Annotated in this window: 78 protein-coding genes and 1 tRNA gene (1 of these 79 running past the window's edge); 57 read left to right on the top strand and 22 right to left on the bottom strand. The window is 65.0% G+C overall.

Annotated features, from left to right (window positions below):
* Positions 1 to 224 precede the first annotated feature (224 nt).
* The 13 genes from WP12_RS16770 to WP12_RS25350 are packed head-to-tail and all read right to left on the bottom strand — an operon-like array spanning position 225 to position 6,392.
* On the bottom strand, positions 225 to 935 hold the full coding sequence (locus tag WP12_RS16770) for a hypothetical protein (RefSeq protein ID WP_052730450.1): 711 nt from the start codon (positions 933 to 935) through the stop codon (positions 225 to 227).
* Complete coding sequence (locus tag WP12_RS16775) at positions 932 to 1,327, bottom strand: DUF4326 domain-containing protein (RefSeq protein ID WP_046194822.1); 396 nt, start codon at positions 1,325 to 1,327, stop codon at positions 932 to 934. Before WP12_RS16775 ends, WP12_RS16770 begins: the two co-directional genes overlap by 4 nt.
* A complete protein-coding gene (locus tag WP12_RS16780; RefSeq protein WP_046194823.1) occupies positions 1,320 to 1,679 on the bottom strand; it encodes an ASCH domain-containing protein in 360 nt (119 codons plus the stop codon). Before WP12_RS16780 ends, WP12_RS16775 begins: the two co-directional genes overlap by 8 nt.
* The gene (locus WP12_RS16785; RefSeq protein WP_046194824.1) at positions 1,676 to 2,767 is read right to left on the bottom strand and encodes a phage Gp37/Gp68 family protein; all 1,092 of its coding nucleotides are present in this window, start codon (positions 2,765 to 2,767) and stop codon (positions 1,676 to 1,678) included. Before WP12_RS16785 ends, WP12_RS16780 begins: the two co-directional genes overlap by 4 nt.
* Positions 2,760 to 2,951, bottom strand: coding sequence for a hypothetical protein (locus tag WP12_RS16790; RefSeq protein WP_046194825.1), 192 nt, complete (start codon positions 2,949 to 2,951; stop codon positions 2,760 to 2,762). Before WP12_RS16790 ends, WP12_RS16785 begins: the two co-directional genes overlap by 8 nt.
* On the bottom strand, positions 2,948 to 3,187 hold the full coding sequence (locus WP12_RS16795) for a hypothetical protein (protein WP_152664041.1): 240 nt from the start codon (positions 3,185 to 3,187) through the stop codon (positions 2,948 to 2,950). Before WP12_RS16795 ends, WP12_RS16790 begins: the two co-directional genes overlap by 4 nt.
* An 8-nt stretch (positions 3,188 to 3,195) precedes the next feature.
* A complete protein-coding gene (locus tag WP12_RS16800; protein WP_052730451.1) occupies positions 3,196 to 3,756 on the bottom strand; it encodes a hypothetical protein in 561 nt (186 codons plus the stop codon).
* Complete coding sequence (locus tag WP12_RS16805) at positions 3,753 to 4,094, bottom strand: hypothetical protein (protein ID WP_046194828.1); 342 nt, start codon at positions 4,092 to 4,094, stop codon at positions 3,753 to 3,755. Before WP12_RS16805 ends, WP12_RS16800 begins: the two co-directional genes overlap by 4 nt.
* Entirely contained in the window at positions 4,091 to 4,717 is a 627-nt protein-coding gene (locus WP12_RS16810; protein ID WP_152664042.1) for a hypothetical protein, read from the bottom strand. Before WP12_RS16810 ends, WP12_RS16805 begins: the two co-directional genes overlap by 4 nt.
* On the bottom strand, positions 4,717 to 5,322 hold the full coding sequence (locus WP12_RS16815) for a hypothetical protein (RefSeq protein ID WP_046194830.1): 606 nt from the start codon (positions 5,320 to 5,322) through the stop codon (positions 4,717 to 4,719). Before WP12_RS16815 ends, WP12_RS16810 begins: the two co-directional genes overlap by 1 nt.
* Before the next feature lie 2 nt (positions 5,323 to 5,324).
* Positions 5,325 to 5,819 (bottom strand): hypothetical protein, encoded by a 495-nt coding sequence (locus WP12_RS16820; RefSeq protein ID WP_152664043.1) that lies wholly within the window; start codon positions 5,817 to 5,819, stop codon positions 5,325 to 5,327.
* The gene (locus tag WP12_RS16825; RefSeq protein ID WP_046194832.1) at positions 5,812 to 6,120 is read right to left on the bottom strand and encodes a hypothetical protein; all 309 of its coding nucleotides are present in this window, start codon (positions 6,118 to 6,120) and stop codon (positions 5,812 to 5,814) included. Before WP12_RS16825 ends, WP12_RS16820 begins: the two co-directional genes overlap by 8 nt.
* Positions 6,117 to 6,392, bottom strand: coding sequence for a hypothetical protein (locus WP12_RS25350; RefSeq protein ID WP_046194833.1), 276 nt, complete (start codon positions 6,390 to 6,392; stop codon positions 6,117 to 6,119). Before WP12_RS25350 ends, WP12_RS16825 begins: the two co-directional genes overlap by 4 nt.
* A 72-nt stretch (positions 6,393 to 6,464) precedes the next feature.
* Between WP12_RS25350 and WP12_RS16835 the strand changes: the two genes are divergently transcribed.
* Entirely contained in the window at positions 6,465 to 7,073 is a 609-nt protein-coding gene (locus WP12_RS16835; protein WP_046194834.1) for a LexA family protein, read from the top strand.
* A gap of 7 nt (positions 7,074 to 7,080) precedes the next feature.
* On the opposite strand, the gene WP12_RS16840 is transcribed toward WP12_RS16835, so the two are convergent.
* Positions 7,081 to 7,275, bottom strand: a complete 195-nt coding sequence (locus WP12_RS16840; protein ID WP_046194835.1) for a hypothetical protein — start codon at positions 7,273 to 7,275, stop codon at positions 7,081 to 7,083.
* Between the two features lie 153 nt (positions 7,276 to 7,428).
* Here WP12_RS16840 and WP12_RS16845 point away from each other — a divergent pair, with 153 nt between their 5' ends.
* The 10 genes from WP12_RS16845 (at position 7,429) to WP12_RS16885 (ending at position 11,177) form a co-directional block, all read left to right on the top strand.
* Entirely contained in the window at positions 7,429 to 7,737 is a 309-nt protein-coding gene (locus tag WP12_RS16845; RefSeq protein ID WP_152664044.1) for a hypothetical protein, read from the top strand.
* Positions 7,734 to 8,006, top strand: a complete 273-nt coding sequence (locus WP12_RS16850) for a hypothetical protein (RefSeq protein ID WP_046194837.1) — start codon at positions 7,734 to 7,736, stop codon at positions 8,004 to 8,006. Before WP12_RS16845 ends, WP12_RS16850 begins: the two co-directional genes overlap by 4 nt.
* Positions 8,006 to 8,338, top strand: a complete 333-nt coding sequence (locus WP12_RS16855; protein WP_046194838.1) for a hypothetical protein — start codon at positions 8,006 to 8,008, stop codon at positions 8,336 to 8,338. Before WP12_RS16850 ends, WP12_RS16855 begins: the two co-directional genes overlap by 1 nt.
* Positions 8,339 to 8,534: 196 nt before the next feature.
* Entirely contained in the window at positions 8,535 to 9,005 is a 471-nt protein-coding gene (locus tag WP12_RS16860) for a hypothetical protein (protein ID WP_046194839.1), read from the top strand.
* The gene (locus WP12_RS24965) at positions 9,002 to 9,193 is read left to right on the top strand and encodes a hypothetical protein (protein ID WP_152664045.1); all 192 of its coding nucleotides are present in this window, start codon (positions 9,002 to 9,004) and stop codon (positions 9,191 to 9,193) included. Before WP12_RS16860 ends, WP12_RS24965 begins: the two co-directional genes overlap by 4 nt.
* A gap of 157 nt (positions 9,194 to 9,350) precedes the next feature.
* Positions 9,351 to 9,563, top strand: coding sequence for a hypothetical protein (locus WP12_RS16865; RefSeq protein ID WP_152664046.1), 213 nt, complete (start codon positions 9,351 to 9,353; stop codon positions 9,561 to 9,563).
* Positions 9,560 to 9,772, top strand: coding sequence for a hypothetical protein (locus WP12_RS16870; RefSeq protein WP_046194841.1), 213 nt, complete (start codon positions 9,560 to 9,562; stop codon positions 9,770 to 9,772). The genes WP12_RS16865 and WP12_RS16870 overlap by 4 nt, the downstream gene beginning before the upstream one ends.
* A complete protein-coding gene (locus tag WP12_RS16875) occupies positions 9,769 to 9,960 on the top strand; it encodes a hypothetical protein (protein WP_046194842.1) in 192 nt (63 codons plus the stop codon). The genes WP12_RS16870 and WP12_RS16875 overlap by 4 nt, the downstream gene beginning before the upstream one ends.
* Positions 9,957 to 11,054 (top strand): tyrosine-type recombinase/integrase, encoded by a 1,098-nt coding sequence (locus WP12_RS16880; RefSeq protein ID WP_046194843.1) that lies wholly within the window; start codon positions 9,957 to 9,959, stop codon positions 11,052 to 11,054. Before WP12_RS16875 ends, WP12_RS16880 begins: the two co-directional genes overlap by 4 nt.
* A gap of 49 nt (positions 11,055 to 11,103) precedes the next feature.
* Positions 11,104 to 11,177 (top strand) — tRNA-Gly (locus WP12_RS16885).
* Here WP12_RS16885 and WP12_RS24275 read toward each other — a convergent pair.
* The 7 genes from WP12_RS24275 to WP12_RS16930 all read right to left on the bottom strand — a co-directional run bounded on the left by WP12_RS24275 (position 11,146) and on the right by WP12_RS16930 (position 16,225).
* A complete protein-coding gene (locus WP12_RS24275; protein WP_235399180.1) occupies positions 11,146 to 12,759 on the bottom strand; it encodes a recombinase family protein in 1,614 nt (537 codons plus the stop codon). The genes WP12_RS16885 and WP12_RS24275 overlap by 32 nt on opposite strands.
* A gap of 99 nt (positions 12,760 to 12,858) precedes the next feature.
* Complete coding sequence (locus WP12_RS16905; RefSeq protein ID WP_052730452.1) at positions 12,859 to 13,080, bottom strand: hypothetical protein; 222 nt, start codon at positions 13,078 to 13,080, stop codon at positions 12,859 to 12,861.
* Between the two features lie 156 nt (positions 13,081 to 13,236).
* Positions 13,237 to 13,614: a hypothetical protein gene (locus WP12_RS16910; RefSeq protein WP_046194847.1), complete on the bottom strand. Its 378-nt coding sequence runs from the start codon at positions 13,612 to 13,614 to the stop codon at positions 13,237 to 13,239.
* Complete coding sequence (locus WP12_RS23540; protein WP_052730453.1) at positions 13,611 to 14,048, bottom strand: hypothetical protein; 438 nt, start codon at positions 14,046 to 14,048, stop codon at positions 13,611 to 13,613. The genes WP12_RS16910 and WP12_RS23540 overlap by 4 nt, the downstream gene beginning before the upstream one ends.
* 115 nt (positions 14,049 to 14,163) lie before the next feature.
* Positions 14,164 to 14,520: a hypothetical protein gene (locus WP12_RS16920; RefSeq protein ID WP_046194848.1), complete on the bottom strand. Its 357-nt coding sequence runs from the start codon at positions 14,518 to 14,520 to the stop codon at positions 14,164 to 14,166.
* A gap of 71 nt (positions 14,521 to 14,591) precedes the next feature.
* Positions 14,592 to 15,002, bottom strand: a complete 411-nt coding sequence (locus WP12_RS26495) for an HIRAN domain-containing protein (protein ID WP_046194849.1) — start codon at positions 15,000 to 15,002, stop codon at positions 14,592 to 14,594.
* 539 nt (positions 15,003 to 15,541) lie between these two features.
* Positions 15,542 to 16,225 carry a S24 family peptidase gene (locus tag WP12_RS16930; RefSeq protein ID WP_052730454.1) on the bottom strand — a complete coding sequence of 228 codons (684 nt, stop codon included), beginning with the start codon at positions 16,223 to 16,225 and terminating at the stop codon, positions 15,542 to 15,544.
* An 85-nt stretch (positions 16,226 to 16,310) separates the two neighbouring features.
* Here WP12_RS16930 and WP12_RS16940 point away from each other — a divergent pair, with 85 nt between their 5' ends.
* The 5 genes from WP12_RS16940 to WP12_RS16960 all read left to right on the top strand — a co-directional run bounded on the left by WP12_RS16940 (position 16,311) and on the right by WP12_RS16960 (position 18,470).
* Entirely contained in the window at positions 16,311 to 16,565 is a 255-nt protein-coding gene (locus WP12_RS16940) for a transcriptional regulator (RefSeq protein ID WP_046194850.1), read from the top strand.
* 174 nt (positions 16,566 to 16,739) lie between these two features.
* Positions 16,740 to 17,243, top strand: coding sequence for a hypothetical protein (locus WP12_RS16945; protein ID WP_046194851.1), 504 nt, complete (start codon positions 16,740 to 16,742; stop codon positions 17,241 to 17,243).
* Between the two features lie 2 nt (positions 17,244 to 17,245).
* A complete protein-coding gene (locus tag WP12_RS16950) occupies positions 17,246 to 17,608 on the top strand; it encodes a hypothetical protein (protein WP_046194852.1) in 363 nt (120 codons plus the stop codon).
* Entirely contained in the window at positions 17,605 to 18,222 is a 618-nt protein-coding gene (locus tag WP12_RS16955; RefSeq protein WP_046194853.1) for a hypothetical protein, read from the top strand. Before WP12_RS16950 ends, WP12_RS16955 begins: the two co-directional genes overlap by 4 nt.
* Complete coding sequence (locus tag WP12_RS16960; protein ID WP_046194854.1) at positions 18,219 to 18,470, top strand: hypothetical protein; 252 nt, start codon at positions 18,219 to 18,221, stop codon at positions 18,468 to 18,470. Before WP12_RS16955 ends, WP12_RS16960 begins: the two co-directional genes overlap by 4 nt.
* A 2-nt stretch (positions 18,471 to 18,472) precedes the next feature.
* Here the strand turns inward: WP12_RS16960 and WP12_RS16965 are convergent, their stop codons facing one another.
* A complete protein-coding gene (locus WP12_RS16965; protein WP_046194855.1) occupies positions 18,473 to 18,679 on the bottom strand; it encodes a hypothetical protein in 207 nt (68 codons plus the stop codon).
* A gap of 20 nt (positions 18,680 to 18,699) precedes the next feature.
* Here WP12_RS16965 and WP12_RS16970 point away from each other — a divergent pair, with 20 nt between their 5' ends.
* From WP12_RS16970 to WP12_RS17155, 41 genes are all read left to right on the top strand, one after another.
* Positions 18,700 to 19,056: a hypothetical protein gene (locus tag WP12_RS16970; protein WP_152664047.1), complete on the top strand. Its 357-nt coding sequence runs from the start codon at positions 18,700 to 18,702 to the stop codon at positions 19,054 to 19,056.
* Entirely contained in the window at positions 19,053 to 20,171 is a 1,119-nt protein-coding gene (gene dnaN / locus WP12_RS16975; protein WP_046194857.1) for a DNA polymerase III subunit beta, read from the top strand. The genes WP12_RS16970 and dnaN overlap by 4 nt, the downstream gene beginning before the upstream one ends.
* 2 nt (positions 20,172 to 20,173) lie before the next feature.
* Positions 20,174 to 21,265 (top strand): DUF5131 family protein, encoded by a 1,092-nt coding sequence (locus tag WP12_RS16980; RefSeq protein WP_046194858.1) that lies wholly within the window; start codon positions 20,174 to 20,176, stop codon positions 21,263 to 21,265.
* Positions 21,262 to 21,984 (top strand): hypothetical protein, encoded by a 723-nt coding sequence (locus WP12_RS23545; RefSeq protein WP_052730455.1) that lies wholly within the window; start codon positions 21,262 to 21,264, stop codon positions 21,982 to 21,984. The genes WP12_RS16980 and WP12_RS23545 overlap by 4 nt, the downstream gene beginning before the upstream one ends.
* Complete coding sequence (locus WP12_RS16990; RefSeq protein ID WP_046194859.1) at positions 21,981 to 22,571, top strand: MT-A70 family methyltransferase; 591 nt, start codon at positions 21,981 to 21,983, stop codon at positions 22,569 to 22,571. The genes WP12_RS23545 and WP12_RS16990 overlap by 4 nt, the downstream gene beginning before the upstream one ends.
* Positions 22,568 to 23,434 carry a DNA adenine methylase gene (locus WP12_RS16995; protein ID WP_046194860.1) on the top strand — a complete coding sequence of 289 codons (867 nt, stop codon included), beginning with the start codon at positions 22,568 to 22,570 and terminating at the stop codon, positions 23,432 to 23,434. Before WP12_RS16990 ends, WP12_RS16995 begins: the two co-directional genes overlap by 4 nt.
* Complete coding sequence (locus tag WP12_RS17000; protein ID WP_046194861.1) at positions 23,431 to 23,853, top strand: hypothetical protein; 423 nt, start codon at positions 23,431 to 23,433, stop codon at positions 23,851 to 23,853. The genes WP12_RS16995 and WP12_RS17000 overlap by 4 nt, the downstream gene beginning before the upstream one ends.
* Positions 23,850 to 24,044, top strand: a complete 195-nt coding sequence (locus WP12_RS24970) for a hypothetical protein (RefSeq protein ID WP_152664048.1) — start codon at positions 23,850 to 23,852, stop codon at positions 24,042 to 24,044. Before WP12_RS17000 ends, WP12_RS24970 begins: the two co-directional genes overlap by 4 nt.
* A complete protein-coding gene (locus WP12_RS17005) occupies positions 24,041 to 24,511 on the top strand; it encodes a single-stranded DNA-binding protein (protein ID WP_046194862.1) in 471 nt (156 codons plus the stop codon). Before WP12_RS24970 ends, WP12_RS17005 begins: the two co-directional genes overlap by 4 nt.
* A 43-nt stretch (positions 24,512 to 24,554) precedes the next feature.
* Positions 24,555 to 25,781, top strand: a complete 1,227-nt coding sequence (locus WP12_RS17010; RefSeq protein WP_046194863.1) for a CHC2 zinc finger domain-containing protein — start codon at positions 24,555 to 24,557, stop codon at positions 25,779 to 25,781.
* 142 nt (positions 25,782 to 25,923) lie between these two features.
* On the top strand, positions 25,924 to 26,199 hold the full coding sequence (locus WP12_RS17015; protein ID WP_152664049.1) for a hypothetical protein: 276 nt from the start codon (positions 25,924 to 25,926) through the stop codon (positions 26,197 to 26,199).
* Positions 26,196 to 26,318, top strand: coding sequence for a hypothetical protein (locus tag WP12_RS26245; RefSeq protein WP_268794738.1), 123 nt, complete (start codon positions 26,196 to 26,198; stop codon positions 26,316 to 26,318). The genes WP12_RS17015 and WP12_RS26245 overlap by 4 nt, the downstream gene beginning before the upstream one ends.
* Positions 26,311 to 26,718 carry a GapR family DNA-binding domain-containing protein gene (locus WP12_RS17020; RefSeq protein ID WP_046194865.1) on the top strand — a complete coding sequence of 136 codons (408 nt, stop codon included), beginning with the start codon at positions 26,311 to 26,313 and terminating at the stop codon, positions 26,716 to 26,718. Before WP12_RS26245 ends, WP12_RS17020 begins: the two co-directional genes overlap by 8 nt.
* A 34-nt stretch (positions 26,719 to 26,752) precedes the next feature.
* Positions 26,753 to 28,378, top strand: a complete 1,626-nt coding sequence (locus WP12_RS17025; RefSeq protein ID WP_052730456.1) for a DNA primase family protein — start codon at positions 26,753 to 26,755, stop codon at positions 28,376 to 28,378.
* A 314-nt stretch (positions 28,379 to 28,692) separates the two neighbouring features.
* Complete coding sequence (locus WP12_RS17030; RefSeq protein ID WP_152664050.1) at positions 28,693 to 29,157, top strand: hypothetical protein; 465 nt, start codon at positions 28,693 to 28,695, stop codon at positions 29,155 to 29,157.
* 213 nt (positions 29,158 to 29,370) lie between these two features.
* A complete protein-coding gene (locus WP12_RS17035; protein ID WP_235399181.1) occupies positions 29,371 to 29,697 on the top strand; it encodes an HNH endonuclease in 327 nt (108 codons plus the stop codon).
* A gap of 9 nt (positions 29,698 to 29,706) precedes the next feature.
* Positions 29,707 to 30,294 (top strand): hypothetical protein, encoded by a 588-nt coding sequence (locus tag WP12_RS17040; protein ID WP_152664052.1) that lies wholly within the window; start codon positions 29,707 to 29,709, stop codon positions 30,292 to 30,294.
* On the top strand, positions 30,294 to 32,054 hold the full coding sequence (locus WP12_RS17045) for a terminase large subunit (protein WP_046194866.1): 1,761 nt from the start codon (positions 30,294 to 30,296) through the stop codon (positions 32,052 to 32,054). The genes WP12_RS17040 and WP12_RS17045 overlap by 1 nt, the downstream gene beginning before the upstream one ends.
* Positions 32,055 to 32,141: 87 nt before the next feature.
* The gene (locus WP12_RS17050; RefSeq protein WP_084691207.1) at positions 32,142 to 33,368 is read left to right on the top strand and encodes a phage portal protein; all 1,227 of its coding nucleotides are present in this window, start codon (positions 32,142 to 32,144) and stop codon (positions 33,366 to 33,368) included.
* Positions 33,349 to 34,233, top strand: coding sequence for a head maturation protease, ClpP-related (locus WP12_RS17055; protein WP_052730459.1), 885 nt, complete (start codon positions 33,349 to 33,351; stop codon positions 34,231 to 34,233). The genes WP12_RS17050 and WP12_RS17055 overlap by 20 nt, the downstream gene beginning before the upstream one ends.
* Before the next feature lie 12 nt (positions 34,234 to 34,245).
* Complete coding sequence (locus WP12_RS17060; protein ID WP_046194868.1) at positions 34,246 to 35,520, top strand: phage major capsid protein; 1,275 nt, start codon at positions 34,246 to 34,248, stop codon at positions 35,518 to 35,520.
* 103 nt (positions 35,521 to 35,623) lie between these two features.
* The gene (locus tag WP12_RS17065) at positions 35,624 to 36,034 is read left to right on the top strand and encodes a hypothetical protein (protein ID WP_046194869.1); all 411 of its coding nucleotides are present in this window, start codon (positions 35,624 to 35,626) and stop codon (positions 36,032 to 36,034) included.
* Between the two features lie 46 nt (positions 36,035 to 36,080).
* On the top strand, positions 36,081 to 36,629 hold the full coding sequence (locus tag WP12_RS17070) for a head-tail connector protein (RefSeq protein WP_152664053.1): 549 nt from the start codon (positions 36,081 to 36,083) through the stop codon (positions 36,627 to 36,629).
* Positions 36,629 to 36,949, top strand: a complete 321-nt coding sequence (locus tag WP12_RS17075) for a head-tail adaptor protein (protein WP_046194871.1) — start codon at positions 36,629 to 36,631, stop codon at positions 36,947 to 36,949. Before WP12_RS17070 ends, WP12_RS17075 begins: the two co-directional genes overlap by 1 nt.
* Positions 36,946 to 37,425 (top strand): hypothetical protein, encoded by a 480-nt coding sequence (locus WP12_RS25355; protein WP_046194872.1) that lies wholly within the window; start codon positions 36,946 to 36,948, stop codon positions 37,423 to 37,425. The genes WP12_RS17075 and WP12_RS25355 overlap by 4 nt, the downstream gene beginning before the upstream one ends.
* Positions 37,418 to 37,831: a DUF3168 domain-containing protein gene (locus WP12_RS17085; RefSeq protein WP_046194873.1), complete on the top strand. Its 414-nt coding sequence runs from the start codon at positions 37,418 to 37,420 to the stop codon at positions 37,829 to 37,831. The genes WP12_RS25355 and WP12_RS17085 overlap by 8 nt, the downstream gene beginning before the upstream one ends.
* 58 nt (positions 37,832 to 37,889) lie before the next feature.
* Complete coding sequence (locus WP12_RS17090) at positions 37,890 to 38,321, top strand: hypothetical protein (RefSeq protein WP_152664055.1); 432 nt, start codon at positions 37,890 to 37,892, stop codon at positions 38,319 to 38,321.
* Positions 38,321 to 38,746: a GTA-gp10 family protein gene (locus WP12_RS17095; protein ID WP_052730460.1), complete on the top strand. Its 426-nt coding sequence runs from the start codon at positions 38,321 to 38,323 to the stop codon at positions 38,744 to 38,746. The genes WP12_RS17090 and WP12_RS17095 overlap by 1 nt, the downstream gene beginning before the upstream one ends.
* The gene (locus WP12_RS24280; protein ID WP_084691205.1) at positions 38,746 to 38,871 is read left to right on the top strand and encodes a phage tail assembly chaperone; all 126 of its coding nucleotides are present in this window, start codon (positions 38,746 to 38,748) and stop codon (positions 38,869 to 38,871) included. Before WP12_RS17095 ends, WP12_RS24280 begins: the two co-directional genes overlap by 1 nt.
* A complete protein-coding gene (locus WP12_RS17100) occupies positions 38,871 to 40,574 on the top strand; it encodes a phage tail tape measure C-terminal domain-containing protein (RefSeq protein WP_046194876.1) in 1,704 nt (567 codons plus the stop codon). Before WP12_RS24280 ends, WP12_RS17100 begins: the two co-directional genes overlap by 1 nt.
* Positions 40,571 to 41,167, top strand: a complete 597-nt coding sequence (locus WP12_RS17105) for a hypothetical protein (protein WP_046194877.1) — start codon at positions 40,571 to 40,573, stop codon at positions 41,165 to 41,167. Before WP12_RS17100 ends, WP12_RS17105 begins: the two co-directional genes overlap by 4 nt.
* The gene (locus tag WP12_RS17110; protein WP_046194878.1) at positions 41,164 to 41,823 is read left to right on the top strand and encodes a hypothetical protein; all 660 of its coding nucleotides are present in this window, start codon (positions 41,164 to 41,166) and stop codon (positions 41,821 to 41,823) included. The genes WP12_RS17105 and WP12_RS17110 overlap by 4 nt, the downstream gene beginning before the upstream one ends.
* On the top strand, positions 41,820 to 42,242 hold the full coding sequence (locus WP12_RS17115; protein ID WP_046194879.1) for a DUF6950 family protein: 423 nt from the start codon (positions 41,820 to 41,822) through the stop codon (positions 42,240 to 42,242). Before WP12_RS17110 ends, WP12_RS17115 begins: the two co-directional genes overlap by 4 nt.
* Positions 42,242 to 44,725: a phage tail protein gene (locus WP12_RS17120; protein ID WP_152664056.1), complete on the top strand. Its 2,484-nt coding sequence runs from the start codon at positions 42,242 to 42,244 to the stop codon at positions 44,723 to 44,725. The genes WP12_RS17115 and WP12_RS17120 overlap by 1 nt, the downstream gene beginning before the upstream one ends.
* Positions 44,725 to 45,243, top strand: coding sequence for a hypothetical protein (locus tag WP12_RS17125; protein WP_046194881.1), 519 nt, complete (start codon positions 44,725 to 44,727; stop codon positions 45,241 to 45,243). The genes WP12_RS17120 and WP12_RS17125 overlap by 1 nt, the downstream gene beginning before the upstream one ends.
* Positions 45,244 to 45,263: 20 nt before the next feature.
* Positions 45,264 to 46,001 carry a hypothetical protein gene (locus WP12_RS17130; RefSeq protein WP_046194882.1) on the top strand — a complete coding sequence of 246 codons (738 nt, stop codon included), beginning with the start codon at positions 45,264 to 45,266 and terminating at the stop codon, positions 45,999 to 46,001.
* A gap of 16 nt (positions 46,002 to 46,017) precedes the next feature.
* A complete protein-coding gene (locus tag WP12_RS17135; protein ID WP_046194883.1) occupies positions 46,018 to 49,020 on the top strand; it encodes a beta strand repeat-containing protein in 3,003 nt (1,000 codons plus the stop codon).
* An 11-nt stretch (positions 49,021 to 49,031) separates the two neighbouring features.
* On the top strand, positions 49,032 to 49,379 hold the full coding sequence (locus WP12_RS17140; protein WP_046194884.1) for a DUF7936 family protein: 348 nt from the start codon (positions 49,032 to 49,034) through the stop codon (positions 49,377 to 49,379).
* A 61-nt stretch (positions 49,380 to 49,440) separates the two neighbouring features.
* Positions 49,441 to 49,788, top strand: coding sequence for a hypothetical protein (locus tag WP12_RS17145; RefSeq protein WP_046194885.1), 348 nt, complete (start codon positions 49,441 to 49,443; stop codon positions 49,786 to 49,788).
* The gene (locus tag WP12_RS17150; RefSeq protein WP_046194886.1) at positions 49,788 to 49,994 is read left to right on the top strand and encodes a hypothetical protein; all 207 of its coding nucleotides are present in this window, start codon (positions 49,788 to 49,790) and stop codon (positions 49,992 to 49,994) included. Before WP12_RS17145 ends, WP12_RS17150 begins: the two co-directional genes overlap by 1 nt.
* A gap of 154 nt (positions 49,995 to 50,148) precedes the next feature.
* Positions 50,149 to 50,337, top strand: the 5' portion of a protein-coding gene (locus WP12_RS17155; RefSeq protein ID WP_046194887.1) for a tlde1 domain-containing protein. 189 nt of this gene lie beyond the right edge of the window; only the first 189 of its 378 coding nucleotides appear in the window; its start codon is at positions 50,149 to 50,151; its stop codon lies beyond the right edge, outside the window.

The raw sequence follows: 50,337 nt of genomic DNA on the forward strand, positions 1-50,337 counted from the left end.
GAGCTGAAGCATCGGCCCGAGAAAGTCCCAGCCGTGAGCGTAAATTTCATCGGGCAGGCAATCGATCGCCACGATTAGATCGTGATCGAGTATTTCCCGCGTATCACCCGGCCGCCAATCGTCGAGCAATCGCGCGCTATCGAAATGAGATAGCAAGGCATCGACGCGGCGCGTCGGCCCCGGAGCGATGCCGTCTATCGTGGCTTGGCCGTAAAGTATGGTTATCATGACTCACCTCCCATTGCCGCCAGCAGCGGCGCCTCACCCTTCGCCCCGAACCGAGCGGCATCGCTCGCCCGCGTCAGGCGTTTCTTCGTCCCGGCCGCGATCGGCCGGATTGGCATCGGATCGGCGCCCTTGCGCCATAGGAAGACGGCATAGGCGGTCGCGGTGCCGCCCTTCGGCTCCCACCGCCCCAGGTGCATCGGCACGCGTTCGATGAACGGCGCCAACAGTGTCATGGGCTGGGCTCCATAGAGCAGCTCGAAGCGACCCTCCGTTTCGAGGAATTGCAGGCGCAGCAGCATCGCCACGCCCCGCCGCGCGCGCTGCAGGCCCAGCTCGATGAACTCGGCCGCCGTGGCGAAGGGCGGATTGGTCGCTATCCAGTCGGGCGCGTAACCGGCGAACGGCTCCCTCGTATCGAGGAAGTCGATCGTCACGCCATGGCCGTGCGGATAAACATCGCTCGCGAACACGTCGGCGAAATAGTCGCGGAACGGCTCGGCCATATGGCCCTGTCCGCACGCCGGCTCCCACACGGTCCGCGCCTCGGGATCGAGCAGCAGGATCGCCTCCGCCATCGCCCGCGCAGCCCAGGGCGGCGTCGGCAGGAAGTTGAGCTGGCGATAGATCGCGGTCTGCGGATCGTCTCCCTCGACCTCGGCGGGGGCATGCGCCGCCATGACGGCGGTGGACATCGCCGGACCGGTCATGCCGCAGTCCCATTCGCCACGATGCCGATGATATCTGCATGGCAGGGCGCGCAATGGTCGCACTTCTCACGGAAGGGCTTACCGGCGGCATGCTTATCGCACAGCTTGCACCAGCAGCCGAGATCACGCCCGCGCAGCGGCTCGAGGAAATCGGGATTCAGCGTAACCAGCGCCATTAGCTGGCCGACGAACATATCCAGGCAACGGTCAAGACTGGCCGGCGTGCGCAGCCGCACGCACGGCATGGGATAGCCGCGATGGCCGAACGCCTGCATATGCTGGGTAGCGTTGAACATATTGCCATAGGCAGTCGACCGGTCGACCTTGCGGGCGGTCGGCGGCATACGCCAGCCTTTCGCGCGCGACAGTTGGATGCGGACAGGCTCAACCATGGACATGCGCCTCAACCATCTGCGCGACATGCGCGGGCACATCGAAGAAGCCGAGCTTGCCGGGGCAGGGGATCAGCTCGATCGGCCGCGCATTGCGCAGCACGAAGCCATATTTCCCATGGAACCACCGGCTATCCGATGCCGACACGCAATCGACGATCTCGACCATGCCGACGATGCCGCCCAGCGGCAGCTGATGCTCGCGGATGAACTCGCGGTCCTCTTCGAGCGACAGGCTCGCGTGGATCAGCACGGCGCCCCGATAGTTCGTGCGCCAGTCGCGGTTTTCCACATCCTTCCCGTCGTGCAGGATGTGGTGGCACCATGGCTGCCGAATGCTCAGCGCCTTCATGCCGGGAACCCGTTATGCTCGACGCCATCGAGCAGCCGCCCGGTGATCTTCTTCGTTCCCCGGAACATTGTGCCGGCCGGCGCGGTCAGCAGGGGCGCGAACACCCCCCATTGCTTGAACAGGAACGGGACCCCGGCTTCCGCGCATAGATCGCGCAGCAGGCGAACCCATTCAGGGTCCATCGGTCGTGCCCCGGCGCCGCTCTCGCCGCCGGCGACAACCCAATCGAGCTTCCGCGTCAATTGCCCATCCCCGCCATGGCGGCGGCAACCGGGATCATAGCCTGCGAAACTATCGCAGGCGCAGTCGCCCCAACATTCGGGGCTAAGCACGTCTTCGCCTTGCACGCCGGTCAGATCGATAAACCCCAGCAACGGCTCGGCGGAGATCCACCGCAACGCGGCCGGCGTCGCGAGCAAATCCGGGATGCGTTCATCTGCCGTCCGCTGATCCTCGACCGATACGCCGAGCCATACATTGGGGAGCGGCTGCCGGGGCCAAGCTGGCCGACCGATCAGATTGCCATCCTTTGTCCAGAAGCGGTCTCGATCGAAGAGTTCGCCGGCGGCGAGGGTGATTTCGTCGATCGCGAGGTTGATTTGATCCCATCGATCGCCCGGCCGGGTCTCGGCGGGGATTTCGATTACATCACTGCCGCCAAGGTCTAGGCGCCGCGCCGGTGCCGGCTGCCATGTCTCGGCGAAGTACGCCCGCATCCGGTCCGCGCGTTTCGTTAACACCTGAAACTGATGATGCGGGCAGAGCGCCATGACCGCGAAAACGCGGTCGATCCATTCATCCGGCACCGCCTCATGGAACAGGTCGCCATGGGCTACGACGAAGATACGGCGCGGCCGCGTCCAGCGCAGCGGCTGCATCAGCCATTCGTCGTTGAAGCGGACCTTGCCGGTCCACACCGGCCCCGCCTTACTATCGACCGTCAGCCCAGCCCGCGACGGGTGATGCCGCAGCCGCGTGCCCGCCAGCTTCATGGCGTAGCAGTTCGTGCAACCCGCGCTGTGGACCGAGCAGCCAGTGATCGGGTTCCACGTCGCGTCGGTCCATTCGATTGACGTTCCATCAGCCATGAGCCGCCTCCAATGCGTCGGGAAGATGCAGGCCGGCTTCGAGCCCGGCCGCGCAGGCGCGCAGACGTTGCGCGGCGAAGGCCAGCTCGCCGGCCGGCACGTCGAGGCCGGCGCCGCTCTTCACGGCATCGGCTTCGGCAGTCAGCCAGGCGACGGCTGCCGCGATCTCGGGGCTGGGCTTCATCGCGCCAGCGCCTTCAGGTCGGCGAGTCGCGCTTCGAGCCGCGCGATCGTCTCGGGCAGCCGCAGCATCCGATGATAGTGCGTGTTGTCGAGGCGGCGCAGCTCTTCGGCCTGAGCGGGGGTCCGCTCCGCAGCAGGGATCGCGCGCAACGTGTCCATATAAGTGCGCAATTCGGCCATGCTCAAGCCGGTGCGCTTATTGCCACCCTGTTGCCGGGGCGGGCGCCGATACTTCACCGTCGCCATCATTGGCCGACCCGCTTGAAAGCGTCCACGACGAATGCCCACAGCTCGCCCGCGCTCAGCTGGAAGCGGTCGAACGACTGATCGAACTCGTAACCATGCTCGATCAGCGACGCCGCATGAACCGTCCCTTCGGTCAGCTTCGTCATGAGCGTGATCACCACGCCTTCATTCGGCGTGTCGTGATACTGCAGCATCGGCATGAAGTAGCGCTGGCCTATCTGATGCACTTCCAGCTGCGGGTCATCGACATGAACGCGGCCCGCGACATAGGAAAGCCGGCCGCCCTTCTCTGATCGCGGCCCGTCATGGGAGATCAGGTCGTGGCCGCCTCTTGGGTCCTCGATCACCTTCCAGCGCCGATTGATCTGCGTGCCAGCGATCACTTGGCTCTCGAACGAGAAGCGGTGGTTATGGATCGCCGACTGCGCAAAGCAGCTCCGCCGGGGCAGATCAGGATGCCAGACATGCAACCGCTGATGCTCCGGCAGTTTCACCTGTATGAAGCCGAGACCATGCAAGCTGATCTGTTCGGCAACCGCCGCGAAGTCCTTCCCGTTCACGCCACTTTCCTCTGCTGTGTTTCCCATGCGCGCGCCCACAGGCGGGCAATCTCAATCGGCACGCCGACGCTCTCCGCGATCACTGGCAACAGGCTGGTGCCGTGATGGTCGAGCCGCGCGTCAAAGGCTTCGCGGCGATCCCCGAAGGGCTCGCCATCCGGGCCGATACAGTCCGGGCAGACGTGGAGCTTGTCTCGGCCGCTCGGCACCAGCTTCCAGCCGATGGGCAGATCGGCTCGGCTGAGCGCGCCGCTGCGCGCGTTGCGATGCTCGATCGTCTCGCCCTCGGCACCGCAGCCGTCGCAACGAGCGATGCAAGGGAAGCCGTGGAAAATCACCGCTTCACCCCCTCGACCACGCTGGTCGCGTTGCGCGACGACAGGATCGTGATGATCCGCCCCGGTGCCCAAGGGCTGATCTCGTTCGAGATGAAGCGGTCGGCGACCAGACACTTGAGCAGATAGCTCGCGCGGTTGCCGTCAGAGAGGCCGGCCTTGAGCGCCAGTTCCTTGTTCGTCGGGCAGGGCAGCGCCTTCTTCGCGTAAGCCTTCAGCACGGTCAGCAATCGCGCCTGATCGTCGTCGCGCGGCGGTATCTCGCGCGCGATGCGCATCGGTGCCGGCGGCGGCGTCCAGGGCTTGTCGAGCCGACGGATCACATACTGCACCGGCGACTTCGAGCTATCGTGGAACGCGAACACGATCTTGCGATCGTCGAGGTCGCGCACCGCCTCCGGCACCTTCGACCATTTCGGCAGACAACCCTCGGCATAGCCCAGCTCCGCGCCTGCAGCGGCCGACTTCACCCAGGCGATCACCGCATCGAGCGGCATCGCCGAGCCGGTCGCACCGAAGCGCACTGGCTCCATCGCGCCGACCATGCGGGTCCGCCCGTCCTGAGCAACGGCTGAACCTGTCGAAGCCGGCGCCGAAGGATCGTTCGCGGGGAGCGCAGCCGCCATCATCGACGCGGCTCCGGCAGTTCGATGCCCAGGGCGTTGGCAAGGCAGCTGACGATATCGGCGGCCGAGCCGCGATCGAGCGCGAGCGAGATGCCCTGCCCGGTCAGTATATAGCGATTCTCGCCCTCGCCACGGATGCAGCGGAACAGCTTGCCGACGTCTCGCGCGCCGAGCGTGCCGTGGATGATCGGCGACGACGGGGCTGGGGAGGCACTCGCGGCCCCGTCGTCACCTTCCGCTGCCGGGAGAGTCTCCGGGGGAAGCCCGGCGGCAGAATAGCTATTCGTCCAATCGCGCAGCCGGATCAGGCCGCCCGTCAGGTTGTAGATCACAAGGCCCTGTTCGGCGTGCAGCTTCGCGGTTCCCGCCAGCACACCGCCCAGGTCGATGCCAGCCGCCTCGATCGCAATGGACAGGTCGGCCGGATCGCTCATCAACCAATCGGCCAGCTTCACCTGCGCCATCGTCAGCGACATATCGGCGGGCACGCCCCACCGGCTGCGCGCGTGCATGATCAGCTCGAGTCCAGTTGCTTCGCGCTCGATCAGCGATGCCGGAATGTCGAATCCCGCCGCGCGCGGATGCGCGCTATCACCCCCCACCATGCTCACCCCTCCGCCTCGATCCGTTCGAGCAGCGCCCGCACCTCCGCCGCCTTCGACACAAGCTGGTCGGCCTCGGCCACCAGCGCCCCTCGGCGCACGTCCTCGGCGCAGAGTTTCCCATCGGCCAGCGCCACCGCCATCGCCGTGGACACGTCCGAAAATTCCTTGATCAGCTCGGCTAACCGCAGATGCGCTTCGGTCGATCCGGGCAGCACGACGTTGGCGACGAACGATCCGCCGTTGCGCGCGCACATTTCGCGCGTGACGTGCGGCCAGCCGGGCAGGCCGACGGTGCGCGCTTCCAGATCGAGAGCAGCGTCAACCGGGATGAACGTGTCGACGTTGACCAGCGCATAGTCGCTGAAGGACTGCTGCCGCTTTATGCGCCGGCTATATTCGGCCGCGCGCGCCTGTCCGCCGGCCGCGTCGATCAGCTCGCCGGTGGCGACCTTCAGCGACTGTCGCCGGGAATCATGCTGCACCATACGGTCACGCATCGATCCGCTCCCCGGTAAAACTCAGTGCATTACCGCTGGTGGCGGCGATCATTTCGGACTCCAAACCACCGTTATGAGCAGGGCTTGGCGACGGACCATCGGAAGCGTGATCGTTGGGGGCGGAGCCGCCGGCTTGCCGCGTGGCGTCAACGATAACGCCGTCTGCCCAATCGCCGCGAATGTCGAAGAAGCGGCCGATCTCCTCGGCGAGGTAATCCGCGAGAATGATGACCAGCCGCCAGCCCAGCCAGCCGAGCGCGACGATCAGGCCTCCGACTGTGAGCCCCCCCGCGTCCATCATGGCGCTGTCGCCGGCACGAGCGGCAGCTGCGGCTCATCAGCTATCGCTTCGAGCGCGCTCGCCAGCTCCTCTGACTTGCCGCGCGCGGCCGCAGCCAGGCACACATGATCGAACCGAGCCTTGGACATGCCGATGCGGCGCCAGCTATCGACGGTCGATGTCGGGGTGAAGGTGAAGCCGGATACGGTGCCGGTGCCGCCGAGGGCATCAAGCACCACGACGGCGCGCGCGCCGTCGAGGGCAAAGGGTTCGGGGAGGGTTTGTCCGTCCATGGGCTGCTACATCCGATAATCGGATGTAGATTACAAGCAGAATTATCCGATTATAGGCGTTGCGATAATCGGATGGGTCGCCTTGATGGCGAAATGGAAGAAACGCCGGCACAATGGGTCAAGCGCCGCATGGTCGAAAAGGGCCTGCGTCAGGTCGACCTCGCCAACGCGATCGGCGCCAACAACCCGAACAAGATCAGCAAGGCGTTCGCGGGCGATCGGCAGTTCAAGGTCCATGAGATGGACATCCTCCGCGCCCTGCTCGCGGAGGGACCACCCGCGACGCCGGTTGACGGCTCTGCAGTGCGGTACATCCCGTTTGTCGGAAAGGTGCCAGGCGGAAACTGGCGTGAGGCGGTTCAGCAGGCGCTGGGGACTATCCCCGTCGCGGCGGAAGGAATGCCCGTCAATGCCGTAGCGCTGAAAGTCGTGGGCGACTCAATGAACAGGCTGGTGGATGACGGGGGCTATATCATCTTTGACCCCGATGACCGCTCGCTTTTCCCCGACAAATTCTATGTCATTCAGAACGCCGAGGGTGAGACCACCTTCAAGCAATTCAAGTCCGATCCGGCGAGGCTGGTGCCCTGCTCACTCAATCCGGCGTATCAGGACATATTGATCGGCGATCAGCCCTTCTCGATCGTCGGCCGCGTGATCGCCTTTCACGGCCGGCTATAGGCCAGCGTCAGGCGGCCTGCTCTTCAATGGAGAAAACTTTCTCCATCCCGCCGGGCACGATGGTGAACCACTGCCCCCACTCGTCATAGGCGCCCAAGCCCAGCTCGATCGCATCGCGGCGCGCATGTTCCCGATCGTCGCGCCAAGGCGCACTCGGCTTCCCAAAACACGTCACCCGATACCATCGAACTGCTGTACGCATCCTTCACCCCCTCTGAGTCGCGGCGATGAAATGTGGAACATTGGCAGAACAAACGTCAATAAGGTCAATCACATAATCCGATAGTCGGATTTTCCATTTGCTATTAAGCTCCGATTATCGGATATGCCGACCGTCACAACGACGGAGGCAGCAATGCACAGTTCCCAATTCGATCCCCTCGGCAGCGTCACCGATTGGCTGAAGGCCCGCACGTACCGCGCCCCGCAGCAGAAGGACTGGACGCCCGAAGATAACCTCTTCGTGGACTATCATCGCCACGCCGAGGCCGCCGGTCTCGCGCCCAGCGAGCGGGTCGATCGCGAGACCTTCCGCAACGAACTCCACGCCATGTCCGATCGCGGCCCGGATCACCGTCTGGCGAAGGCCGAGGGATCAAGCCTCGAACGCTGGGTCGATTGCTGGCCGCGCACCTTGCGCCACGCCCAAAGGCTGGCCGCATGATCATCGTGATCCACGGCCCGCCGGCCTGCGGCAAAACCTTCAACCGCGAGCGGCTGCGCGAGCACTTCGGCTGCCGGCGTATCGTCGACAGCTGGGACGCGTATAGCGGACAGGGCGACGGCCGCAGTCAGCGCCTGCGCGACGGCGACCTGATCCTGACGTGCGACAGCCCGGAAGCGATCTACGGATCGAAGGCGCTACGCGGGATGTCCTATGGCGTCCACGCCTTCGAAGCGGCGATCGAAGCCGCCGGCGGGCGGATCAGCTGATGCGCTGTTATCGCACCAGCACCGGCCTGTTCGTCGGCACTCAGGCGGAGGGCGGCGACGCCTTCTCGCGGATCGTCGTGCCCGACGACAAGCCCGCCCTGCTCAACTTCCTGAACGCCCTCGCGGGCGAGCAGCAACCCGAGCCAGCCGAGCGCGTCACGCCTTCGGCACCGCCTCCCATCCAGCCTGCACCGTCGCGCCAACCGACCGGGCCGATCACACTAGCCGACGCCGAGACCTTCATTCAGGAGGCCGACCACCGTCAGCTCGCCAGCCTCGCCGAGAACGTCATCCTGCGCATGCGCGAGTTGGGCAAGGGCGCGGGGCTATGAGGCGACTTCGCCTGATCGAATGGGGGCCGACGAAAGGGGAACGCGTCGCCAGTGGCGAATGCGCCATCGCCGGCTGTCGCGCACCGACCGATGGAGTCGTTACGCCCTATTGCCGCGTTCACAGGACCACCTTTGCCGGTTCGCCGTCGCCCTATCCATTCACGCCAGCCGGCCGCATGACGATCGGAGGGCGGCCATGACCCCCGCGCCCGCCATGACGCAAGATGGCTTCCATCCGGCCTTTGCCGAACTGGCCGAGCATATGCTCCGCGAGCGCGAGCGAGCTTGGCCCGATATGGTCAAGGCCGGCAAGCTGCCTCAGGGCACGGCCAGCCACCGCCTGTTCGTCCTGCGCTCGATCGCCGAAATCTGGCGGTGCGCGGCCGACAATCTCAACCCGAAGCGGCACTTCATGGGCGTCACCCGCGCCGAGGCGCTCGAAGAACTCGCGGTCGCGATCGACGCAGCCGAGACCCGCTGCCGCCACAAGCCAGAAGACGCCCAGCGCCAACTGCAGCGCGATCAGCTGATCGCCATGCGCTGGTGGCACGCCCGCTATCCCGCCGGCCGCACCTCCTACGCCATGAACATGCTTCTAATGGTCAAGCACGAGGCCAACCAGCTCGCGCAGGCGGCCGCCACCCCCGAGCAAAGGAACGCCGCATGAGCGAACGTCCGTTCATCGCTTGGTATGGGCAAGGCCCGCTGCCTGCAACCGGTTCGACCGTGGTGGAGGTCCAGCTGCGAATCGGCACGGTCCACGCCGAGCGGGCTGACTTTATCATGTGGTACTGGTGCCGCCGCTCAAAGACATCGTTCGATGTCGTCGCTTATCGCTTGCCTGCGGCTGACTAAGGCCGTGGACCATGCCCCCGCTATAAAGCCCGCTGGCGGAAATAGCGCCCCTCCCAGCCGTAACCGGACCTGTGCGGAGTGCCTCGCGCCCTATGCTAGCCCGCAGCCGGGACAGCTATTCTGCTCCCCGGCGCACCGCTTGGCCTTTCAGGATCGCATGCGCATCCGGGGCCGCCAGCTCGTCCCGCTCGAACTCGCGGTGATGGCAACGCGGCAAGGCCGCATCGGCGACAAGGATGCCGGCGTCCGTGCGGCGCGATCCGCCAACCGCCTCAAGCGCCAGTGGATCGTTGAGGATCGTGACGCCGGCCGGATGCCGATGGATCAATATATCCGCCGGCTGCTCAAGCATCACGATCTGCCGATATGAACGCGCAGTCGGCCATGAAGGGCGCTCGCGCCTATCCCGGCAAGGTCGCGATCCGCCACGCGGTCGAGGCCGCGCGCGACCTCGGCCTTGACGTGGCCGGGATCGAAGTCACCCTAGACGGTACGATTCGCATACTCGAAGCCCGCGCCCAGCCGGCGATGAAATCAGAGTCGCTGTTCGATCAGCTCGAAGCCGAGGGAAAGATATGAACGATCCGGAACGGCAAACGCCCCCGATCGACTGGACCTATAACGCGAACGGCCACACTGGCATGATCCCGCAGGCGTCTGAAGAAGAGGCGATGGCGCTGATTGATGGCCGGCCAGCTGTGCTGGTCGGCTATTCGTTCGACTTCGACGCCAGGGCCATCAAGTACCGCGCGCTCTATCTCCCATGATCGAAGGCGTCCACTATGTCCGCAGTGCCAAGCCCGGCAAGCCCGTGCGCTGGTACGTCTATGCGTGGCGCGGCGGCCCCGTCATCCTGAAGGCTGACGGCCCGACCAAGCCTAAGCTCGGCAGGGCTGAAGTCGCCGCCATCGCGGCAGCGCACGAAGATCAGAAAGCGGTCAAGGCCGACATGCTCGCCGGCGTCGCCCGCGCATGGCAACGCAGCCCCGAATGGCTGGGCCTTGCCAGTTCGACCCGCACCCTTTGGGGCGGCGAACTGGACCTGATCGAGGCCAAATGGGGCACGTTACCGATCGGCCTTTGGAACGATTACCGCATGGTCGCCAAGGTGATCGCATGGCGCGACAGCCGCGCCGCCACCCCGCGCGCCGCCGATCAGGGCGTCAAGGTTCTATCCGAGCTGCTGAAGTTCGCCAAGCTGCGCGCCATGATCAAGATCAACGTCGCCGCCGACGTGCCGGGCATCTATCGCGCCGCCGATCGCGCGGAGATCATCTGGACGCCTGAAGATCTGGAGAAGGCCGAGGCGGCCGCCATCGCGATCGAGCGGCCGCGCGCGCTGGATATCATCCGCCTCGCCTGTCTCACCGGTATGCGTCGCGCCGATCTCGCCGCCCTGACATGGGACGAGGTCTCGGATCATGCCATCATCCGCACGGCGCTGAAGCGCAGCCGGGGCCGCCGGCGGCGCGCAGTCATCCCGATGCACCCCGAACTCGCCAAGCTGCTCGCCGAACTGCGCAAGCTGCCCCGCGCCGAAGGCGTCAATCATGTGCTGGTCGGCGCGCGCGGACGCCCTTGGAAACCGGAAAGCATCACCGAAGCCGTCATCGCCATCACGAAGGCTGGCGGCATCGCCGAGCCGGCCGTGCCCGAACTAGACCAGCCGGAACGCCGCAAGCACTTGCACGACTGCCGGGGCACCTTCGTGACGCACCTGTGCCGGGCAGGGCTTACCGACGAAGAGATCGCCAACATCGCGGCATGGTCGGTCGAAAGCGTCAGCCGAATCCGTCGCACCTATGTTGACGACGCGGCCGTTGTGGTGGCATTGAGCGAACGGATCAGGCGGGCGTTGTAAAACGCCCTGTAAAACGAGGTGGCGATATGGCTGCTAAGTGCTTGAATATGCGGGCGTAGCATAGTGGTAATGCTCTAGCCTTCCAAGCTAGCTAGGAGGGTTCGATTCCCTTCGCCCGCTCCAGCAATACAGTACCAGTGTCGATGTTGGGGCTTCCCGCAGCCAGGGCGAGGATGTTCGCCAAGCGGCCTGTGATCTCGATTTCCACGCCGCGCGGCCCCTCGGCTGGCTTCACCGTGATTCGTTCGATAAGGCTGCGCAGGACCGGCGCGGCTTCCTCCCGGTTGTCTGCATCGCCGGTCAGGGTGCGGGCGAGGTCGTCCATCTGGCGGCGATAGTCGTCGATGATTGACGGGTGGAGCGCGACGACGTTGTGGGCCTCGATCTCTCGCATGTCCTCGGCAAGGCGGTCGCGATCGGCGCGGGCCTTGCCCAGCGCGGCGCGGATTTCGGCGAAGTCGCTGCCGCCTTCGGCAACGGCGGCAACGAGGCGGTCGACTTTGCGCGATGCCTCGGCGTGGCGGCGCTCGATTTGTGCGCGATCGCGACGGGCGGCGGTCGCCGCCTCGGCGCTCGCCCGGTGGTATTCGGCGACGTAGATGCTGACCAGTTCGGGATCGAGCATCTGTTCCTGCAATCCGCCGATCACGCGGGCCTCAAGCCGATCGACGGTGATCATCCGGCTATTGGTGCAGCCGCCGCCGTCACGTTCACGGCTGCAGCCCATCTTGTGCGCGGTCACGACGCTGTAGCCGCCGCCGCAGATGCCGCAGACTACCAGCCCCGAGAGAAGCCGCTTGGGCCGGCGATGCAGAACGGGTTTCAGGGTGGCGACGCTTTCGAAGCGATGTGCGACGGCCCGCCATAGCGCCTCGTCGACGATGCGAAGGTGCGGCACCGGCTCGACAAGCCATTCGCTCTGCGGGTTCGCGCGGATCCGCACCTTGCGGCTCATGGGGTCTGTCACCTTGCTGGTGCGATTGTGGACCAGCTCGCCCCGATAGAGCCGGTTGATCAGCATCCCGTTGTGCCGGGTTCGATCGCCGTGAATGGTCGAGGCGCGCCATGTGCCGCCACTCGGTCCGGCTATGCCATCGGCGTTGAGGCGGAGCGCGATCGCGCGAGCGTTCGATCCGTCCGCATATTCGGTGAAGATCCGCCGGACGATCACCGCCTGATCGGGATCTATCTCGCGCAGGCCGCGAATCACCTCGCCGCGCTCGTCGAAGCGGTTGGCGCGGCGGTAGCCAAAGGCGAGGCCGGCGGGCGCGCGTCCCTGCGCGACCACGCCGCGCTGGGCGCGCTTGATGTTGAACGCCAGATCCTTGCGCTGCTGCGCGTCGAGGAAGCCTTTGACCCAGCCCTTGATGTCGTCGATCTCGCCGTCGGCGAGCGTGAACAGCCGGACCTTGGCGCAAGTGAGCTGCTCGCGGATCGAATAGGCGTCGCCCTGGTGCCGCGCTATGCGGCTGGTCGACTCGGCCAGAACCTGATCGATGCCGCCGGCGGTGGCGCGCGCCAACATGGCGTTGAGGCCGGGCCGTTGGCTGATGCCGGCCGCGCCGCTGATCGCATAGTCCGTATAGACGTCAACGATCTCCCAGCCTTCCGCATGCGCGCGCTCACGGCAAATGCGGATCTGGTCCTCAATCGACCGGGCGTTTTGAAGGTCGCTGCTAAAGCGGGCGTAAATCAGGGTGCGCATGCGAATCGGCTTTCTCGGTTCGCGCGCGAGCGTCGCGGCGCGCGGCGGCGCGCGCAAGCGCCTTGGCAAGTTCGACCAGAGCGGGATCGGGCTTGCGGCTCATAGCGGCAGATCGAAATGCTTGGCGTAGCGGGTGACATAGTCGACCATCGACATCCGGCGCGCGGCCTTGTCCTCGGCCGCCCACCGGGCGATCAGGCGCTGATAGACCGCGCGCGCCGCCTTGCCCGTCTCGCGGGCGGCGGCGTCGCCGGCAGTGCCGCTGCGGGTCATCCGGTCGGCCATGGCGTAGGGGAGCAGCTGACGGCCCCGGATCCGCATGCGCTGCTGAAAGGCCCTGCGGTGCGCGGTGGAGCAAAACAGCTTTCCCCGCTGTACGCCGGTCAGGGGCGCAGGGCATTCGGCGCAGCGGCAAGGATTGCCGACGACGGGCTGTGCGACGCTATGGGGCGTTTCGGGGGAGGCGTGGGCCACGGCTCAAGGTTTCGACTGATCGCCGGTAACATCGGGCTCGTCGAGCGCCATGATCAGGTCGGCAATCTCGCCGGCTTGATAGGCTGGAAGTTTGCCGTGCTCGATCAGGATCTTGGCGACGTTATCCCGGTTCCGATCTTGGCGTATCATCCATTCGGCCATGTCAGCGTAGTCGGTGTTGTCCCAGACCGCGCCTATTCCGCCGCATTCGCTACAGCCACCGCCAAGGACACACCGCAGGACGGCACTGTGCGGATATGAGCCGACGGGATAGCCGTCTTCCGTCTCGTAGCACCCCGAGCATGGACTCCAGAAGCCATCGCCGTTGATCTCGACCAGCTCGCGCACGTGCTCGCCGATGGTGAGCAACGGGTCGGTCATGCTGCCTCCTGACGGCGCGGGGTGCCGCGCATCTTGTGGGTGAGTTCGACCATCGTGAGCGGTCCGCGAGGGTGGCGGCGGAGCCACCACATCATCGCGAACAGGCAATCACGCCGATCGGCCAGCATCGGATTGAGCGGACTTTTCGCTGCCAGTGCGTGCGCCCCGGCATAAGCCGCCGCGAGCGCGCCGTGCATGTCGACATCGTCGACGGCGATCGGCTGATCGGGCAAGGTGCAGTCCGCGGCATGACGCCAGAGGCGGGCGATCTCCGACATGATAAGGATCCCGCGATCGGCATCCTCCTGCGTCATCTTGCCCTCGCCGACACGGGCCGGATAGTTGGAGATGCGCTGGTCGCGCATCCAAGCGGCATAGGCCGCAAGGTCCGGATGGCAGTGAAGCGCGAAGCGGGGCGGCGGCTCACCGATCATAGCAGGCCGCGCATCCAGGCGATCGCGACGCCGAAGCCCATGTAGAGGACGAGCGCGCCCGCCGCCGCGACGGTGATCATCCAGCCTTCGGGCTCGGGCTGCGGCTCGATGCGCATCAGTTGAAGGCCCCGAGCTGCCGCGCGGGGATCAGGTAGCGCGGCCAGCACATTTCATAGCGTTTGACCGCGCCCACCTGACACAGCAGCTCGCGCGGCTCGCGATCGCATCGCTTGGCAAGATCGGCGCCGAACGCCTGCTCGTCCTGGATCTGGTCGGCGGCGACGCCGGTCAGGCCGCAGAACTCGCGATAGTCCGAATAAAGGATCGTCAACGGGGTCCAGCCCGTGATCTTCTTCGGCAGTTCGGTGCGCTGCTTGAACCAGCTATCGATGGTGAGATTTACGCGCTTATCGATCTTGGCGCGGGTGCGGCGGCGAGCGGGTGTCGCGGCCGGGAGAGATGGGCTGTGCATCGGTGCCTCCGTCTGTTGAACGGGGCACCATCTACAAATCTTTTGTTATATTGGCAACAAAAGTTTTGTTATCAGTCGTCGGGGTATGTCTCGTCGGGCCAAAAATCCACGTCCTCTATGGGATCTGCGGCGACGTCCCGCTCTGGCAGCACAGGTTCCGAGCCGTCGAAAGTCGCGCGAATTATCGCGCCTTGGGGCGCGGCTGATTGGAAGATTGCCAAGACGTCTAGCCCGGCGCGAATCTTTGACCCGACCAAGGCGCAGCGGTCAGCCGTTAGATAGCCGATTTGTATTCCGCGAGCCGACATCACCATGATGGCGCGGGGGTCGACAGGGTTGTCGGGTTCAGGCGCTAGAATAACGCGCTCGCCGGGCTTGCAGGTTGCGATCTCGAATCGGCGTGGGATTGCCCCCCGCAGTCGTGGTTTGCGGTTAGGGTAGTCCGCGCCAACGACGACCAGAGATAGCGTCGTTATAGGCATCTCGGGTTAGTTGCCTAACACCACGCGCCGGGTCTGGCCGCCTTTGACGCTTACTTTCGCCATGAGCGCGCCGCCTTGTGTTTGCGCTACATATCGCCCTGGAACCGTCCAAGTGACTATGGAGATAACGTAGTAGCTGCCGTCCGGAACGCCATCGAACTGAAAGTATCCTTGGCCATCGCATCGCGTCGTTCGAGTCGAACGTATGTAGCCGACCGGCGGTTCTTCAAGTCGCGGATAAGAGTGGACGTCACGGTAGCCCTGCTGATCGACGCCGTAGATCCTCGATATCCGTTCGTCCGCATAGGCAGATTGCGGGACGAGCGTGACTTCAAGGGCGGCGCATGTGCGCGGCTCTCCTCCGCGGGTACGCAATAGGGCTGTGCCGGTTACGGTGTTCCTGCCGTCAACCGCGGCCCACGCGACGTCGGAGTCCGCCCAGGCTGGCCAACTTACCGTCGGTTGATCCTGCGCACTCGCTTCTGCCGAATGCAGCAGAAGCGCCGCGGCGGCAGCCCATAGTAATTTCATACCCCCTCCTAGAGCCGACGGCCAAGCCAAACGACGCGACCGAGTAGATAGATATCCTCGGCACTCACCTCTTGATTCTCCACGTCTTTGTTATCCGAAATAACCAGGACCTTGTCAGGCCCGATTGCCCGTAAGCGCTTGATCGCGCCAGCACCGTAGAGGCTGATCGCCCAAATCCGATCCTGCATATTTAATGTGCGCTGCATGGTGTCGACGATGACGAGGTCGTTATCGAGCATCGTCGGAAACATGCTGTCGCCCGCGCCGCTCGCGACGAACACTCTGTCGGCGGGCGATCGGGTAATGCGACTGAGCAGGCTTGCATCAAAATCAAGCGTGCCTTCCTCGACATAGTCGTCGATGTTGGCACCCGGCCCCATCGAATAGCTGAGATCGACTTGGCGGAGTGCGACCGAATTCTCCGCTGTTGCTGAGACCGTTAGCTCGCGGGCAGAGGGTTTTGGCGCATCTTGCTCGAAGGCCATCGCCACATAGCGCAACCAATGCGGGATCCTCTTGGCTCCCGGTTGCTCAAATCCGGATATCAACTGCTGCGACAGTTTGAGGTGGCTCCCGTCAGCTATGGCAAACGCCTTTGCACGCTCAGCCAAAGTGCCGGTCGACCATCCACGCGCCTCGCGATTAGAGCGGATCCAAGCGCTAGCTTCGCGCGGGTCGGTCGGAACATCCATCCGACAGCGCTACAAAAATAGTTGTAGATGCGCGCCTACAAAACTTCTGTTGCAATGATGACAAAAGTTTTGTAGCGGTCGGCGGATGGAACAGGAAAGCCTCGCCAAAGCTCTACGCGACGCGGTTGAGCAGGCCGGAAACAACCAGTCAGCCTTCGCCCGAGCGATCGGCATGTCGCAGCAGCGCGTCTCGTACCTTCTCGATAACGGCAAGGCACTGCCGGCTGAGTTCGTCTTGCGTGCGGAGGATGCCGGGTTCGGCTCGCGGCACCACCTGCGGCCAGATCTGTACGCACGGCCTTGTCCCGTTTGCTCGGGTGGCGAGGCGGCTGCGACGTGACGCGCTTGGGGGGATCCGACATCGTCGGCGTTCGCGGCAATCGGGCGGACGGGCGGCGGTGCAGGCAGGATGATGCCTGCGATGGTCCAATTCATTCTCATGGCGTGACGACCTCTGCCGAAACGATCGGCGGAACAAGCGGCAGGACGGGCAAATTTGCCGGGGCGGCGCGCCATGACTGACGTGCTGCCGCCTGAAAAACAGGAATTGAAGGTCACGTTCCGGGCGCTGGTGCGCGCCGTCGGCGGTCAGGAGGCCTGTCCCGGCGTGGCGCGCTACAGCCGGCACCAGACCTATTCCGAGTTCGCATCGATCGAGCATGTCGAGAAGTTCGCTCCGATCGACGTCATCGCGGATCTGGAAGCCGTCACGCACGGCCTGCCCGGTCATCCCCATGTCACGCGCAAGCTGTGCAGGATGGCGGGCGGGGCGTTCGTGAAGCTGCCGCCGGCGGAGATCACCGCCGTCGACTGGCACAAGGCGCTCGCCGCGCTGATCGAGGAGAGCCGCGACGTCTCAATGCGGCTGCTCGCCGCGCTGGGCGATGCGGCGACGCCGGGCATCGTGACGGCCAGCGAAATCGAGGCAAGCAAGATGATCGAGGAGACCGACGCGTTGATCAGCGTCGGCGTGAACCTCCGCGAAATGCTCAAGCGTGTCGTGGCGGGGGATAGCTGACCATGTTGGGGGGCAGTCTTCTCCAGCGGCTGGACCGGATTTTCCGTGATCGCATCGCCCATGTGCCGGCTCACGCCACCGCCCCCGTCGGTGGCTCGCTGACCGGCGCGGAGGCGGTGCGCCAGGGCGACGGCGCGGCGGGCCTGCTCCCCCACGCCGTGCTGTCGCCCGTTCCAACGATCGCCGGCGTGCCGCTGGGGGAAGCGCACCGCGGGCCGCTGTGGCGGGCGGTTCGCTGGGGCGGTCAGCAGACGTTGCTGGTCGGCCCCGGCGTCACGCTCACGCTCTGCCCGTCGGGGGTGGGCGCCATTCAGGCCGCTTTATCGGCCGTCGATCCGAAACGCAGCGAAGGGGGACAGTCATGATGGCATTGCAGGTGCATTTCGAAACCTCGGTCGCGGCGAATGACGATCCGGCGGCGACCGAACTTGGCGAGCTGCTGGGCTTTCATCGGATCGGCGGGGATGCCGCCGTCATGCTGCCCGACGCGGTGACCGCCTGGGTCCGTGGCGCGGGGAATGGGACGTCGATCGTCTATGCCGTCGGGCATCTGCCGACATGGTCGAAAGGGCCGTCGGCAATGCGCGAGCTGTGCGCGCGCGGGTTCGTAAACCTGACGTGCAAGCGGGACGTGGCCCCCAAGCAGTATATCGCGCAGCGGACCTCCAAGCCGTGGATCGAGGCGGCGCAGGCTGCGCCCGCCCGTCGCACGGCGCGCCCGGTCCCCTGCTATGCGGCCCATCTTGCGGAGTTGATGATGCTGATCGCGGAATGGTCGGCGGCGGAAACCCCGATGCCGACCAATAGCGAGATTGCGGGGCTCCTCGGCCTCGATCGCGGCGTGCAGGTCGCCTATCTGCTCGGCGTCCTCGACAAGGCTAACCAGATCCGTCGGCGCACGATCGACGGCCCGCCGCACCGGATCATCACCGTCGTCAAGACGGGCCTGAGCACCGGCACCTATGGGGGTGTGGCATGAAGGTCGCGGCGATCGACGGGTTTACGCGCGTCCTGGGCGCGCCGCGCGGCTGGACCCCGGAAACGAGCGGCGAGTGCGGGGCTCTGCCGATCCGCGACGGCCTTAACGGCGACGTCTACTGCATGACTTCGGCCTGGGAGCCGACGCCCGAAGATATCGCGGCGATCGTGGGCGGCGCGAAGATCTATCTGCGCGTGCTGGGCACCGTGCATCCGCCGGTGTCGGTGTTCGTGGAGGGGCTCGATTGATGTCAGCCCGTCGGATCCAGATCCGCCGCAGTGATCGTCAGGCGTCCGCCTTCGGGCACCTGCCCGCGATTGAAGCGGCGCCGCACGGCGTGCTCGATTGCGTAGCGCGGAGCTTTGCGCGCGTCGGCGGCGACTGTCACGTCAACGTTCACCAGCACCTTGATCGTCGGATCTTTCGCCATCGCGCCGATCTGCCGCGCCGGGCGCATGCTTGCAAGGGCTCGCTGGCATGATGCTGCCTCGCGCCTTCCTCTCGACAGCCGTTTTGCTCCGGATTCCGAACTACAGCTGCTCGCTGCCGACCGGCACGACACCGGGAAAATATTGGCGGCGCGCTGCGGCTTACCGGTTTCAGGAGCCCAGCGACCAGTGGTTGATCGGCCAGTATGGCGAGCCGTTTCCCGAGGGGCATGAACTCCAAGGCCGGTCGCCGATCAGGTGGTGGCAGGTGGTCGTGACGGACGCGCCCCGCTTCTGGCCGCGCGACGTGGTCGTGGCGCGAGATCAGCGCCCCGAGTGGCGCCGCAATTGGGCAAGTGGCGGGGTTTTGCCGAGCCGCTTCTATATCGTGGGAGAGCAAGCGTGAAACTGACAATCGAACGCGCCGGGCTGCTGGCGGTGCTGGGGCAGGCCAAGGCGGTGGTGGAGCGGCGGAACACGACGCCGATCCTCGCCAACGTGCTGCTCGATGCGGGCAACGGCTTCCTCAGAGTGACAGCAAGTGATCTCGATATCGAGATCGTGCTCGTCGTCGAGGCCGCGGCGATCGATATGCCGGGGCGGATCACGGCCGATGCGAACATGCTGTTCGATATCGCCCGCAAGCTGCCCGAGGGGTGCCAGATCGCGCTAACTGCGGCCGACGGCAAGCTGGCCGTCACCGGTGGGCGGGCGCGGTTCAGCCTGCAGACCTTGCCGGCCGAAGATTTCCCGACGCTGATCAGCGGCGACATGCCGACGGTGTTCAGCCTGTCGCCGGATGTCCTCAAAGGCCTGATCGACAAGACGCGCTTTGCGATTTCGACCGAGGAGACCCGCTATTATCTCAACGGGATCTACTTCCATCTTGGCGATGGCGGCGCGTTGACCGCCGCCGCGACCGATGGTCACCGGCTGGCGGTGGTCACGCTGCCCGAAGACGCTGATCTCGACGGCGAGGCGATGCCCGACATCATCATCCCGCGCAAAGCGGTGGGCACGGTGCGCAAGATGCTCGACGGGCTGGACAAGGAAAGCCTTGTCGAGATCGGCGTGTCGTCGACCAAGATCCGTTTCCACCTGGGCGATGCCGTGCTGACCGCCAAGCTGATCGACGGCCAGTTCCCCGATTATACGCGGGTGATCCCGCGCGATAACGAGAAGTTGCTGCGCGTCGATCCGGCCGCGCTGGCGCTCGCGGTCGACCGGGTGGCGACGATCGCGACGGAGAAGACCCGGTCGGTGAAGTTCACCGTCTCCAAGGATCTGGTGACGCTGTCGGTAACGAGCCCCGAATTCGGCGTCGCGGTCGAGGAGGTCGTCGCCGACTATGGCGACGCGGCGATCGAGATGGGGTTCAACGCCCGCTATCTGCTCGACGTGCTCGCCCAGGTCGGGGGCGATAGCGCGGAGATGCTGTTGAGCGTGCCCGCGGTAGCGGCGCTGATCCGCCAGCATGAAGGCGCGGCGGCGACCTTCGTCATCATGCCGATGCGGGTCTGACCATGGCGGACGGCACCAAAATCGAATGGACCGACGCGACGTGGAATCCAATCACGGGTTGCTCGGTCCACAGCGCGGGCTGCACCAACTGCTATGCGATGCGGCTGGCGGGCACGCGCCTGCAGCATCACCGGTCGCGCGCCGGGCTGACGATCGACACGAAGGCGGGGCCGGTCTGGAATGGCGAGGTCCGCTTTAGCGAGCAGTGGCTCGGCGATCCGTTGCGCTGGTCGAAGCCTCGCCGGATCTTCGTCGTCGCGCATGGCGATCTGTTTCACGAAGCGGTGCCCGACGCTTGGATCGACCGCGTCTTTGCGGTGATGGCGCTCTGTCCGCAGCATCAATTTCAAGTGCTGACGAAGCGCGCCGATCGCATGCGTGCGTATTTCGCCGAGCGACAGACGGCACATCATGTCTGGCGCGCGTTGGATGGGCTTCCTCTGAACCTCGGCCAAGCTCTCATCCGCGATAGCTGGTATGGTGGCCCGGCCGGTAAATGGCCGCTGCCGAACGTGTGGCTTGGCGTATCGGTCGAGGATCAGCGCGCGGCCGATGAACGGATCCCGCACCTTCTCCAGACGCCCGCAGCGAAGCGTTGGATATCGGCAGAGCCCCTACTTGGGCCGCTGGACCTGAGCCGCATCTGCATTGGCGAGGGTGACAATGATCCAGCTTTGGCGGCGGAAAACGGCATCAAGCATATCCGCTTCACCATCAACTCCCTTGCGGGCGTCGAGTCCTTCGGATGGCCCGGCGTCGATTGGGTGGTGGCCGGCGGCGAAAGCGGGAATGGCGCGCGGCCGATGCATCCCGACTGGGTGCGCGGCGTGCGCGATCAGTGCGCGGCGGCCGGAGTGGCGTTCCTGTTCAAGCAATGGGGATCATGGCGCGAGGCGCAGCCGGACGACGTGTTCGATACTGCCAAGGGGCGAGCCAACAAGCCGCCGGCATTCATCGTCAAGCCCGATGATGGAACCGTTCATTGCTTCCTGCCGGAGGATGCCGATCCGCGTTGTCGGGTAATGCTCGAAGTCGGTAAGGGCAAGGCTGGGCGTCTGCTCGATGGTGTCGAGCATAACGGGTTTCCGTCATGACGGACCACGGCATCATCTTCTCGGCGCCAATGATCCGAGCGAAGCGCGCGGGGCGCAAGACGCAGACGCGGCGACTTGCCAGTTTGCCGCTGGGGCGCGTCGCGGTCGGCGATCGCCTGTGGGTTCGCGAGGCGTGGCGGGTGGCCGCTTGGCGCGACCGTGGGCAGCAAGGTACCGCACACGGCAGGATCGCCGCCGATTATCTGGCGACGCCGGAGATCAACCGCACACCCTGGGCGGTGCCCGGCCCCGAGATTTTCGACCGGTTGCGCCGCCAGTCGATCGAGGATGCCGAAAAGGCGATCGCTGCCGGGCGAGGCTCGGCGAGGCGCGACGGCGATCAGTTCGCCTGGAATCGCGGCGACAGCCCGTGCCGTGGCCGTCCGTCCATCCATATGCCGCGTTGCGTGTCGCGCCTGACGCTGATCGTCGAGGAGGTGCGGCATCAGCAGCTCCACGACATCGACGAGGCCGACGGCTGGGCGGAGGGCGTTTGTCATGCGATCGAAGATGGTCGGCCCGGCCTCGACATGGGCGATGTCGACGAGTCGATGCGGCGTGCGATCGTCACGGGCTATATCGGCGGCGGGCGGCGAGCCTTTCATTGGCTTTGGGATCAACTCCACGACAAGCCGGGCGAGCGCTGGGACGACAATCCAGCGATCGTCGCGCTGACGTTTCGCGTTATCGAGCAGAATATCGACGAGGTCGCGCGATGACGTGGCCGTTCGGCGCCCTTCTGCCCCTGTCCTATGACGTGATCCTCGCGGATCCGGCGACGCGGTTCGAGACCTTCTCCACGAAGGGCGAGGGCAAGAGCCCGCAGGCGCAATATCCGACGATGTCCTGGGAGGAACTCGCGGCGTTGTCCGTCGGCGAGTTGGGGCGCGGTGACTGTCTGCTGATGATGTGGGCGTGCTGGCCGACCCTGCGCGAGTCGCTCGCCCTTATGGATGCGTGGGGGTTCCGCTATGTCACCGGCGGCGCGTGGCATAAGCGGACGCGGCACGGCAAGACGGCGTTCGGCACCGGCTATGTGCTGCGCAGCGCCTGCGAACCCTATCTGATCGGCACGCTCGGTAGCCCCGCCACCGCGAACAATGTACGCAACATCATCGAAACCGAGGCGCTGTCTGTCCTCGATGCCGAACGGCGCGAGCATAGCCGCAAGCCCGACGAGCAATATGGCTATTGCGAGCGCCTGGCGCCGCGCGCGCTCCGCTTCGTCGAGCTGTTCGCCCGCCAGCGCCATCCCGGCTGGGATTGCTGGGGCAATGAGGCCGACAAGTTCGAGGTGGCAGCATGAACGCGCCTGCAGCCTTCCCGCCGGCCGTGACGCGTCCGCCGTTGCGGTGGCTCGGCGGCAAGTTCCGCGATGCGCCGAAGATCATCGAGCAGTTCCCGCCGCATGATCAGTATGTCGAGCCCTATGGCGGCGGCGGGAGCGTGCTGCTGCGCAAATCTCGGGTGGATAACGAGACCTATAATGATCTCGATGGCGAACTGGTGAACCTGTTCCAGGTGCTGAGATCGTCTTCGGCCGACCAGCTGCTCCGCGCGATCGAACTGACACCCTATGCACGACTCGAATATGAGGCGGCTTTCGAACCGATCGAGGATCCGGTCGAGCGCGCACGGCGGGCGCTTGTCCGGTCGCACATGGCGCACGGCACTGGCGGCGCGCGCATGGATCGACCGACCGGGTTTCGCACTGACGGGACCAGCGGCACGACCAACGTCGCGGGCGAATGGGCAAGCTTCCCGATCGCGCTCGCCGCCGTCCGTGAGCGCATGCGTGGGGTGACGATCGAAAGCCGTCCGGCAATCGAACTGATCCGCCGGTTCGACGATCCTAAGGTCATGATCTACCTCGATCCGCCCTACCCGCCAGAGACTCGCAGCACGAAGTCGCGCAAGCCCGGCGAACGCTATCATACCTATGTCTATGAGATGACGGTCGACGATCATGTCGAGCTGCTGGACCTGATCCGCACGTCCCGCGCGATGATCGCGCTCAGCAGCTATCCGAACGCGCTTTACGACGAGCAGCTCTCCGGGTGGCAGCGTCTCGAGTGGGGCGCTCGTGCGCACCGCAATTCACCGCGCACGGAAGTGCTGCACCTCAATCCTGTCGCGGTCGAGCGGCTCGGGCTGGGGCGTTTGCTATGACGCTGATCCGCGAGATCCTCGACTATTGCGAGCGCACAGGCGCGAGCGAGACGCGGTTCGGGCGGATCGCGGTGAACGACCCGCATCTCGTCCGCGATCTGCGCAAGGGTCGATCGTGCGGGCCTGCGCGCGAGGCGACGGTGCGACGCGTCATGGCGGCGCATCCGCATGGCCTGCCCGGTGCGAGACCTCGCCCCGAGCGCGCGGGTGCGTTCGGACGACCCGACGCCGACGACCCCGGCATCGTCGACACGAGGCGCAGCGTCGAGGCTATGGCGGCGCGGACGGGAAGTCATGCGCTGCTGGCCGCGCTGTGCCGCCTCGGCTTGCGGATGGGCGGCTTGCCCGGCCTCGACGAGGCGACGTTCCGGGCGCGCTGCATCGAGGTCGGGCTGCTCAATCCACGGAGGCGCGCATGAGCATTATCCCTGATCGTTGCCGCTGCGGGCGCATGCCGTCGGTGCGGGCGCTGCGCGTCGCCGAGGATGCCGTCGAGACGCGGGTGCAGTGTCCCGGTTGCGGCGCGGTCGGCGAGGAGGTGGAGGACGCCTATCGCGACGATGCGACGGCGATCGACCTGTGGAACATTCATGGAGGGCGGAAGCTATGAGCGCGTTGCGGAATCATGTGCGGCTGTGCGGGTCTCTCGGCCAGGATGCGGTGAAGCGCGACTTTGCCGCCGGCGGATCGGTCGTCAATCTGCGGGTCGCAACGACCGAGCGGTGGACCGATCGCGCGACCGGCGAGGCCAAGGAGTCGACCGACTGGCATAATGTGGCGGTGTTCACCGACCGCGACGTCGAGCGGGCACGCGACCTGCGCAAGGGCGACTGGATCGAGGTCGACGGCAAGCTGCAGAGCCGGAAATATCAGAAATCGGGCGTCGATCATTGGGTGACCGAGGTGGTCGTGCGCGGCCCCGATCACCGTTTGCTGGTGCTGCCGAAGCGCCAGCCCGGTCGGCATGACGCGCCGCCGGCGGAGACGCCGGCCGCGCCGGCAACCTCCGAGGGCTCCGGTCAGGAAGGCACGGCGGCGCAGCCGCCTGGGGCTGTCGACGATTACGTGCCCTTCTAGGGGCGGTGGTCGGGATTCGCGGTTCGGTTTTCGGGGGTAGCAGGTGACACAGGAGCATGATGACGCATTCCGCGACCGCATCGAGCGGCTTCGCGATCGCGTCGACATTGCCGGCGTCATCAGCAAGGTGGTGACCCTCGGCCGGGGCGAGAAGCCGCGCGGGAAATGCCCGTTCCACGGCTCCAAGTCGGACAGCTTCGCGGTCGACAAGAAGAAGGGCCGGGCGATCTGCTGGGGCTGCAACTGGACCGGCGATGCCATCAAGTTCGTTATGGATTATTACGGCCGGGCCTTCATGGACGCGGTCGAGCTGCTCGAAAGCGATCACGGACTGGACGGGCAGACCGCTGCACCCGTCCATCGGGAAAAGCAGGCGGCCCCGCGGCGCGAGCGCGAAGCGGTCGACTCGCTGACAATGGGCCGCTGGATCTGGAAGCATGTGGCGATCGTCGATCCGGCCAAGGTGCGGATCTATTTCATCGGGCGCGGGGTGCCGGCCGAGCTGCTGAGCGACGACCGGCTTGCCAATATCCGTTTCGCGAAGGCCGCGCCGATCGTGGCGTGGGAGGAGGGCCGCAGCCCCCGCAAGGTGCCGCAGGCCCCGGCGATCGTCGCCCTGGTGCGCCGCCCGCCCGACTGGACGCCGTGCGGGGTGCATGTGACCTATCTCGAAGCGTCGCTCGCGGCGAAGATGGACCGGGCGCGGCAGGACGGCTCGAAATATCCGGCGCGCAAGATGCTGGGGCCGGTGGGTGGTGGGGCGGTGCTGTATCCCGGCGCCGGATCCTCGGCCGACGCGATCGCCTTCGACGCGCCGCTGTTCGTCGGCGAAGGCAATGAGACAGTGCTGTCGGGCATGGCGATCGCCGGCGCCGACGCCACGGCATGCGGCGTCGCGACGTTGAGCCTCGACAATCTGCAGGGCCGTCCGTTGATGAGGCGTCAGGCGTTGCCGCTCTACGATCCGCAGCCGGATCCCGACGGACGGCCGCTGGCGTTCCGGCATGGCGGGGCGGTGGTCGGGCTGATCGATGCGGACATGAAGCCGCTGCGTGGTCCGCTGGATCCGCTGAGCGGCTTTCACCGCGGTATGCCGGTGATCGAGCGCAAGGGTGGGCCGGTGGTGCATCGCACGATCAGTTCGGCGGAGCGGACGGCGGTCTGTGGCGCGCTGTTCACGCAAGCATGGCGCGCGGCCGGAAGCCGGGCGCGGTCGGTGCGGCCCCGCATGGGGCAGGATTTCAACGATGCTGTGAGGGGTAGGACATGAGCGATCTCTTGTTGCTAGGCGGCGGCTTCTATTGTGGCGTGGGGACCGCTGTTGCCTTTATTGTCGAAGGCGGGGCGTTCAATCGCGTCGTCTCGGCGATCTTGTGGCCGACATTCCCGCTTTGGCCGTGGTGGAGGCACTGATGCCAAGACTCACAGCTTGGCGGTGGTGGGCGGGGAACGCCAACAGCGTCGACGAAGACGGCGTCTTCGATCTTGCCCAGGAAGGGACGCGCGAGGCGGTGATCCGGTCTGCGGCGCTGTCGCTGCGCGTGGGCGAGGTGTTCTACATCATCGAGGCGCGCCATTGGGAGCGCGCGCGCGAACCGGTGGACGGCGTCGATCGCTTTGCGCGTTTCAAGAACAGGGAGCGGCTTGTCATGGGCGATGCTGCCTGCGTCGCGGCGGGTGCGCGATGATCAGCGCCGACCACAGCGTGCGGGAGCGCGAGCGACTCCACTTCAAACGTCAGATCGCCACGGCATGCGAAAAGCTGCGTGCGGCCGGTCGCCAGCCATGGGAGTTCGGCCTTGAGTGACGATCCGAAGCTCGCCGCCGAACGGCTGCGCGCGTTCATCGACAGCATCCGCGCGAATCGCGCCGATATCCGCCAGATCGGCGCGGAAAATCGCGAGCTGTTCAAGGAAGCCGAGAAATCGGGCTTCTCGCCGAAGGCGATGCGCGAGGTGATTGCGCGCATGGAGCTGTCGCCCGAAGTGGTGATGGCGAACGATGCCCTGATCGAGAATTACGAGGCGCTGCTTGGTACCGGCGCCGGGGCGGTCGGCCAGCTCAAGATGGAGCGGGACGCCGCCGGCGTGTTCGTCGCCGCGATGGTGCAGGACGACCCGCCCGAGGTGAAACCCAACAAGACGGTGCTGGCGCGGCGGAGCAGCGTCGCCCTGGCCGAAGCCGCGCGCCGCGCACGGGAGCAATGAGGATGAAACGCAACCTCAAACATGAGGCGCTGGGATGAACCAGATGATTCCGATCCCGACCGACGACCCGTTGCAGATGGCGTGGTTCGATCGCAACGACCTCGGCAATGCCGAGCGGCTCGTGCGGATCGCCGGCCGGCGTCTGTTGTGGGTCGAGGGCATTGGCTGGGTCGCCTATGACGGCAAGCGCTGGTCGGCGCGCGAGGGCGATCGGCGCGCCCGCCAATTCGCTCATGACGTCGCGCGCCATGTCGATCAGGAGGCGGTGGCGCTCGACAAGATCGCGAACAATGCCTCCGCGCTCAAGGATGCCTTCCCGTGGTTCGCCGGGATCGACGACGACGAGCTCAAGGCGCTGGTGCAGGAGCGGGTGATATCGCTGCGCAAGCATGCGGTGCAGAGCGGCAACGCCTCGGCCACCAACGCCATGCTGTCGCAGGCCAAGACGCTGATCAACGCCGATCGCGAGGAGTTCGACCGCGACGCGCTGGCCTATAACGTCCAGAACGGGACGCTGCGTTTCCTGCTGTTCGGCGACAAGTGGATCGCTCGTCTCGACGATCATGATCCCGAAGACCGGCTGATGCAGATGGCGAACGTCCGCTACGAGCCCGGGGCGGTCAGCAAGGAATGGATCGAGCGCATGAAGCTCGTCCAGCCATCGGAGGATCAGCGCGAGCTGCTGCAGCAGGCCTATGGCTATAGTCTGACCGGGCTCACGTCCGAACAGAAGTGGTTTCTGTTTCAGGGCAAGGGCGGCGACGGCAAGTCGGCGACCGACGACATTATCTTCGACATTCACGGCGACTATGCGCGCCACGCCGAGATCACGACGTTCCTCGCCGGCGCGCAAAAGAGCGGATCGGATCATAGCAGCGACATGGCGCGGCTCGCGGGCGATATCCGCTTCGTGCTGTGCGAGGAGCCGCCCGAAAATTGCACGTGGAACGGACAGCGGCTCAAGCAGGTGACCGGCAGCATGGTGACGGCCCGGCCGATGCGCGAGGCGGAAATCGAGTTCCGGCCGCGCTGGAAGCTGTTCGTGGAGGTCAACCCGCTGCCGGCGGTGCCGAACGACGATGACGGCTTCTGGCGACGCGTGGTGCTCATCCCCTGGTCCTTCCAGTTCGACAAGAAGGGCTCGGTTGCGTCCGAGCCGATGGAGCTGCTCAAGGCGCGGCTGCTCAAAAATGCCAGCGGGATCTTCAATTGGATGGTCGAGGGCACGCTCAAATGGCTTGAGACGCGCCGCCTGCCGATATCGGCCGCGGCGACCGAGGCGGTCGAGAATTACCGCAGCACGGCCAGCCCGTTCGGCGAATGGCTGACCGATCGGTGCGACACGAGCGATCGCGACGCCATGACGCCGTCGGGTGCGCTGTACGAGGATTTCAAAGCGTGGTGCGAGGCATCGAGCATCGAGCCGATCAAGCAGGCCAATTTCGGCCGGAAGCTGCGCAACCGCCAGCATCTGGAAAAGAAGGACGGCAAGGGCAAGCGGTTCCGCCGCGGCATACGGCTGCTGGCCGACGGCGTTGGGGGTGCCCTGGGCGCTGCCGCCGCCACCGCCGGGCCTGCTGCCCCCCAGCCTGTAGAGCATCCTGGGGCGGGTGGTCGGGCGTCGGGCGGCACGCCCGAAGGCGATTACGACCCCTTCTGATACGGCGGGTTACGGCGGGTTTGGGCCGATATTGGCCCGGTGAAAGGGCGCGGCGGCGCAGGTGAGCGCGGGTGGTACGGCGGATTTGATGGCGGGTTACGGCGGGTTGATTTGGCAAAGCCGCCGTTAGCTAAGCCGCTGAAATGTAAGGCGATACGGCGGGTTACGGCGGGTACGGCGGGTTTTCGGCAAGTTGGCGGGTTCAGGCGGGTGCCTGCCTGCATGTGCGCGAGGTCATGGGGTGTAACCCGCCGTACTCGCCGTTCTTATGGGTAAGGTGGATGATGATTGAAAATCAAATAGAAGATGGGTTCATGACCTTTACTGTTGTGGAGGAGCGCTTGGTCGCGGCCATGGCCGTGCTGTGGCGGTCCGGCGACCGCGAGCGGGCATGGCTGCGCGGCTCGACCCTACCGATCTGGCGCGAGGTGGTGGCGGAGCATAAGGACGCATCGCCCGACGACGCGGCGATCGTCACCTGCGCGCTGACGCGGGTCGAGGTGATGGACGCCGACGAGGCGATGGGCTGGGTCGCCGCCTGGGTGCCCTCAGGCCCGACCCGGCGGGTCGTGGGCGTGGTGCTGTCCTATCTCGCATCGGGCAACCCGCGCGCGGACTGGCCGACCATATGGGCGCGCATGGGCGGCAAGGCGGGTGGGTGGACGACCGAGGGTTTGCGCAAGCGCTATGGCCGGTCGATCACCATCATCTGCGAGAAGCTGAACGCCAAGCGTTCCGGGGGGTTAAGTGTGTCAACGTGCAAAATCGACAGGCCATGAAATTTTGCATGTCCGTCTCAAGGGGTAAATGAGCATATATATCGAGATGTTCGGGGAACCCCCATGGCGGCGCTTCGAACATCCTCTCTGAACCTTCACCGCGCCCGCCTCGTATCCCTGCGAGGCGGGCGCGGTGCGTTGTGGGCCATGATCGTGAGCAAGCTGGCGCGTCTCCCTTCGAGGCTTGCCTCCCTGCCGTACCGACTGGCTGCGATGCCGGACGATCGGAAGGAGCGGCAACGGTTTCGAGATGCCCAGCATTGGCGGGCATGGTATAAGACGAAGCGGTGGCAGGATCTGCGATGGGCGACGTTGCTCCGCGATCTGTTCACCTGTCAGCGATGCAAGCGGGTCGAGGCCGACACGTCGCAGCTCGTCGCGGATCACCGCAAGGCGCATCGCGGCGACGAGACCCTGTTCTGGGATCCGGGCAACCTGTGGACGCTGTGCAAGCGGTGCCACGACAGCTGGAAGCAGAGGCAGGAGCGGTCGGGGAAGGCCGACGGGAACGACGGGCCGATCGGTCACGACGGGGGCTGACCCTCGGGGGTGATCGATCGGCCCGACCCTCGGCGCGCAACATTGTTGCGCAAGGGGGGGGTGGTCGAAAGTCCGGAAGGCCCCATGCCGCTAGACCGCAACGGGTCTCATTTGGAGATTTTTTTCGTGGGCGCTGAGTTTTTCGACCTGCTCGGGGATCCGATCCCGCCGGAGCACGTGGGAAGGGGTCGACCGCCGCACGTCGTCACCGACGAAAAACGCTTTAAAGTCATGTTGTTACTGGCGCTCGAAAAAACAGAGGCCGAGGTGGCGGCGGCGATCGGCATCTCGGACAAGACGCTGCGGAAACATTATTCCCGTCAGCTCAAGGTTCGGGATGACGCGCGGCTCCGGCTCGAAGGTGAGATCTGGAAGACGGTCGCGATGAAGGCCGCGACAGGTGACACCGGCGCGATCAGGGAGCTTAACCGGATGCTCGACAAGCATGATCAGGTCCGGCTGTCGAAGTCGATCGCCCAGCGCCCGCCGTCCGAGGAGAAGGCTTCGCCGCTGGGCAAGAAGGAAAAGGCGCGGCAGGCTGCGCATGAGGTCGATGGCATGTACGCTCCGCCTGCGGCCCCGAACCAGATCAACTAATGAAGCCGCCCGTCTGGTCGACTGCCTGCGTCGATTGGCGCGAGCGGATTATCGACCGTAGATCCCTGGTGCCGTTCGCGCCGTTGTTTCCGGACGAGGCGGAGGCATCACTCGCCGTCTTCAAGTCGCTGCGCATTATCGATCTGCCGGGCCATCCGACGTTCGGGGAGGTGTCCGAGCCGTTCGTGTTCGACTTCGTCGCCGCGATCTTCGGGGCCTATGATGCGTCGACCGGGCGGCGGCTAATTCGCGAATTCATGCTGCTGATCAGCAAGAAGAATTCGAAGTCGACCATTGCCGCCGGGATCATGATCACGGCTCTGATCCGGAACTGGCGTTACGCGGCTGAGTTGCTGGTGCTAGCGCCGACGAAGGAGGTCGCGAACAACGTATTCACCCCGGCCGTCGGGATGGTGCATCTCGATCCGAAGCTGAGCAATCTGCTCCACGTCGTCGAGAATCAGCGGACGATCAAGCATAGGGTCACCAAGGCCGAGATGAAGGTCGTCGCCGCCGATAGCGATATCGTGTCGGGCAAAAAGGCCGCTTTCGTTTTAGTCGAGGAGTTGTGGCTGTTCGGGAAGAAGCCCAACGCCAAGAACATGCTGATGGAGGCGACCGGCGGTCTGGTCTCCCGGCCCGAGGGGTTCGTCGTCTATTTGTCGACGCACAGCGACGAGACGCCGGCGGGGGTATTCAAGGAGAAGCTGGGCAAGTTCCGCGCGATCCGCGACGGGTTGATCGTCGATCGACGCAAGCTCGGGATGCTCTACGAATGGCCGGAGGACATGCTCGAATCCGAGGCATATCTCGATCCGAAGAACTTCTACGTCACCAACCCCAACATCGGCCGATCTGTCGATGAAGAATGGCTGGAGGAAAATCTAGCCGAGGCGGTCAGGGATGAGGGCGAGGGCCTGCAGGTCTTTCTCGCCAAGCACCTGAACGTCGAGATCGGGCTCCGGCTGAGCGGTACGCGGTGGCGCGGCGCCGATCATTGGGAAAAGGCCCGCTCCACGTCGCTGACCGGGCTCGACGAGCTGCTGAACCGCGCGGAGGTCGTGACGATCGGCATCGACGGCGGCGGCCTTGATGACATGTTCGGCCTGGTCGTCATGGGCCGTTGCGCGACGACCAAGCGGTGGATGATCTGGGCGAAGGCCTGGATTTTCCCGTCGGTTCTCAAACTGCGCAAGGAAATCGCCGACCGGCTGCAGGATTTCATCGCCGACGGCGATCTGGTGCTGTGCGAGGAGGGAGGGCGCGTCGACAGCCAAGAAGACGGCGACGACGACCTTGATGTCGACGACGAGCCTAATCAGGACATCAGGGAGGTCGCCGACATCATCGAGATGATCGAGGGGCGGGGCCTCCTACCGAAAGAATATGCAGTCGGCGTCGATCCGGCCGGCATCACGGATCTGATCGACGAGGTCATGGGCCGCGAAGCCTTCAAGGATCGCGAACGACTGATGGTGCCGATTAGCCAGGGCTGGCGGCTCAACCCGGATATCAAAGGCTCCGAGCGGAAGCTGAAACACGGGAAGATAATCCATTGCGGACAGCCGTTGATGGGCTGGTGCGTCAGTAACGCGAAGGCAGAGCAGCGCGGCAACGCCGTGTCTATCACGAAAGAAAAGGCGGGGACGGCCAAGATCGACCCGGTCATTGCGATGTTCAACGCGCATCATCTGATGGCGCGGAATCCGATGGCCGAAGGGCCTTCCGTTTACGCAGGTCGCGGCCTGCTCGTCATGTGAGGTTGTATGGGTTTGCTCGATATTTTTCGCCGCAGCCCGGACGCCGGCGCTCGCTCGCCCGCGGCATGGCCTGTTGCGGCGACTGGTATGTCGATCGCCACCACGCCCGAGCAGCTCGAACAGTTTCTTCGCGAGGGCGGCGGGGCGGAGACCATGAGCGGCGAATATGTCACGCCGCGCACCGCGATGGGCATTGCGGCGGTGTATCGTTGCGTTACCCTTATCAGCGGTGCCGTGGCGACGATGCCGCTGCACCTTAAGCGCCGGGTCGATGAGCGGACGCGCCAAGATGCCTCCGACCATCCGCTGTGGGAGGTGCTGCGTCGTCGGCCGAACAGATGGCAGACGCCGTCACAGTTCCGCCGGCAGATACAGTCACAGGCGCTGTTCCGCGGCATGGGCTATGCGATGAAGGTCCGGAGCGGAAAGTCGGTCGTCGCGCTGATCCCGCTTCACCCTGATCGGGTGCGAACCGAGCAAATCGCCGATTATTCGTTAGAGCATGTCTATACCCGCACTGACGGGAGCCAGATCACGATCCCCCAACGGGATATGTTCAATCTGGTCGGCATGTCGCTTGACGGCGTCCGCGGCCTATCTGTGCTGACATGTGCGCGCGAGACTATCGGCGCAGCGATCGCGATGCGGTCGCACGGTGCGACTCTGTTCCGGAACGGCACCAGCCTGGGCGGCGTCTTGAAGCATCCGGGCAAGCTCGGCACCGATGGGCAGGAAACGCTGCGGGCCAGCCTCGAAGCGTATCGAGGCACGGAAAACGCCGGCAAGAACCTGATCCTTGAAGAGGGGATGGCGTACGAGCGGCTCGGTATGAGCAACGCCGACGCGGAGTTCATCGCCTCGCGTGCCTTCGAAGACAAGCATATCTACATGTTCTTCGGGGTGCCGCCGCACATGGCGGGCGACACGACCGGCAGCACGAGTTGGGGCTCCGGTATCGAAATGCAGACCTTGGGGTTTCAGGCTTATACTCTCGAAGACTGGCTCACGACCTGGGAAGAAACGATCACGCGCGACTGTCTCGACGGCGAAGATCCGAAGCTATTTCCCTGGTTCAACCGCGCCGCTGCGGTGAAAAATGACATCAAGACGCGAACGGCCTCCTACAGCGCGGGTCGCGCCGGCGGGTGGCTGTCGAAGAACGACATTCGCGGTTTCGAAAACATGAACCCGATCGAAGGTGGGGACGACTATGACGCGCCGCTCAATTCCAACGTCAAGCCCGATGCTGCCGGTGACGAAGACGCCGCCAATGGCTCCGGTGGGAAAGATCCCGATGTCCCGCCCAAGCGATAGGCGCGTTTTCGCGCGCGAGCGGCCCGGCGCCATTCAGGTGCCGGGCGATCGCAAGGTGTCGGCCTTCACGCCTGCCAGCGTGATAGATCGCTGGAACGCTGATGCGGCAGGCGTCCGGGCGGTCGCCGCGGGGGACCATGTCATCACAATGTTCGACGTGATCGGCGAAGATTGGTGGACCGGTGGCGGGGTCACCGCGAAGAAGGTCACATCGCAGCTTCGCGCCATCGGCGAGCGGCCGGTCGAGGTCCAGATCAATTCACTTGGCGGCGACATGTTCGAAGGGCTGGCGATTTATAACGTCCTGCGCGAGCATCCGCAGCCAATCACGGTGAAGATCATGGGCATGGCGGCGTCCGCTGCCTCAATCATCGCGATGGCCGGCGACACGGTCCAGATCGGCGCGGCGTCCTTCCTGATGATCCATAATTGCTGGGTAGTGGCCGCTGGAAACCGTCACGAATTCCGTGAGGTCGCCGATTGGATGGAGCCGTTCGACCGCGCTATGTCGGACGTCTACGCCGCGCGGAGTGGTCAGAAGCAGACCGATATCGCGGCGTGGATGGATGCCGAATCCTATATGTCGGGGAGCCTCGCGATCGAGCGGGGCTTCGCCGACGAGTTACTCCCGGCCGATCAGATCACCGCCGACGATAACGCTCAGGCGGATGATCGCCGGGTGAACGATCTTCGCGCCATGGAGCTGATGCTCGTTTCCGGCGGGATGACGCGCAGCGATGCGCGCGCCCGCATATCCAAGATCAAGGGCACGCCGGGCGCTGCCCCTGAAAACGCCACGCCGGGCGCTGGCGATACCGAATGGCTCGGCGCTGCCGCCGCGCTCCTCAAGACACTACGCTCCTAGAAAGGAAGCAGCATGAAGACCGCAAATATCCTCGCTCTCGCGGGGGCGACGGCGCTCGCCTCCGCTCCACGTGCCGTGATGGCTCGACCCCGCGCCGAAGTGCCGACCGACCCCAAGGCCCTTTTCGAGCAGCTCAACACGGCTGTTACCGCCATGCGTGAGAAGGTCGACGCCACGGGGCAGAAGGTCGATGCTCTCGATGTCGAGGCTCTCAACAAGATCAACGCAACCGTCGGCGAGCTGCAGAAGGCGCTCAACGACTCGAACGAACAGATCGCCGCGTTGAAGCTCGGCGGACCCGGCGACGGCAAGATGTCCGCCAAAGACAAGGAGCATGTCGCCGCGTTCAACGACTTCACCCGGTCGGGCAAGATCGAGGCTCGGGGCGCAACCTTTTCCGATCCTGATGGCGGCTTCCTCACGCCGAAGCAGGTCGACACGTCGATCTCGCGCATCCTGGGCAAGACGGTGGCTATGCGCCGCATGTCGACCGTGATGTCGATCTCCGGCGACACCTATGTCAAGCACAAGGGTCTCGGCGGTGCTTCCTCGGGCTGGGTCGGTGAGGGCGACGCGCGCGGCGAGACGAACACGCCGCAGCTCGCCCGCCTCGAATTCGCAACCGGCGAACTGTATGCGGAGCCTGCGGCAACGCAGAAGTTCCTCGACGACTCGGTCGCGGATGTCGAATCCTGGTATGCCGAAGAAGTCGGCATTGAGTTTGCCGAGAAGGAAGGCGCTGCGTTCGTGAGCGGCGACGGCATCAAGAAGCCGCGCGGCTTCCTGAGCTATGCACCAATCGCCAACGCCAACTATGCCTGGGGAAAGGTCGGTTTCGTCAAGAGCGGCCACGCTACGGCTTTTCCGGCCGCCGGTGCGGGCGTGAACCCGGCCGATTGCTTCATCGATCTGGTGCATGCGCTCAAGGCGGGATACCGACAGGAGGCGTCGTTCCTGATGAACGATCTCACCCTCGCCGAGGTGCGCAAGCTCAAGGACTCGGAAGGTCGCTGGATCTGGCAGCCGTCGTTGCAGGTCGACAAGCCTGAACTGCTCCTCGGCAAGGCGGTCGACACCGACGACAATATGCCCGACCTCGGCGCCGGGGCGTTCCCCGTTGCCTTCGCCGACTTCAAGCGCGCTTATCTTATTGTCGAGCGGCTCGGCCTCCGCGTTCTCCGCAACCCTTATAAGACCAACGGCGTCGTGTTCTTCTACACGACCAAGCGGGTCGGCGGCGGAATTCAGAACTTCGAGGCGATGAAGCTTCTGAAAATCTCGGCGTAAGCGCTTTGGAGCGGGCCTTCGGGTCCGCTCCATCCACATTCGGCGATCCGTCCGAATGCCCAGGGATCGGCCGCAGTGCCGGATCCGATATCACAGGTGACACATGAAAGACCTTTACAGCCGTATCTCGGCGGATCGCGCGGTGTCGCCGGTCTCCGATGGCGACAATACCGCGCTCGTTTCGCAGATCATCGATCTGCAGGGCTATCATAGCCTTGTCTTCATCATCGCAGCGGGTTCGCTTGCCGATGCCGATGCCACGTTCGCCGTGCTCGTCGAGGATGGCGAAACGAACAATCTTGCCGATGCAGCCGCCGTTGCTGACGGCTTCCTGCGCGGGACCGAGGCCGACGCCTCGTACACCTTCGCCGACGATAATGTCGTCAAGAAGATCGGCTATGTCGGCAACAAGCGTTACGTGCGCCTGACGATCACGCCGGCCAACAACGCCTCTGCGGCGCTGTTCAGCGCCGTCGCGATCAAGGGTGACGCCGAGCTGCAGCCGGCTGCGTAATCAGGGCCGGGCTTCGGCCCGGCCTTTCTTCTTTCCGGAGACGACGATGCTGATCACGCTCGATGAAGCTCGGCAGCAGCTCGGCTTTGAGGATGGCGAGAATGAGGACGACGATTTCGTCGGGGCGCTCATTGAGGCCGTCGCGCAGCATTTCGAAGGGTTTTACGGCATCGTCGCCGACCGGCGCGCGCGCGAGTTCGGGTTCGACCAGTTCGCCCGGCTGATGGTGATACCGTCGACGCCCGTCGACAGGGAGACCGTCGCAATAACCTATCTGGACGGCGCCGGCGCGGAGCAGGCGTTTGCCGATTTCCGCACCGCGCCGTTCGGCCGCTATCATGTCCGCTTGCTTCCCGCGATCGGCAAGGCTTGGCCGACGCCCGGTTGTGGTGATGGGGTGATCACGGTGGCGGCCACGGTGGGCTGGGCGACCGACGAGGATAGCAGCGAGGGCGTTCCCGCCGATCTCAAGGTCGCGGCGCGGATGATGCTCGCGCACTGGTACAATAACCGCGAGGCTTTCGGTGCTTCGCTGCAGGAAACGCCGGCAGGCGTCGACGCGCTGCTCGCGCCCTACAAGTTGGCGCGGGTCTGATGCAGGCCGGGAAGTATAATCGCCGGATCGCGATATATCGGCCGGTCCCGGTTTCCGACGGCGTCGGCGGGCAGACAGAGGATTGGCGGCTTATCGGCCATCGGCGGGTGCGCGGCCGGCCGGTGGGCGGTTCGCAGAGCGATGTATCGGGGATGCTCGCCGATCAGCAAAGCTGGCGGATCGAGATGCGCAAAATGGATATCCGCACGGGATATCGCGTCGTCCTCGATGGCGCGCGTTACCGGGTGCGGTCGGCGGTGGATCCTGACGGTGGTCGTCGCGATCTGGTCGTGCTGATCGATATGGAGTTGCCGGAATGATCGGGGGAAAGTGGCTGGGCGTTCGCTCCACGCGACGCTTCCTCGCCAATATCGAGCCCGAGGCGCGGCGCGAGCTGAACGACGAGTTTCAGGCGATCGGCGATCGGCTGTTGGGCAATGCCCTGGCCGAGACGCCACGTCGCTATGGCGGCCTCGTGTCGGCGATCCAGAAGCGCGTGACGATCGGCGCCAGCCTGATCCTTCGTCTCGGTCTGCTGACCCGTCGGGCAAAGTCGGAATTCTTCTACGGCTATATTCTCGACCAGGGCCGACGCGCGGGCCGAGCGAACGCCGCGCGCGTGCGGAAAGACGGCACGGTCGAGCGCTATCTCGTCAATGTCGGGGCGATCGGCCGCAGCAAATATAATTTCGTGTTCGGCCGGCGCGCCGACTTCGATGCAAATGAGTTGCCGCGTCTGCGTTCGATCTTCGACCGGATCCTGCGACGCGCTTCGGCGGGAGTGGGCAATGACTGATCCTGCGTCGATCGACTATGCGACGGCCTTGCAAAAGGCGACCTATGACCGGCTTTGTGCGCTGATCCCCGGCGGCAAGCGAACAGTATTCCAGCATGTGCCGGAGAAGACGCCACCGCCGGTCGTCATCATCGGCGACCTGCAGAGTGAGGCGCGCGGGGGAAAGGGCGACGTAGCCGACCGCTGGACGATGGTCGTGTTCGCGGTGACGATGGGGACGTCGCGGGCCGATAACTTTGCCTTGCAGACCAAGGTTCGTGCGGCGCTGGGCAACTGGAAGCCGGATGCAACCGACGATGTCTTCTTCGGGCGGTTCGACTGGCCGGCGACGGATACGAACCCGGTCCTGAAAGACAACATCTATTACGGCACGATCACGCTGAGCTCCACGACCGAGCCGGCCTGACCGCATCTGAAATTCGATGGAATGACGCCCGCGACGGTCGCGGGTGATGGAGGTGACTATGCCTTATTTGGACGCAGACGAATACCGCCTGTGGGTCGGCAACGGGGCCGGCCCCGAGGTCTTCTATGAGGTGCAGGGCCAGAAGGGCCTGCGCTATCGCAAGTCGCGCGGGAAGGTGGACCAGACGGTCAAGAGTGATGATTATGAGGCGGCGCGACCCGGTCTGGGCTCCCTGGCGCTGTCGGTCGACCTGTCGCCGAAGCTGCCCGACGCGAACGGGTACAGCCGGCTTGAGACCGCCCATGGCGCCAAGACGTTGCTGAATCTGCAGATCCGCAAGGGCGGCGACACCGGGACGGCCGACGATGCGGTCTTCGCGGTCGCCGCCTATGTGCAGGAGATCGGCCCGAACCTCGATCCGAAGACGGATGCGTCGGACAGCATCGTGTTCATGCCGAGCGGCGCGCCGACGATCGACGAGCTGGCGTGATGAGCGCGAACGAGATCCGGGGCGAGCAGGCAATCCTGCTCGATGGAATCACCCATGTGATGCGGCCGAGCTGGGCGGCGTTGCAGGCGATCGAGGACGCGACAGGGATGTCGATCGTCGAACTCGGCGCTCGCGCCGAGATGGGGCGGCTGCGCGGCCTGCAGATTGCGGTGGTCGTCACCGAATGCATCAAGGCGGATCTGCGTCATCACGGCAAAAGCCGCGAGGCCGACGCCTGGGATGTCAACGTAGTGGCTGCCAAGCTGATGGAGGCGGACGGCGGTCTCGTCGCCGCGATCAAGCAGCTACCGCCATTCCTGCGCGATGCGGTGACCGGTAGGTATACCGCCAAGGGGGAAGCCAAGGCGGCGGTCGGGGATCCGGCGGGCGAAAGCCCGACGACCGGCACCCCCGCCGCCGCCTGATGGGCATCGCGATCCTCGACCTGCACTGGTCGGCGGATCAGTTCTGGAACAGCACACCGCACGAGTTTTTCAGCGCCGTGGAAATCGGCGAGGATCGCGCGGCGCAGCGTGGGAACGAAGACTGATGGCCGAGATCGACAAGGGGCTGGTCCTCCGTCTCGAAGCGACGACGCTGCTGCTTACGAAGCAGTTGCGTGAGGCGTCGACCGAGGTCGAGGGGTTCGCCAACCGGTCGAACCGCGCGATCACGACGTCGTCGGCGCAACAGCAAAATGCGGTCAAGAATCTTGGCTTCCAGTTCAACGATTTCCTCGTGCAGGTGCAGGGCGGCACGCCGATCCTGCGGGCCTTTTCGCAGCAGAGCGGGCAGGCCGCGGGCGCCTTGGCCGACATGGGAGGCAAAGCCGGCGCCACCGGGCGGTTCTTCTCGGGTATCCTCGGCGGCGGTATCCTCACCGTCACGACGCTGCTAGCCTCCTACCTGCTGTCGATGGGCGAGGCCAACGAAGCCCTCGACCTCGCCAAGGTCGGATCGACCGGGCTTGCCGATGCGCAATCCGCGCTCGGCGACATGTTCGACCTGACGTCCGGCAAGCTCAAGACGCAGAACGAGCTGCTCCGCGCCAACGCTCAGCTGACCTCCCTCAATCTGCGATCAGAGGCCGGCGCGGCGAAGGCGTCGTCGGGGAAGGCGTTCGGCAATGCGGGCGAGATCTCGGCATTGCCCTTTTTCTACAAGCCCGGCTCCAATGCCGATCAGTTCGCAGTGGTCGACGCTTTCCAGAAGGGCCGGATGTCCGCGCGCGATGCGCTCAAGCAGCTGGGCTCGCTCGGCGACAACGGCTTGAAGGTCAGCAACCGTGAGTTGCAGCAGGCCATCATCGACAGTCTGGCCGCGTCTGAAAAAGAGAAAATCGCCGATCTTATCGACCAGTCGCTCGATAGCGGGACATTGGCGGGGGGGGTTCGGCGGCCGGATTCCAAGAGGGGTAGAAAGGGCCGCACGTTCAGCGAGGATGATCGCTTTTATCAGTCGCTCGGGTTCAAGGATGCTGCCGATTTCAATGCTTCTGTCGCAAAATCGGCGAAGAGCATGGAGGAGACGCTCGCGAATACGATGCAGACCCTCGATCCGTTTCCTGCGGTAAGTGGCGGCTCGGACGCTTTCGAAAAGAGCATCGGCAAATCGATCGCAGGCGTCACCCAAGAGGTGCTGTCACTGAACGTCGCGCTCCAAGATGTCAGCACGCCGATGATGGACTTGCTCCAACAAATTCAGCGGGAAGGCGAGAACGCTGAGATGGTGTTGAACGGGATCGCAGCGGACGCGCTTGAGGGGCTGGGCGATGGCATCGCAGACGCGATCACCGATGCGAAATCGCTCGGCGAAGCATTCAGTAACGTAGCTGATCAGATCATCGCCGACCTGATCCGGATAGCGGTCCGTCAGGCGATCGTCGCCCCGTTGGCCGGGCTGCTCGGCTTGGGTGGTGGTGGCGGTGGCGTGCTGGCGGGGTTGCTTGGCTTCGCGGACGGCGGCGATCCCCCTGTGGGGACGCCGTTTATTGTCGGCGAGCGTGGCCCGGAAATCATGATGACCAAGTCGCCTACGACGGTAATCCCGAACCATCAGATCGGCGGCTTTGGTCGCGGCGGAACGACCATCTCGGTCGCGGTCGACGCTCGCGGTGCGACCGATCCGGCGATGGTGAAGGACGCGGCGGAGCGCGCCGTTCTTTCGGCCGCCCCTGCGTTGATTGCCGCCGCGCAGGGAAAGACCATGGCGGGGCTGCATCGGCGATCGCTTCCGTCGGGAGCAGGCGGATGACGACGATCAGCTTTCCAACCCAGCCCGGCATCGCCGAGATCCGCTGGACGCCGCCTGCCAAGACACAGGTCAACATGTCCGAGTGGAGCGACCGTCGGCGGATCACGAAATTCACCCATGCGCGGTGGAAAGCATCGATCGCCTTGCCGTCCATCGTCGGCGAGGCCGACTTCCTGGAATGGCGCGCCTTCCTGCTCGCCTGCGAGGGCCGCGCGAATAGTTTCCGAATCGTTGCCGTCGAGAATTCCCAGAATGCCCAGGCTGCGGTGCGGGTCAACGGCGGCGGGCAGACGGGGCTTGCCCTGGTCACCGATGGCTGGGCCGGCGCAGGCGCCGCTTTGAAGAAGGGACAGCTCATCACCGTGAACGACCAGTTGATCGGGATCTCCGCCGACGTGGCGATCGGCGGGGGCGGCAGCGCGACGCTGCCGCTGAGTCGCCGCCTGCGCATCAGCCCCGCCGATAACACGCTGGTCGAGGTGCGCCTGCCGACGGCGCTGATGGCGATGGACGACGACGATCTGCCTTATGCCGTCTCGCCGGCGCAGCTCTACGGCGTTTCCTTCGCGTGTTCCGAGGTGTTCGACGGATGAGCACCCGCCCCGACGCTACCGCCCAGGCGGAACTGAACCAGTCGGTGAACGAGCCGGGCTATTGCGCTTTCCTCGATCTCGATGGCGATCCGCTGCGCGTCACGACGGCGCCCTATAGCATGACGTTCGCCGGGACCGGCGATACGCAGCTCGATGGGCACACGTTCGATGCGCAGGACGGCCTGCTAATGCGGGTTGCGCCAGTCGAGATGAAGGAGGGCGGTGGGTCCACCGTCACGGTCACCATGTCGGGGCTGATGGGGATCGACAGCGATACGCTCAACATCATCGGCGATAAATCGAAATGGCAGGGCCGCGAAGTCGTGCTGTGGGCGATGATGCTCGATCCCTACGGCGACCGCATCGGCAACATCTGGTCCTATTATCGCGGCTATATGACGGTCCCAAGGATCGTCGGCGATCGCAGCGAACAGACGATCGTGATGACGATCGAAAGCTGGCTCAATTTCATGTCGCAGCCCAGCGGCCGGACATGGCTCGCGCAGAAGCGTTACGATGCAGGCGACATGAGCGCCGAGGCTTCCATCGCGATCGCGAATGGAACGAAGGGCAACGCGCTCGGTCCTTCGGCACCCTATCTCGACTGGTCAAAGGGGTTCGCCGGCGCGCTGGATTATGCACGGGCGATCACATGACGCGGCATCATGACTGGGAAACGCGCCTCGGAGCCTATCTCCGGGAGTGCCGGGACGTGCCGTTCGCCTGGGGCAAGCATGACTGCTGCACCTTTGTCGGCGGCGCGGTGCTGGCGATGACCGGGGTCGATCATATCGCAGCTTTCCGCGGCCATTATCGCACGGCGCGTGGCGCGGCGCGTGCGCTGCGACGGTTCGGCCGAGGAACGCTGGTGAAAACCGTCACGTCCAAGGCGAAGCCGATCAAGGTGGCGCTCGCGCAGCGCGGTGATGTGGTGCTGGTCGACGACGGCCAGGGCGGCGAAGCCGTCGCGATCGTGCTCGGTGCTTTCGCTGTCGGTGTAGGCGCACATGGCGATCAGGAGGGGCTTATCAAGATCGAGCGCGCGGCGTGGCGCCGTGCCTGGCGGGTGAACTGATGTCGAAGGTTCTGAAACCCCTTCTGATCGTCGCGGCAGTTGCCGTGGCCTTCATCCCGGGCGTGGGCACGGCGCTCAGTGTTGCCTTATGGACGAGCACCAGCCTTGGGCTCGCTGCTGCTGCGGCAATACCCGGCCTGATCATTGCCGCAGGAGCAGCTGCGGGCCTGTCGATCGCCAGCAACGCGCTCCTTAAGGTGCCACGATCGCCGCTGGGTCAGCTCGACCGATTGAACGCGTCGGTAATACCCGGTGCATATCGTCCGGCGGTGTTCGGCACGACGGCGCTCGCTACCGATATCCGGTATACCGAGCCATGGGGCGCCGAGCAGGAGTACGTCGATTATATCATCGGCTGCGCGGCGCATAAGGTCACATCGATCGACGAGATCTGGATCGAGGACCGCAAGGCATGGTCGGCGACAGGCGGTGTGATTGGCGATTTCGTCGGCTACCTGACCGCGGAGACGCGCCTCGAAGGGACCGCCGCCAACACGATCGCGATCAATGGCGGCGGCAAATGGGGTGCGACGCGTCGGCTGACCGGCTGCGCCTATATCCATCTCCGCGTGAAGCGCACGGGTAATACCAAAAAGGCCGAAAGCCCCTTCGCGGGAGGGCTCGCGTCGCGTCTTACGATCCGCGGCAAAGGCATGGCGCTTTACGATCCGCGGCGCGACAGCACCGCGGGCGGTAGTGGATCCATGCGGGCGAATGATCAGTCGACGTGGAGCTTTGCGCCATCGGGAAGCGAGATCGGCAACAATACTGCGTTGCAGATCCTTACTTATTATCTGGGCTGGCGGATCAACGGCCTGATCTCGGTCGGGTGCGGAATCCCGCCGTCTAAACTAGACATGGCGTCGTTCATCACTGCAGCGAACCTATGCGACGAACTCGTTGCAAAATCGGCCGGCGGCACGGAGCCGCGCTACCGTTCGGCGGCGGTCGTTACCGAGGGCGACGACCCTTCGGCGGCGATGTCGGCGCTGCTATCGGCCTGCAATGGGCGCCTCCGCGACAATGACGGCAGGATTACACTGACGATCATGCATAATGATCTGGCGGCGACCGCACTCGACGACGGGCTCGACGACGACGATGTGCTCGGCCCTTTCCAGTGGGATCCCGACCCCGCGCTCAACGATCAATATAATATAGCGCGGGGCAGGTATATCGATGCATCCGACGCATCGCTCTATCAGCCGGTCGACTATCCCGAGGTCAGCCTCGCGTCTATCGACGGTTTTGACCGCGTACTGTCGCTGGATCTGCTGACCGTAGAAAGTCCGAGCCAAGTCCAGCGCATCGCCAAGCAAGTGCTGCAGCGCAAGCAATATGACCGGCGCTTTACGGCGACATTCAGCAACCGGGCTTGGAAATATCAGGTCGGCGATCCCCTGCCCTTTACGTTCAGCGCCCTGGGGTTCGACCGGGCTCTATTCCGGGTCGAAGCCAAAACGATGAATTACGACGGCACCTGCCCGATGGTGCTGACCTTCGAGCATGAAGACATCTACGCCTGGGACGCGAGCGACGCGGCCCCGGTCGTCGCGGCGGATCCGACGCTCTACGATCCGCTCAACGATCCCTATATCCTCGGGATCGGCGAAGCGCTGGCTGCCGCCATTCAGGCGATCGCCGACGCCGCCAACGCCCAGGACACCGCCGACGGCAAGATCGACACCTATTATCAGACGGCGGCGCCGACAGGCGCGAGCGAGGGCGATCTCTGGTTCGACACAGACGACACGAACAAGCTCTATGTCCGGCGAAGCGGGGCCTGGGTATTGGCGGCCGATACGCGGGTCGCGCTGGCGATCACAAACGCGGCCGGCGCGCAGGCGACCGCAGATGGCAAGGTCACTACCTTCTACACGACGGCGACGCCGACGGCGACCGCGCTCGGGGACCTTTGGTATAGCAGTTCCACGAACCGGTTGCGGCGCTGGAACGGTTCGACATGGGTCGACGTCGCGACGGTAGGCGCGAACTGGTCCACCAATCTTACGAACATCCCGACCGCTATCAGCGATGGACGGGTCGATGCCGGGCTTAATTCGGACGGCACGATCAAAACCGATCGCGTGACGACGCTGTCGGTGGACGTTGGGGCGCTCGTCGTGCGCGCCGCTGCGCAGCCGGCGGGATCGACGGCCGGCACCGGCGCCAACATCAACGTCTGCACGATAAACGTCTATGTGCCGATCGACGCGTCGGTCCTGATCACCGCGACCGGGGCACAGAACTACGTTGGAGGCACTCCCGACCACGAACTGGACGTCACGGTCAACGGCGTAGTGCAGGGCTGGGGCAGCTCGGGCGGAGCGGGCGACTATCAGGCGGTCTGTGCGGCGGGCGCTCTGGTCACTTTGGCCGGCGGCGCGACGCATACGATCCGGGCGCGATGGCGCGGCGGAGCGGCCCAAATCATTCTCACCGACCTTCTCCTGGCGGTGGACGCAGCAATGAGGAATGGCTGATGGACGATTATCTGATCTATGATCCCGATGCGAACGAGGTCCATCTTCGATCGATGCGGCCGGAGCAATTGCCCTTCAATACCGAGGGCGGGACATGGCCTGCGGTCAAGCTTGACGGAAAGTATCGCACGATCAGCTTCGTCGATGGCGTGCCGGTCGAGACATTCGATCTGGACGCCGTGCGTAACCCGGTCCTGCGTCTAGTCGAAGCGCGGGCCGATGCGCTCATCGCGCCGCTGCTCGCGACGGGCGTCCGAGCGGCCGTCTATGATGCGAAGGTCACGGAAGCCGGCAATCTGGACGCGCCCACCCCGCTGCTCGACGCAGAAGCCCAAGCGATGGGCGTCACCACGCCTGAACTCGCGGAGCAGGTGCTTGCGAACGTTGCTGAAAGCTTCACGGACCGCGAGGCGATCGGCGCGATCGAGGCGGAACGGCGAACCGCTAAGGCCAGCATCATCGTCGCCGCGGGGTTGCCCGAGATCATGCTGGCCGCGCGCGCGGCCGGTGTCGCCTGATCTACTGCCCGGAGACCGTCATGACCTCGATCGCCCCTCACTTCAATTATGCGGGCGACGCCGCCGTGTTCGCGGGGGAGCCGCTCGTCGTCGTGCTCACGCTACTGTCTGAGGAAGGCGGCGCGCCGATCGAACTGACCGGCCGCACCTTCGTCATGGCGGCTTTTCGGGGCAAGACGCTGGACGTGCTGGCAAGCGTCAAGGGCGAGGGTGACGGCGATGTGGCGCAGCTCGCGTTCACGGGCGCGCAGACGCTGTCTATGTACGCCGCCGGCCGGGCGACCAGCCTGCGGTTGCAGATCTTCGAAGCGCTCGCGGTCGATAACGACGGTGAAGTGTTGAGCCGCAGCATGTTGAGCAGCGGGGCATTGACCGTGTTGGCGTCGCCGGCGCTGGCGGCCGACGCTACGCTGGACGTGCAGACCAATGCGCAGCCCTATGTCGCCGTCACGATCATCCAGGCGGCGAACGAGGTGCAGTTCGTCGAACGTGGCGCGCCGGCCGACCTGTCGGCCTTCGGCTTCCCGGTCGGCGCGGTGCCCGCCTATGCGGTGCTGATCGCACTCGCCGACGCGGAAAAGTTGCAGGACATCCGCGACAATATCCCGGCCGACATCAACGATGAGGTGGCGATCCGCTGGAACGCCGGCGCGCCCATCAAACCCGGCGATGCGATGGCCGAATTCATTCAGGACACGCTCGCCTATTCCGACGGTCAAATGACCGCGCTGTTCACGGCGGCTGTCGCCTCCGTTTAAGTCGAAGGACCATAATATGCGAAAGATCTTCGCGGCGATCCTTGCCGCCACGGTGTCGGTTGCGCTGCTCGCGCAGACCGCCCAGGTCGTGCCCCAGCTCGGCATCGACAAGTCGGGCACCTGCCGCCGCCTGACTGTGTATGATTCGACCAAGGCCGGCGCCGACAAGATGGTCGAGGTCGGATGCCTCGACGGATCGAACGCCTGGACGCCGGCGCGGATCAAGACGGTCAACGGCAACGTCATCACCGGCTCGGGCGATGTAGGGGTCGGCACGGTCACCAGCGTCGCCGCGCCAACGATCGGCACAAGCGGCACCGACATCGCCGCATCCATCGCCACAGCGACAACGACGCCGGCGATCACGCTCAACATCCCCACGGCCTCCGCCACAAATCGGGGGGCGGTGTCGGCAACCGACTGGTCGACGTTCAACGCCAAGCAGGCGGCGCTCGTCTCAGGCACCAATATTCGGACCGTCAACGGTTCCTCACTGCTGGGCTCGGGCAATGTCGGGGTGGGCACCGTCACCAGCGTCGCCGCGCCGACGATCGGCACCAGCGGCACCGATATAACCGCGTCGATCGCCAACGGCACCACCGCGCCCGCGATCACGCTCAATATCCCTACGGCGTCAGCCAGCAATCGCGGCGCATTGTCCGCGGCCGACTTCTCGACATTCGCGGCGAAGCAGGCCGCTCTCGTCTCGGGCACGAATATCAAGACGGTCGGCGGTGTCTCGCTGCTCGGATCCGGGGACGCCGGCACGATCGGCGTTGCTTATGGCGGTACCGGCGTCACCTCGTCGACGGGGTCAGGGAGCAACGTCCTCTCGATCAGCCCCGCGCTGGTAACGCCTGCGCTCGGTACGCCCTCCGCCGCGGTGTTGACCAACGCTATCGGACTGCCGCTGTCGACCGGCGTGACCGGCACGCTGCCAGTCGCAAACGGCGGCACCGGCGTCACCGGCTCGACCGGCACGGGATCGGTGGTGCTGTCGAACAGCCCGACGCTGGTGACTCCGGCGCTCGGCACGCCGGCATCGGGCGTGGCGACCAATCTCACCGGCACCGCCAGCGGCCTTACCGCCGGCACCGTGACGACCAATGCTAACCTCACCGGCGTGATCACCTCGGTCGGCAATGCGACCTCGATCGCGTCGCAGACCGGCACGGGTAGCAAGTTCGTCGTCGATACCAGCCCGACGCTGGTCACGCCGAACATCGGCACGCCCTCGGCCGGCGTGCTGACCAACGCTACCGGGCTTCCGCTGACGACCGGCGTGACTGGCACATTGCCCGTCGCGAACGGCGGCACGGGTGTCACCGGCTCGACCGGCACCGGATCCGTGGTGCTGTCGAACAGCCCCACGCTCGTGACGCCGGCGCTCGGCACGCCGGCATCGGGCGTGGCGACCAATCTCACCGGCACCGCCAGCGGCCTTACCGCCGGCACCGTGACGACCAATGCTAACCTCACCGGCGTGATCACCTCGGTCGGCAATGCGACCTCGATCGCGTCGCAGACCGGCACGGGTAGCAAGTTCGTCGTCGATACCAGCCCGACGCTGGTCACGCCGAACATCGGCACGCCCTCGGCCGGCGTGCTGACCAACACCACGGGCCTGCCGCTCACGACCGGGGTGACCGGTACCTTGCCTGTGGCAAACGGCGGGACGGGCGTGACCAGCTCCACCGGGTCCGGCTCAAATGTTCTTAGCACCTCTCCGACGCTGGTTACGCCGGCGCTGGGCACACCCTCGGCCGCGGTGCTGACCAACGCGACCGGCCTGCCGCTCACGACCGGGGTGACCGGAACCTTGCCTGTCGCGAACGGCGGTACCGGGGTCGGCTCCTATACTGCCGGCCGGATCCTGTACTCCTCGAGCACCACCGCGCTCAGCGGCTCCACCGCCTTCGTCCATGACGGCACGACCCTCGCCCTCGGCATATCGGCTTCTTCGGATTACCTGTTCCGGTTCGCGGGATCGATAACCGGCGGAACCAGCGCGCTTGGTATCTACATGGCGCCGACGATCCAGTCCGGGGTCACGGCATCGGCCGGCCTGTTCCGCTCGAACGCAACAGTCGCTGCCGCGTCCTTCACCATGACCCATCTGTCCCATTTCTGGGCCGAACAGGGCGCGATCGGAGCGGGCGCAACCGTTACCAACCAATATGGCTTTCGCGTCGGCGACAGCCTGACGGGCGCGACCAACAATTACGGCTTCTATGGCGATATTCCCGCCACGTCCGGCCGTTATAATCTGTACATGAGCGGTACTGCCGCCAATTATCTCGCCGGCCCTCTCGGTATCGGGACGACCGGCCTGACCGCATATCGTGTGCGCGTAGCCGGCAACGCGACCGGCGCGTCCAACGCCTTCGGAATTAGCGCGGAGCCGACCGTCCAGTCCGGCGTCACGACATCGTTCAACAACTTTTATTCCAGTCCCTCGACCCAGGCGGCGAGCTTCACTGTTGGTAATTTTCGCCATTTCTACGTCGAACCCGGGGTGATCGGGTCCGGATCCGCACTCAGCAATCAATATGGCTTTGCAGTAGCGTCATCGATGACGAACGGCGTCAGCAATTATGCCTTCCGCGTCGAGAATATCGGCGGCGCCAGCGCCACGACCGGCAAGACCATGTACGCATTCTCATCCGCGGTGGATGTGGCAACCGGCGGCGGCGCGGCCTTCAATATCTACGCACCCGGCACTGCGCCGAACTATTTTGCCGGAGACATGCGCTTCGACAAGACCATCACGGCGGCCGCGACGACCGGCGCGCAGACGATCAACAAGAACGCCGGTTCGGTGAACTTCGCCGCAGCTGCGACTTCGCTGGTCGTCACGAACGACCGGGTGACGGTCAACAGCATCCTGCAATGCACGGTCGCCGCCAACGACAACACGATGAAATCGGTTGCCTGTGTCGCCGGCGCCGGCAGTTTCACCATGTACGCCAACGCCGCCGCGAACGCCGAAACGCGGGTTAACTTCCTCGTCATCAACTAAGGAATTGGATCATGCCGATCACCTACGACTGGAGCCTGCAGGGCCCCGGCTCACTTGAATGCGTGCCCGAGCTCAACGGGCAGGAAAATGTCGTCAGGACCGTCCACTGGCGCCTGACCGGCAGCGACGGGACGTTTAGCGGTGTGACCGTTGGCTCCCAGAAGCTGGACAACCCGGAAGGCGATTTCACGCCCTATGCTGAGCTGACGCTCGATCAGGTGATCGGATGGGCCAAGGATGCGATGGGCGCGCCGCTCGTCGCGCTGAAGGAGAGCGCCGTCGCCGATCAGATCGCGGTGCAGGCGAACCGCCCGATGATCGCACCTCCGCTGCCATGGGAACAGCCGCCAGAGGCCTGACGACTAGCACTGCCAATCCACGACCCGCCACATGCGGGTTGTTAAATGCCGGGGGGTTAACATGGGGGCTCGGGATATCGCCTGGCTGTGGGTGCTTGCCTATGGAGCGGCGCTAACGGCGTTCGCGGCGCGGATCGCCTTTTTATTGTTCGGCATCGCCGGCGATCCGCCGGACGATCCGGCGCTCTACCAGCGCTGGTCGCGCAAGCGACGATGGTTGATCATCAGCGAGTTCGCTGCCCTCCCCATGTTCGCCACGCTCGCGGTTCTCGGCGCAGCCAAGGGCTGGGTCGATCCGGTGACGGCGGTGATCGCCGCGCTTATATCGGGGGCGCTGGGCTTCGCTTTCTTCCTGCACGCCGTGGAGGCGATCGTTCGCCGTCGGCTTTCGATCGAGGAGCGCGGATAATGAGCGGGATCGAGTTCGCCGCCGCAGCGGTAGTTTTTCTCTCGGGCGGCTCGTCCTTCGCCGCCGCCGTCAAGGCGTACCGCCCGCAGAGGGCAACGGCCGACGATATCGAGCGGATGAGCGGCGCACTGCAGGCGGCGCAACCGGATCCCGAAACCGAGCCGTTGCCCGATGACTTCGCGGCGCTGCTGGCAAGGCTGGAATGACACGAGGCCCGCCGGCGAAGAACGCCGACGGGCCTCTGTCGTCGAGCGGGGTCGCCTGGGGGGACGGGCGGCGCGGCTCAAACGGTCAACTGCCTGCGGCATGAGAAGTTCCGCCGGGCGAAATAATTTTTCGACATTAATAACAGGGGTGACCATGTGGACTTGGGATCAGTCCGCCGGCGAGCTGCGCCGCGCGGGGAAAGTCGTCTCGCGCGGCTATTCGGGCAATGGCCGGGGTAAGAACAATCCGTCCATGCAGGCGGCCAGAGGGGTAGGCCCAATCCCGCGCGGGCGCTGGAAGGTCGGGAAACCCTATGCCAGCGGCAACACCGGCCCGTTCACG

Source organism: Sphingomonas sp. SRS2 (assembly GCF_000971055.1).
In the GTDB taxonomy this organism is placed as follows: domain Bacteria; phylum Pseudomonadota; class Alphaproteobacteria; order Sphingomonadales; family Sphingomonadaceae; genus Rhizorhabdus.

Excerpts from the sequence above, each read along its gene's own strand:
- WP12_RS17090 (WP_152664055.1), top strand. The coding sequence starts at position 37,890 with ATGCCTTATTTGGACGCAGACGAATACCGCCTGTGGGTCGGCAACGGG.
- WP12_RS17030 (WP_152664050.1), top strand. The coding sequence starts at position 28,693 with ATGACCTTTACTGTTGTGGAGGAGCGCTTGGTCGCGGCCATGGCCGTG.
- WP12_RS17005 (WP_046194862.1), top strand. The coding sequence starts at position 24,041 with ATGAGCGCGTTGCGGAATCATGTGCGGCTGTGCGGGTCTCTCGGCCAG.
- WP12_RS16950 (WP_046194852.1), top strand. The coding sequence starts at position 17,246 with ATGTTGGGGGGCAGTCTTCTCCAGCGGCTGGACCGGATTTTCCGTGAT.
- WP12_RS16940 (WP_046194850.1), top strand. The coding sequence starts at position 16,311 with ATGGAACAGGAAAGCCTCGCCAAAGCTCTACGCGACGCGGTTGAGCAG.
- WP12_RS16995 (WP_046194860.1), top strand. The coding sequence starts at position 22,568 with ATGAACGCGCCTGCAGCCTTCCCGCCGGCCGTGACGCGTCCGCCGTTG.
- WP12_RS16880 (WP_046194843.1), top strand. The coding sequence starts at position 9,957 with ATGATCGAAGGCGTCCACTATGTCCGCAGTGCCAAGCCCGGCAAGCCC.
- WP12_RS16770 (WP_052730450.1), bottom strand. The coding sequence starts at position 935 with ATGACCGGTCCGGCGATGTCCACCGCCGTCATGGCGGCGCATGCCCCC.
- WP12_RS16780 (WP_046194823.1), bottom strand. The coding sequence starts at position 1,679 with ATGAAGGCGCTGAGCATTCGGCAGCCATGGTGCCACCACATCCTGCAC.
- WP12_RS17025 (WP_052730456.1), top strand. The coding sequence starts at position 26,753 with ATGAACCAGATGATTCCGATCCCGACCGACGACCCGTTGCAGATGGCG.
- WP12_RS17130 (WP_046194882.1), top strand. The coding sequence starts at position 45,264 with ATGACCTCGATCGCCCCTCACTTCAATTATGCGGGCGACGCCGCCGTG.
- WP12_RS17060 (WP_046194868.1), top strand. The coding sequence starts at position 34,246 with ATGAAGACCGCAAATATCCTCGCTCTCGCGGGGGCGACGGCGCTCGCC.
- WP12_RS17095 (WP_052730460.1), top strand. The coding sequence starts at position 38,321 with ATGAGCGCGAACGAGATCCGGGGCGAGCAGGCAATCCTGCTCGATGGA.
- WP12_RS17085 (WP_046194873.1), top strand. The coding sequence starts at position 37,418 with ATGACTGATCCTGCGTCGATCGACTATGCGACGGCCTTGCAAAAGGCG.
- WP12_RS24275 (WP_235399180.1), bottom strand. The coding sequence starts at position 12,759 with ATGCGCACCCTGATTTACGCCCGCTTTAGCAGCGACCTTCAAAACGCC.
- WP12_RS16905 (WP_052730452.1), bottom strand. The coding sequence starts at position 13,080 with ATGCGGATCCGGGGCCGTCAGCTGCTCCCCTACGCCATGGCCGACCGG.
- WP12_RS16835 (WP_046194834.1), top strand. The coding sequence starts at position 6,465 with ATGGGTCGCCTTGATGGCGAAATGGAAGAAACGCCGGCACAATGGGTC.
- WP12_RS16960 (WP_046194854.1), top strand. The coding sequence starts at position 18,219 with ATGAAGGTCGCGGCGATCGACGGGTTTACGCGCGTCCTGGGCGCGCCG.
- WP12_RS16775 (WP_046194822.1), bottom strand. The coding sequence starts at position 1,327 with ATGGTTGAGCCTGTCCGCATCCAACTGTCGCGCGCGAAAGGCTGGCGT.
- WP12_RS17050 (WP_084691207.1), top strand. The coding sequence starts at position 32,142 with ATGTCGATCGCCACCACGCCCGAGCAGCTCGAACAGTTTCTTCGCGAG.
- WP12_RS16930 (WP_052730454.1), bottom strand. The coding sequence starts at position 16,225 with ATGGATGTTCCGACCGACCCGCGCGAAGCTAGCGCTTGGATCCGCTCT.
- WP12_RS17015 (WP_152664049.1), top strand. The coding sequence starts at position 25,924 with ATGCCAAGACTCACAGCTTGGCGGTGGTGGGCGGGGAACGCCAACAGC.
- WP12_RS16870 (WP_046194841.1), top strand. The coding sequence starts at position 9,560 with ATGAACGCGCAGTCGGCCATGAAGGGCGCTCGCGCCTATCCCGGCAAG.
- WP12_RS24280 (WP_084691205.1), top strand. The coding sequence starts at position 38,746 with ATGGGCATCGCGATCCTCGACCTGCACTGGTCGGCGGATCAGTTCTGG.
- WP12_RS16920 (WP_046194848.1), bottom strand. The coding sequence starts at position 14,520 with ATGCACAGCCCATCTCTCCCGGCCGCGACACCCGCTCGCCGCCGCACC.
- WP12_RS25355 (WP_046194872.1), top strand. The coding sequence starts at position 36,946 with ATGATCGGGGGAAAGTGGCTGGGCGTTCGCTCCACGCGACGCTTCCTC.
- WP12_RS17115 (WP_046194879.1), top strand. The coding sequence starts at position 41,820 with ATGACGCGGCATCATGACTGGGAAACGCGCCTCGGAGCCTATCTCCGG.
- WP12_RS16910 (WP_046194847.1), bottom strand. The coding sequence starts at position 13,614 with ATGACCGACCCGTTGCTCACCATCGGCGAGCACGTGCGCGAGCTGGTC.
- WP12_RS16855 (WP_046194838.1), top strand. The coding sequence starts at position 8,006 with ATGCGCTGTTATCGCACCAGCACCGGCCTGTTCGTCGGCACTCAGGCG.
- WP12_RS16945 (WP_046194851.1), top strand. The coding sequence starts at position 16,740 with ATGACTGACGTGCTGCCGCCTGAAAAACAGGAATTGAAGGTCACGTTC.
- WP12_RS24965 (WP_152664045.1), top strand. The coding sequence starts at position 9,002 with ATGAGCGAACGTCCGTTCATCGCTTGGTATGGGCAAGGCCCGCTGCCT.
- WP12_RS16785 (WP_046194824.1), bottom strand. The coding sequence starts at position 2,767 with ATGGCTGATGGAACGTCAATCGAATGGACCGACGCGACGTGGAACCCG.
- WP12_RS17100 (WP_046194876.1), top strand. The coding sequence starts at position 38,871 with ATGGCCGAGATCGACAAGGGGCTGGTCCTCCGTCTCGAAGCGACGACG.
- WP12_RS16850 (WP_046194837.1), top strand. The coding sequence starts at position 7,734 with ATGATCATCGTGATCCACGGCCCGCCGGCCTGCGGCAAAACCTTCAAC.
- WP12_RS17055 (WP_052730459.1), top strand. The coding sequence starts at position 33,349 with ATGTCCCGCCCAAGCGATAGGCGCGTTTTCGCGCGCGAGCGGCCCGGC.
- WP12_RS17110 (WP_046194878.1), top strand. The coding sequence starts at position 41,164 with ATGAGCACCCGCCCCGACGCTACCGCCCAGGCGGAACTGAACCAGTCG.
- WP12_RS17065 (WP_046194869.1), top strand. The coding sequence starts at position 35,624 with ATGAAAGACCTTTACAGCCGTATCTCGGCGGATCGCGCGGTGTCGCCG.
- WP12_RS16980 (WP_046194858.1), top strand. The coding sequence starts at position 20,174 with ATGGCGGACGGCACCAAAATCGAATGGACCGACGCGACGTGGAATCCA.
- WP12_RS16875 (WP_046194842.1), top strand. The coding sequence starts at position 9,769 with ATGAACGATCCGGAACGGCAAACGCCCCCGATCGACTGGACCTATAAC.
- WP12_RS16970 (WP_152664047.1), top strand. The coding sequence starts at position 18,700 with ATGATGCTGCCTCGCGCCTTCCTCTCGACAGCCGTTTTGCTCCGGATT.
- WP12_RS17135 (WP_046194883.1), top strand. The coding sequence starts at position 46,018 with ATGCGAAAGATCTTCGCGGCGATCCTTGCCGCCACGGTGTCGGTTGCG.
- WP12_RS26495 (WP_046194849.1), bottom strand. The coding sequence starts at position 15,002 with ATGCCTATAACGACGCTATCTCTGGTCGTCGTTGGCGCGGACTACCCT.
- WP12_RS16860 (WP_046194839.1), top strand. The coding sequence starts at position 8,535 with ATGACCCCCGCGCCCGCCATGACGCAAGATGGCTTCCATCCGGCCTTT.
- WP12_RS17075 (WP_046194871.1), top strand. The coding sequence starts at position 36,629 with ATGCAGGCCGGGAAGTATAATCGCCGGATCGCGATATATCGGCCGGTC.
- WP12_RS17000 (WP_046194861.1), top strand. The coding sequence starts at position 23,431 with ATGACGCTGATCCGCGAGATCCTCGACTATTGCGAGCGCACAGGCGCG.
- WP12_RS17125 (WP_046194881.1), top strand. The coding sequence starts at position 44,725 with ATGGACGATTATCTGATCTATGATCCCGATGCGAACGAGGTCCATCTT.
- WP12_RS17140 (WP_046194884.1), top strand. The coding sequence starts at position 49,032 with ATGCCGATCACCTACGACTGGAGCCTGCAGGGCCCCGGCTCACTTGAA.
- WP12_RS16845 (WP_152664044.1), top strand. The coding sequence starts at position 7,429 with ATGCACAGTTCCCAATTCGATCCCCTCGGCAGCGTCACCGATTGGCTG.
- WP12_RS16820 (WP_152664043.1), bottom strand. The coding sequence starts at position 5,819 with ATGCGTGACCGTATGGTGCAGCATGATTCCCGGCGACAGTCGCTGAAG.
- WP12_RS17145 (WP_046194885.1), top strand. The coding sequence starts at position 49,441 with ATGGGGGCTCGGGATATCGCCTGGCTGTGGGTGCTTGCCTATGGAGCG.
- WP12_RS23540 (WP_052730453.1), bottom strand. The coding sequence starts at position 14,048 with ATGATCGGTGAGCCGCCGCCCCGCTTCGCGCTTCACTGCCATCCGGAC.
- WP12_RS17045 (WP_046194866.1), top strand. The coding sequence starts at position 30,294 with ATGAAGCCGCCCGTCTGGTCGACTGCCTGCGTCGATTGGCGCGAGCGG.
- WP12_RS17105 (WP_046194877.1), top strand. The coding sequence starts at position 40,571 with ATGACGACGATCAGCTTTCCAACCCAGCCCGGCATCGCCGAGATCCGC.
- WP12_RS16840 (WP_046194835.1), bottom strand. The coding sequence starts at position 7,275 with ATGCGTACAGCAGTTCGATGGTATCGGGTGACGTGTTTTGGGAAGCCG.
- WP12_RS25350 (WP_046194833.1), bottom strand. The coding sequence starts at position 6,392 with ATGGACGGACAAACCCTCCCCGAACCCTTTGCCCTCGACGGCGCGCGC.
- WP12_RS16865 (WP_152664046.1), top strand. The coding sequence starts at position 9,351 with ATGCGCATCCGGGGCCGCCAGCTCGTCCCGCTCGAACTCGCGGTGATG.
- WP12_RS16815 (WP_046194830.1), bottom strand. The coding sequence starts at position 5,322 with ATGGTGGGGGGTGATAGCGCGCATCCGCGCGCGGCGGGATTCGACATT.
- WP12_RS23545 (WP_052730455.1), top strand. The coding sequence starts at position 21,262 with ATGACGGACCACGGCATCATCTTCTCGGCGCCAATGATCCGAGCGAAG.
- WP12_RS16965 (WP_046194855.1), bottom strand. The coding sequence starts at position 18,679 with ATGCGCCCGGCGCGGCAGATCGGCGCGATGGCGAAAGATCCGACGATC.
- WP12_RS24970 (WP_152664048.1), top strand. The coding sequence starts at position 23,850 with ATGAGCATTATCCCTGATCGTTGCCGCTGCGGGCGCATGCCGTCGGTG.
- WP12_RS16990 (WP_046194859.1), top strand. The coding sequence starts at position 21,981 with ATGACGTGGCCGTTCGGCGCCCTTCTGCCCCTGTCCTATGACGTGATC.
- WP12_RS16810 (WP_152664042.1), bottom strand. The coding sequence starts at position 4,717 with ATGGCGGCTGCGCTCCCCGCGAACGATCCTTCGGCGCCGGCTTCGACA.
- WP12_RS16790 (WP_046194825.1), bottom strand. The coding sequence starts at position 2,951 with ATGAAGCCCAGCCCCGAGATCGCGGCAGCCGTCGCCTGGCTGACTGCC.
- WP12_RS17150 (WP_046194886.1), top strand. The coding sequence starts at position 49,788 with ATGAGCGGGATCGAGTTCGCCGCCGCAGCGGTAGTTTTTCTCTCGGGC.
- WP12_RS16825 (WP_046194832.1), bottom strand. The coding sequence starts at position 6,120 with ATGATGGACGCGGGGGGGCTCACAGTCGGAGGCCTGATCGTCGCGCTC.
- WP12_RS17120 (WP_152664056.1), top strand. The coding sequence starts at position 42,242 with ATGTCGAAGGTTCTGAAACCCCTTCTGATCGTCGCGGCAGTTGCCGTG.
- WP12_RS17035 (WP_235399181.1), top strand. The coding sequence starts at position 29,371 with ATGCCGGACGATCGGAAGGAGCGGCAACGGTTTCGAGATGCCCAGCAT.
- WP12_RS17070 (WP_152664053.1), top strand. The coding sequence starts at position 36,081 with ATGCTGATCACGCTCGATGAAGCTCGGCAGCAGCTCGGCTTTGAGGAT.
- WP12_RS16955 (WP_046194853.1), top strand. The coding sequence starts at position 17,605 with ATGATGGCATTGCAGGTGCATTTCGAAACCTCGGTCGCGGCGAATGAC.
- WP12_RS26245 (WP_268794738.1), top strand. The coding sequence starts at position 26,196 with ATGATCAGCGCCGACCACAGCGTGCGGGAGCGCGAGCGACTCCACTTC.